The 57,671-nt window shown below is 71.6% G+C and carries 49 protein-coding genes and 1 pseudogene (2 of these 50 running past the window's edge); 38 read left to right on the forward strand and 12 right to left on the reverse strand.

What is annotated here, in order from left to right:
- The 4 genes from ACWEFB_RS15565 to ACWEFB_RS15580 all read right to left on the reverse strand — a co-directional run.
- Positions 1-457, reverse strand: the 5' portion of a protein-coding gene (locus tag ACWEFB_RS15565; RefSeq protein ID WP_452285904.1) for an ATP-binding cassette domain-containing protein. Its footprint begins 344 nt before the window's first position; the window shows 457 of its 801 coding nt (coding positions 1-457); it begins with the start codon at positions 455-457; the stop codon falls past the left edge of the window.
- Positions 454-1,356, reverse strand: a complete 903-nt coding sequence (locus ACWEFB_RS15570; protein ID WP_452285906.1) for an ABC transporter permease — start codon at positions 1,354-1,356, stop codon at positions 454-456. The genes ACWEFB_RS15565 and ACWEFB_RS15570 overlap by 4 nt, the downstream gene beginning before the upstream one ends.
- Positions 1,353-2,303, reverse strand: a complete 951-nt coding sequence (locus ACWEFB_RS15575; RefSeq protein ID WP_452286054.1) for an ABC transporter permease — start codon at positions 2,301-2,303, stop codon at positions 1,353-1,355. The genes ACWEFB_RS15570 and ACWEFB_RS15575 overlap by 4 nt, the downstream gene beginning before the upstream one ends.
- A 120-nt stretch (positions 2,304-2,423) precedes the next feature.
- The gene (locus ACWEFB_RS15580; protein ID WP_452285908.1) at positions 2,424-3,986 is read right to left on the reverse strand and encodes an ABC transporter substrate-binding protein; all 1,563 of its coding nucleotides are present in this window, start codon (positions 3,984-3,986) and stop codon (positions 2,424-2,426) included.
- A gap of 413 nt (positions 3,987-4,399) precedes the next feature.
- Between ACWEFB_RS15580 and aspS the strand changes: the two genes are divergently transcribed.
- The 4 genes from aspS (at position 4,400) to ACWEFB_RS15600 (ending at position 9,194) form a co-directional block, all read left to right on the forward strand.
- On the forward strand, positions 4,400-6,226 hold the full coding sequence (aspS, locus tag ACWEFB_RS15585) for an aspartate--tRNA ligase (protein ID WP_452285910.1): 1,827 nt from the start codon (positions 4,400-4,402) through the stop codon (positions 6,224-6,226).
- Positions 6,227-6,231: 5 nt separating this feature from the next.
- The gene (locus tag ACWEFB_RS15590) at positions 6,232-7,053 is read left to right on the forward strand and encodes an SDR family oxidoreductase (RefSeq protein WP_452285912.1); all 822 of its coding nucleotides are present in this window, start codon (positions 6,232-6,234) and stop codon (positions 7,051-7,053) included.
- A 90-nt stretch (positions 7,054-7,143) separates the two neighbouring features.
- Complete coding sequence (locus ACWEFB_RS15595) at positions 7,144-7,845, forward strand: ArsR/SmtB family transcription factor (RefSeq protein WP_452285914.1); 702 nt, start codon at positions 7,144-7,146, stop codon at positions 7,843-7,845.
- Positions 7,842-9,194: an MFS transporter gene (locus tag ACWEFB_RS15600; protein WP_452285916.1), complete on the forward strand. Its 1,353-nt coding sequence runs from the start codon at positions 7,842-7,844 to the stop codon at positions 9,192-9,194. The genes ACWEFB_RS15595 and ACWEFB_RS15600 overlap by 4 nt, the downstream gene beginning before the upstream one ends.
- Here ACWEFB_RS15600 and ACWEFB_RS15605 read toward each other — a convergent pair.
- Positions 9,119-9,874, reverse strand: a complete 756-nt coding sequence (locus ACWEFB_RS15605; protein WP_452285918.1) for a GNAT family N-acetyltransferase — start codon at positions 9,872-9,874, stop codon at positions 9,119-9,121. The two genes, ACWEFB_RS15600 and ACWEFB_RS15605, sit on opposite strands and share 76 nt — an antisense overlap.
- A 107-nt stretch (positions 9,875-9,981) precedes the next feature.
- On the opposite strand from ACWEFB_RS15605, the gene ACWEFB_RS15610 reads away from it, so the two are divergent.
- The 11 genes from ACWEFB_RS15610 (at position 9,982) to ACWEFB_RS15660 (ending at position 22,872) form a co-directional block, all read left to right on the forward strand.
- Complete coding sequence (locus tag ACWEFB_RS15610) at positions 9,982-10,188, forward strand: hypothetical protein (RefSeq protein ID WP_452285920.1); 207 nt, start codon at positions 9,982-9,984, stop codon at positions 10,186-10,188.
- A gap of 74 nt (positions 10,189-10,262) precedes the next feature.
- Positions 10,263-11,732 (forward strand): replication-associated recombination protein A, encoded by a 1,470-nt coding sequence (locus tag ACWEFB_RS15615; RefSeq protein WP_442792034.1) that lies wholly within the window; start codon positions 10,263-10,265, stop codon positions 11,730-11,732.
- A 2,084-nt stretch (positions 11,733-13,816) separates the two neighbouring features.
- Positions 13,817-14,683, forward strand: coding sequence for a hypothetical protein (locus ACWEFB_RS15620; protein WP_452286056.1), 867 nt, complete (start codon positions 13,817-13,819; stop codon positions 14,681-14,683).
- Positions 14,684-14,828: 145 nt separating this feature from the next.
- Positions 14,829-15,293 (forward strand): DUF948 domain-containing protein, encoded by a 465-nt coding sequence (locus ACWEFB_RS15625; RefSeq protein ID WP_452285922.1) that lies wholly within the window; start codon positions 14,829-14,831, stop codon positions 15,291-15,293.
- A gap of 42 nt (positions 15,294-15,335) precedes the next feature.
- Positions 15,336-15,641, forward strand: coding sequence for a hypothetical protein (locus ACWEFB_RS15630; RefSeq protein ID WP_452285924.1), 306 nt, complete (start codon positions 15,336-15,338; stop codon positions 15,639-15,641).
- Entirely contained in the window at positions 15,638-18,322 is a 2,685-nt protein-coding gene (gene alaS, locus ACWEFB_RS15635) for an alanine--tRNA ligase (protein WP_452285926.1), read from the forward strand. Before ACWEFB_RS15630 ends, alaS begins: the two co-directional genes overlap by 4 nt.
- Before the next feature lie 86 nt (positions 18,323-18,408).
- On the forward strand, positions 18,409-18,870 hold the full coding sequence (gene ruvX, locus ACWEFB_RS15640; protein WP_326562957.1) for a Holliday junction resolvase RuvX: 462 nt from the start codon (positions 18,409-18,411) through the stop codon (positions 18,868-18,870).
- Positions 18,867-20,069: an endolytic transglycosylase MltG gene (mltG, locus tag ACWEFB_RS15645; RefSeq protein WP_452285928.1), complete on the forward strand. Its 1,203-nt coding sequence runs from the start codon at positions 18,867-18,869 to the stop codon at positions 20,067-20,069. The genes ruvX and mltG overlap by 4 nt, the downstream gene beginning before the upstream one ends.
- Positions 20,070-20,897 (forward strand): shikimate dehydrogenase, encoded by an 828-nt coding sequence (locus ACWEFB_RS15650; protein WP_452285930.1) that lies wholly within the window; start codon positions 20,070-20,072, stop codon positions 20,895-20,897.
- Between the two features lie 293 nt (positions 20,898-21,190).
- Positions 21,191-22,369 (forward strand): chorismate synthase, encoded by a 1,179-nt coding sequence (gene aroC / locus ACWEFB_RS15655; RefSeq protein WP_452285932.1) that lies wholly within the window; start codon positions 21,191-21,193, stop codon positions 22,367-22,369.
- Entirely contained in the window at positions 22,369-22,872 is a 504-nt protein-coding gene (locus ACWEFB_RS15660) for a shikimate kinase (protein WP_452285934.1), read from the forward strand. Before aroC ends, ACWEFB_RS15660 begins: the two co-directional genes overlap by 1 nt.
- Before the next feature lie 4 nt (positions 22,873-22,876).
- Here the strand turns inward: ACWEFB_RS15660 and ACWEFB_RS15665 are convergent, their stop codons facing one another.
- Positions 22,877-23,602: an alpha/beta fold hydrolase gene (locus tag ACWEFB_RS15665; protein WP_452285936.1), complete on the reverse strand. Its 726-nt coding sequence runs from the start codon at positions 23,600-23,602 to the stop codon at positions 22,877-22,879.
- A gap of 123 nt (positions 23,603-23,725) precedes the next feature.
- Between ACWEFB_RS15665 and ACWEFB_RS15670 the strand changes: the two genes are divergently transcribed.
- The 3 genes from ACWEFB_RS15670 (at position 23,726) to aroQ (ending at position 26,326) form a co-directional block, all read left to right on the forward strand.
- The gene (locus ACWEFB_RS15670) at positions 23,726-24,718 is read left to right on the forward strand and encodes a helix-turn-helix transcriptional regulator (RefSeq protein WP_452285938.1); all 993 of its coding nucleotides are present in this window, start codon (positions 23,726-23,728) and stop codon (positions 24,716-24,718) included.
- Positions 24,719-24,794: 76 nt separating this feature from the next.
- The gene (gene aroB, locus ACWEFB_RS15675; protein WP_452285940.1) at positions 24,795-25,874 is read left to right on the forward strand and encodes a 3-dehydroquinate synthase; all 1,080 of its coding nucleotides are present in this window, start codon (positions 24,795-24,797) and stop codon (positions 25,872-25,874) included.
- Positions 25,871-26,326, forward strand: coding sequence for a type II 3-dehydroquinate dehydratase (aroQ, locus tag ACWEFB_RS15680; RefSeq protein ID WP_326559455.1), 456 nt, complete (start codon positions 25,871-25,873; stop codon positions 26,324-26,326). Before aroB ends, aroQ begins: the two co-directional genes overlap by 4 nt.
- A gap of 282 nt (positions 26,327-26,608) precedes the next feature.
- Here the strand turns inward: aroQ and ACWEFB_RS15685 are convergent.
- Together ACWEFB_RS15685 and mptB are read right to left on the reverse strand one after the other, a co-directional pair.
- Positions 26,609-27,457: pseudogene (locus ACWEFB_RS15685) on the reverse strand (glycosyltransferase family 87 protein); the annotation flags it as partial.
- Positions 27,454-29,013 carry a polyprenol phosphomannose-dependent alpha 1,6 mannosyltransferase MptB gene (mptB, locus tag ACWEFB_RS15690; RefSeq protein ID WP_452285942.1) on the reverse strand — a complete coding sequence of 520 codons (1,560 nt, stop codon included), beginning with the start codon at positions 29,011-29,013 and terminating at the stop codon, positions 27,454-27,456. The gene mptB and the pseudogene ACWEFB_RS15685, both read right to left, overlap by 4 nt.
- A 168-nt stretch (positions 29,014-29,181) precedes the next feature.
- On the opposite strand from mptB, the gene efp reads away from it, so the two are divergent.
- Positions 29,182-29,739: an elongation factor P gene (gene efp, locus ACWEFB_RS15695; RefSeq protein ID WP_326559453.1), complete on the forward strand. Its 558-nt coding sequence runs from the start codon at positions 29,182-29,184 to the stop codon at positions 29,737-29,739.
- A 23-nt stretch (positions 29,740-29,762) separates the two neighbouring features.
- Positions 29,763-30,173, forward strand: a complete 411-nt coding sequence (nusB, locus tag ACWEFB_RS15700; protein WP_326559452.1) for a transcription antitermination factor NusB — start codon at positions 29,763-29,765, stop codon at positions 30,171-30,173.
- Positions 30,174-30,317: 144 nt separating this feature from the next.
- Here nusB and bldD read toward each other — a convergent pair whose 3' ends face one another.
- Complete coding sequence (bldD, locus tag ACWEFB_RS15705; protein WP_121159805.1) at positions 30,318-30,806, reverse strand: transcriptional regulator BldD; 489 nt, start codon at positions 30,804-30,806, stop codon at positions 30,318-30,320.
- 285 nt (positions 30,807-31,091) lie between these two features.
- Between bldD and pyrR the strand changes: the two genes are divergently transcribed.
- The 18 genes from pyrR to ACWEFB_RS15795 all read left to right on the forward strand — a co-directional run bounded on the left by pyrR (position 31,092) and on the right by ACWEFB_RS15795 (position 52,387).
- A complete protein-coding gene (gene pyrR / locus ACWEFB_RS15710) occupies positions 31,092-31,676 on the forward strand; it encodes a bifunctional pyr operon transcriptional regulator/uracil phosphoribosyltransferase PyrR (RefSeq protein ID WP_452285945.1) in 585 nt (194 codons plus the stop codon).
- Positions 31,673-32,599 (forward strand): aspartate carbamoyltransferase catalytic subunit, encoded by a 927-nt coding sequence (locus ACWEFB_RS15715; RefSeq protein WP_452285947.1) that lies wholly within the window; start codon positions 31,673-31,675, stop codon positions 32,597-32,599. The genes pyrR and ACWEFB_RS15715 overlap by 4 nt, the downstream gene beginning before the upstream one ends.
- 28 nt (positions 32,600-32,627) lie before the next feature.
- Positions 32,628-33,905 (forward strand): dihydroorotase, encoded by a 1,278-nt coding sequence (locus ACWEFB_RS15720; protein WP_452285949.1) that lies wholly within the window; start codon positions 32,628-32,630, stop codon positions 33,903-33,905.
- Between the two features lie 55 nt (positions 33,906-33,960).
- The gene (carA, locus tag ACWEFB_RS15725) at positions 33,961-35,148 is read left to right on the forward strand and encodes a glutamine-hydrolyzing carbamoyl-phosphate synthase small subunit (RefSeq protein WP_452286058.1); all 1,188 of its coding nucleotides are present in this window, start codon (positions 33,961-33,963) and stop codon (positions 35,146-35,148) included.
- Positions 35,141-38,515, forward strand: coding sequence for a carbamoyl-phosphate synthase large subunit (carB, locus tag ACWEFB_RS15730; protein ID WP_452285951.1), 3,375 nt, complete (start codon positions 35,141-35,143; stop codon positions 38,513-38,515). Before carA ends, carB begins: the two co-directional genes overlap by 8 nt.
- The gene (locus ACWEFB_RS15735) at positions 38,512-39,522 is read left to right on the forward strand and encodes a quinone-dependent dihydroorotate dehydrogenase (protein WP_326559446.1); all 1,011 of its coding nucleotides are present in this window, start codon (positions 38,512-38,514) and stop codon (positions 39,520-39,522) included. Before carB ends, ACWEFB_RS15735 begins: the two co-directional genes overlap by 4 nt.
- Positions 39,519-40,793, forward strand: coding sequence for an adenosylmethionine--8-amino-7-oxononanoate transaminase (locus ACWEFB_RS15740; protein WP_452285953.1), 1,275 nt, complete (start codon positions 39,519-39,521; stop codon positions 40,791-40,793). Before ACWEFB_RS15735 ends, ACWEFB_RS15740 begins: the two co-directional genes overlap by 4 nt.
- 176 nt (positions 40,794-40,969) lie before the next feature.
- Positions 40,970-41,812, forward strand: a complete 843-nt coding sequence (pyrF, locus tag ACWEFB_RS15745; protein ID WP_452285955.1) for an orotidine-5'-phosphate decarboxylase — start codon at positions 40,970-40,972, stop codon at positions 41,810-41,812.
- Positions 41,813-41,983: 171 nt separating this feature from the next.
- Positions 41,984-42,301, forward strand: a complete 318-nt coding sequence (gene mihF / locus ACWEFB_RS15750; protein WP_326559443.1) for an integration host factor, actinobacterial type — start codon at positions 41,984-41,986, stop codon at positions 42,299-42,301.
- Between the two features lie 104 nt (positions 42,302-42,405).
- Positions 42,406-42,867, forward strand: coding sequence for a guanylate kinase (locus ACWEFB_RS15755; RefSeq protein WP_452286059.1), 462 nt, complete (start codon positions 42,406-42,408; stop codon positions 42,865-42,867).
- A gap of 20 nt (positions 42,868-42,887) precedes the next feature.
- Positions 42,888-43,151: a DNA-directed RNA polymerase subunit omega gene (gene rpoZ / locus ACWEFB_RS15760; protein WP_007075826.1), complete on the forward strand. Its 264-nt coding sequence runs from the start codon at positions 42,888-42,890 to the stop codon at positions 43,149-43,151.
- A 19-nt stretch (positions 43,152-43,170) separates the two neighbouring features.
- Positions 43,171-44,379: a bifunctional phosphopantothenoylcysteine decarboxylase/phosphopantothenate--cysteine ligase CoaBC gene (coaBC, locus tag ACWEFB_RS15765; protein WP_452285958.1), complete on the forward strand. Its 1,209-nt coding sequence runs from the start codon at positions 43,171-43,173 to the stop codon at positions 44,377-44,379.
- Between the two features lie 87 nt (positions 44,380-44,466).
- A complete protein-coding gene (metK, locus tag ACWEFB_RS15770) occupies positions 44,467-45,660 on the forward strand; it encodes a methionine adenosyltransferase (protein ID WP_326559440.1) in 1,194 nt (397 codons plus the stop codon).
- 59 nt (positions 45,661-45,719) lie between these two features.
- Positions 45,720-47,717: a primosomal protein N' gene (locus ACWEFB_RS15775; RefSeq protein WP_452286061.1), complete on the forward strand. Its 1,998-nt coding sequence runs from the start codon at positions 45,720-45,722 to the stop codon at positions 47,715-47,717.
- A 144-nt stretch (positions 47,718-47,861) separates the two neighbouring features.
- Positions 47,862-48,860 carry an AAA family ATPase gene (locus ACWEFB_RS15780; protein ID WP_326559439.1) on the forward strand — a complete coding sequence of 333 codons (999 nt, stop codon included), beginning with the start codon at positions 47,862-47,864 and terminating at the stop codon, positions 48,858-48,860.
- A gap of 442 nt (positions 48,861-49,302) precedes the next feature.
- The gene (def, locus tag ACWEFB_RS15785) at positions 49,303-49,863 is read left to right on the forward strand and encodes a peptide deformylase (protein WP_452285960.1); all 561 of its coding nucleotides are present in this window, start codon (positions 49,303-49,305) and stop codon (positions 49,861-49,863) included.
- A 5-nt stretch (positions 49,864-49,868) separates the two neighbouring features.
- Positions 49,869-50,813: a methionyl-tRNA formyltransferase gene (gene fmt / locus ACWEFB_RS15790; RefSeq protein WP_452285962.1), complete on the forward strand. Its 945-nt coding sequence runs from the start codon at positions 49,869-49,871 to the stop codon at positions 50,811-50,813.
- Positions 50,813-52,387, forward strand: a complete 1,575-nt coding sequence (locus ACWEFB_RS15795; RefSeq protein ID WP_452286063.1) for an RsmB/NOP family class I SAM-dependent RNA methyltransferase — start codon at positions 50,813-50,815, stop codon at positions 52,385-52,387. Before fmt ends, ACWEFB_RS15795 begins: the two co-directional genes overlap by 1 nt.
- 84 nt (positions 52,388-52,471) lie before the next feature.
- Here the strand turns inward: ACWEFB_RS15795 and ACWEFB_RS15800 are convergent, their stop codons facing one another.
- From ACWEFB_RS15800 to ACWEFB_RS15810, 3 genes are all read right to left on the reverse strand, one after another.
- A complete protein-coding gene (locus ACWEFB_RS15800) occupies positions 52,472-53,362 on the reverse strand; it encodes a septum formation family protein (RefSeq protein WP_452285964.1) in 891 nt (296 codons plus the stop codon).
- A 151-nt stretch (positions 53,363-53,513) separates the two neighbouring features.
- On the reverse strand, positions 53,514-55,208 hold the full coding sequence (locus tag ACWEFB_RS15805) for a glycosyltransferase family 39 protein (protein ID WP_452285966.1): 1,695 nt from the start codon (positions 55,206-55,208) through the stop codon (positions 53,514-53,516).
- Positions 55,209-55,271: 63 nt separating this feature from the next.
- A protein-coding gene (locus ACWEFB_RS15810) for an FG-GAP-like repeat-containing protein (RefSeq protein WP_452285968.1) crosses the window boundary here: on the reverse strand, positions 55,272-57,671 show its 3' portion. Its footprint extends 1,080 nt past the window's final position; the window shows 2,400 of its 3,480 coding nt (coding positions 1,081-3,480); the start codon falls outside the window, past its right edge — the gene reads right to left on this strand; its stop codon occupies positions 55,272-55,274.

Genomic DNA, 57,671 nt, shown 5'->3' on the forward strand with positions numbered 1-57,671 from the left:
CGCCGGAGATCTCGTGCGGCAGGGCCCGTACCAGGCGTTCCGGGTCGGGTAGTCCCACCCTTTCGCACCAGTGGACGGCCTGCGCCTGTGCGTCGGTCCGGTTCAGGCCCCGGTGCAGGCGCAGCGGGCCGGCGATCTGTCGGCCGATCGGCATCAGCGGGTCGAGTGCGGTCAGTGGTTCCTGGAAGACCATGCTGACGGTGTTTCCGCGTACGCGTCGCCAGTCGCGGTCCGGTGCGGCGATCAGGTCGCGGCCGTCGACGGTGATTGTGCCGCTGACCCGCATGCCTTCCGGCAGCAGACCGAGCAGGGCGAGTGCGGTCAGCGACTTGCCCGACCCTGACTCGCCGATCAGGCCGACCCGGTCGCGGGCGGCGAGTTCGACGTTCAGGTCCCTGACCAGGGTGCGGTCGTCGAGGGTGACGGTGAGGTGTTCGGCGGCGAGGATCGTGGTCATCGTTTCACCGCCCGTCGGTTGCGGCGCAGTTGCGGGTCGAGGGTTTCGCGCAGGCCATCGCCGAGCAGGTTCACGCCGATCACCGCGATGGCGACGGCGATGCCGGGCAGCAGCACGTTCCAGGGGGCGACGCTCACCGTCGGCTGGGCCTCCTGGAGCATCCGACCCCATGACGGTGCCGGCGGCGGGGTGCCGAGACCGAGGTACGACAGGGACGCCTCGGCGATCACCGCGATGCCGAACGCCAGGGTGGCCTGGACCAGCAGGGTGTGCCAGATGTTCGGCAGGACGTGCCGGACCAGGATCATGATCGGCCCGGTGCCGGAGGTCCTGGCGGCGAGCACGTAGTCCTGGGTGAAGATCCGGCTGGCCGAGATCCGGGTCAGCCGGGCCACCTCGGCGCAGACTCCCACCCCGATCGCGGTGATCGCCACCAGGGTCGACGCCCCGTAGACGGTGACCAGCAGCATCGCGAGCAGCAGGGTGGGGAACGCGATCAGGATGTCGACCACGCCGATCACCGCGTCGTCGGCGATCCGGCCACCGGCAGCGGCGAGCAGACCGAGCGGCAGGCCGAGTGCGAACGCCACCGCGACTGCGGCCGTACCGACCCAGACGGCGGTCCGGGCGCCGAGCATGAGTTGGGTGAACTGGTCCCGGCCGAGCCGGTCGGTGCCGGCCCAGTGGTCCGCCGACGGGCCGGCGAGCCGGCCGCCGGGGGTGGCCTGGTCCAGCGCGTACGGCGTCCAGAAGAGGCTGACCAGGGCCAGCGCCAGGATCAGGCCCAGCAGCACCGCCCCGGCGACCAGGGACGGTGACCAGCCCCGGCGCGCGCGACGGCCGGCCACCACCGGGGCTTCCGGTGGCGCGATGGTCGGGTCCAACAACGGTACGGTCACGCCTGACCTCGCAGTCGGGGGTCGATGAGCCGCTGGATCAGGTCCACGGCGAGACCGAGCAGCAGGACGGTGGCGGTCATCAGGAAGACCGCGCCCTGCACCACCGGCAGGTCCCGGGACTTCACACTGATCAGCAGGAGGCTGCCGAGGCCGGGCAGGGCGAAGACGCTCTCGATCACCACCGTGCCGAGCAGCGAACCGGCGAGCAGCACCCCGAGCACGTTCACCACCGGGGCGGCGCCGTTGCGCAACCCGTGCCGCCACAGCGCCCTCGGCAGGCTGTAACCGAGCGAACGGGCGGTCCGGATGTACTCCTGGTTGAGCACGTCGAGGGTGGCCGACCGGACGTACCGGACCAGCAGGGACGCCTGGGCGATGGTCAGCGTGACCACCGGCAGGACCAGCGACTGCACGGCGGCGCCGGGGTCCTGCCAGCCGTCGCGGGGGAAACCGCCCGGCGGCAGCCAGCGCCACTGCACGGCGACCAGCCAGACGACCACGATGCCGACCCAGAAGATCGGCAACGCGATCCCGAGCTGGGCCAGGCCGGAGACCGCGACCCCGGCGGCGTTGCGGCGACGCAACGCCGCGAACACCCCCACCGGTACGGCGACCAGGATCGAGGCCACGAAGGCGCTCAGCGCCAGCGGCAGGGTCACCGGCAACCGGTCGACGATCTGTTCCAGCACCGGCGTACGGGTGAACAGGCTGTCGCCGAGGTTGCCGGTGAACAGCCCGCCGAACCAGTCGCCGTACTGGGTGAGCAGGGGGCGGTCGGTGCCGAGCTGGTGGCGGATCGCCTCGATCTGCTCCGGTGGCGAGCCGACCGCGAGCAGGGTCACGGCCGGGTCGCCGGGCAGCACCCGGAGCAGGAAGAAGACCGCCGAGCCGGCCAGGAACAGCGAGCCGACCAGCCAGCCGAGCCGGCGCAGCAGGTATCCGAGCATCGTCACCGCCGTCCCTGCGAACGCTTCAGCCGAAGCCGAAGCCGAAGCCGAAGCGGCCGAGGGCCGGCCGGTGACCCGGGGGAGCGGGTACCGGCCGGCCAGGGCGCGCTGACGGGGGAATCAGCGCTGCTTGCTGATCGGGGCGACATAGAAGCTGTCCGTGGTGAGGTTCTTCTGGTAGCCGCTGACCGCGCTGGACGCGATCTTGATTGCCGGGTCGAGGTAGAGCCAGTCGCTCGCCGCGTCCTCGGAGATCTGCCGGGCGACCTTCTTCAACAGTTCGGTCTGCTCGGCCTCGGTGGCGGCCGTCTCCGACTGCTTCACCCACTCCTGGACCTGCGGGTTCTTGTACTGCCAGTAGAAGTCCGGGTTGCCGTACCAGACCAGGTCACGCTGGTTGACGTGGGTCATGATCGTGGCCTGGAAGTTGTGGTTCTTGTAGACCTTGTCGGTCCAGGTGGCGTCGTCGATCGGGTTCAGCGTGATGTTGATGCCGGCCTGGGCGAGCTGGCTCTTCAGCCCCTGCGCCACGATGTTGATCGAGTCGGACGGCACGTAGTCCACGGTGAACGACAGCCCACCGGCGAAGCCGGCCTTGGCCAGCAGCGCCTTGGCGCCCTCGACGTTGTGGTCGTCGATGCTGGTCAGGTCCTCGTACCAGGGGTCGGTCGGCGGGACCATCGAGCCGAGGATCTGGCCGCGCTCGGCCCAGACGGCGGTCAGCAGCGCCTTGCGGTCGGTCGCCTGGCGGATCGCCTTGCGTACGTCAACGTTGTTGAACGGGGCCACCGAGTCGTTGAAGTTGAACAGTTCCTTGGTGGTCGAGGTGCCCTCGACGATGGTGAACTCGGGCCGGTTCTCGAACTGGGCGAGCACGTCCGGGCTGGTCACCTGGGTCACCAGGTCGAGCTGGCCGGCGAGCAGGGCGTTGTTCTCGGCGGTGGTGTCCTTGAAGAAGCGGTACACCACCTCCTTGTTCTTCGCCTTGTCACCCCAGTACTTGTCGTTGCGGACCAGGTTGATCGAGTCGCCCTGCTTCCAGGTGCCGACCGTGTACGGCCCGGTACCCACCACGGTCGTCTCCGGGTTGCCGGCGCCGGGCTTGGTCACCGCGGCCCCGGTCGAGGCCAGGTAGAACAGGAACGACTGCGACCGCTGGCTGAGCGCGATCTGCACCGTGTTGTCGTCCGGCGCCTCGATCGTCTTCATGATCGAGAGGTCCTTCTTCCGGGCGCTGGTCGACTCGTCCGAGGTCACCCGCTTGAGCGTGGTCACCACGTCGGCCGCCTTCAGCGGGGTGCCGTCGGAGAAGGTCACCCCGGACTGGAGGTGGAACGTGTACGTGGTCCCGTCCGTCGACACGTCCCACGACTTCGCCAGCAGCGGCTCGACCTTGCCGTCGTCGGTCAGCACGGTCAGACCCTCGACCACGTTGCGCAGCAGCACCTGGGCGTGACCGGTGTTGCCGCCCTTGACGGTGTTCAGCGTGGTCGGCTCGTTCAGCGAACCGATCGTGATCGTCGCGTCCGGGTCGGCGCCACCGGCGCTGCCGGACGGGCCGTCGGCCGAGTTCGAGCAGGCGCTGAGCAGCAGGGCGCCGATCGCGGCACCGGCCGTGACCAGGCCGAGCCGGCGACGGAAGTGACGTACGGGGGAGCGTCCCCCGGATGGGCTGGACGACATGTGCTGGCTCCAGGTGTGGCGGGCCACGATGACGACGGATCGGCACCGTTTGCGAGGGTTATCGGAGGGGGCCGTACGCGCCGGCCGGTGCGCGGCACTGGGCAGCCGGCCGCCGGGGAAAGTCTGTGTGCTGACGACGAGACGGTCAGCGACAACAACAGCCGCGTACCGGCGCGACGCCGGCCATGCGCCCAGCACACTGGGACGGATACGCGACGCTCATGTCAGGGACCATACCCGCGATCTTGTATTCCCTACCAATCCGATCGGAGTAATCTTGGCCACGTTTTGCCAGGGTGGCACGGGTGGTCGGGGGAGCGGGCCGGGGCTGTCCGGGGGAGGGCACCGGGCCCGCCGAGCCGCCCTGACAGAATGCAGGAGCCACATCCTGGACCCATGAGGAGAGCCCTGCCGTGATCCGTACCCATGACGCCGGCAGCCTGCGCGCGACGCACGCCGGCAGCACGGTGAAGCTCGCCGGCTGGGTGGCCCGCCGGCGCGACCACGGCGGCGTGATCTTCGTCGACCTGCGCGACTCCTCCGGCGTGGTGCAGGTCGTCTTCCGCGAGGGCATGGAATCCGCCCACGCGCTGCGCAACGAGTTCTGCGTCCTGGTCACCGGCGAGGTCACCCGCCGCCCCGAGGGCAACGACAACTCCGAGCTGCCCACCGGCGAGATCGAGGTCACCGCCAGCGAACTGGTCGTCCTCTCCGAGGCCGCCCCGCTGCCGCTCCCGGTCGACGACCAGGTGGCGGCCGGAGACGACATCCGGCTGCGCTACCGCTACCTCGACCTGCGCCGCAGCGGCCCGGCCAACGCGCTCAAGCTCCGCTCGAAGGCCAGCCACCTCGCCCGGGGCGTGCTGCACGACCGCGACTTCCTGGAGATCGAGACGCCGACCCTGACCCGGTCGACGCCCGAGGGTGCCCGCGACTTCCTGGTGCCGGTTCGGCTCCAGCCCGGCTCCTGGTACGCCCTCCCGCAGTCCCCGCAGCTGTTCAAGCAGCTCCTGATGGTCGGCGGGATGGAGCGGTACTACCAGATCGCCCGCTGCTACCGGGACGAGGACTTCCGCGCCGACCGGCAGCCTGAGTTCACCCAGCTCGACATCGAGATGTCCTTCGTCACCGAGGACGACGTGATCGACCTCGGCGAGGCGATCGTCACCACCCTCTGGCGTGAACTGGCCGGGCACCAGATCAGCTCCCCGATCCCGCGCATCACCTGGCACGACGCCATGAGCCGGTACGGGTCCGACAAGCCCGACCTGCGCTACGGGGTCGAGCTGACCGAGCTGACCGACTACCTGCGCGGCACCGAGTTCCGGGTCTTCGCCGGGGCGATCGACGCCGGAGGCTACGTCGGCGCGGTGGTCATGCCCGGCGGTGCCGGCCAGACCCGCAAGGAACTGGACGGCTGGCAGGACTGGGCCAAGTCGCGCGGGGCGCGTGGCCTGGCGTACGTGGTGCTCGACGCGGAGACCGGCGAGGCTCGGGGACCGGTGGCGAAGAACCTCTCCGAGGCGCACCTCGGCGGGCTCGCCGACGCCGTCGGTGCCAAGCCCGGCGACGCGGTCTTCTTCGCCGCCTCCGCCAACCAGCGCGAGGCGCAGGAACTGCTCGGTGCGGCACGGGTCGAGATCGCCAAGCGGTCGAACCTGATCGACGAGTCGGCGTGGGCGTTCTGCTGGGTGGTCGACGCGCCGATGTTCGAGCGGACCTCCGACCAGGAGAACGGCGGGGCGGGTGGCTGGACCGCCGTGCACCACCCGTTCACCTCGCCGAACGCGGACTGGGAGGGGCGCTTCGAGGAGGCACCCGACCGGGCCCTGGCGTACGCGTACGACATCGTCTGCAACGGCAACGAGATCGGTGGCGGCTCGGTCCGTATCCACCGGGGCGACGTACAGAGCCGGGTCTTCGACCTGCTCGGCATCACGCCCGAGGAGGCGACGGACAAGTTCGGCTTCCTGCTCGAGGCGTTCAAGTACGGCCCCCCGCCGCACGCCGGTATCGCGTTCGGGTGGGACCGGGTCTGCATGCTGCTCGCCGGGGCGGAGTCGATCCGCGAGGTGATCGCCTTCCCGAAGACCCGTGGTGGGTACGACCCGCTGACCGGGGCACCGACGCCGATCACCGGCCAGCAGCGGACCGAGGCCGGCATCGACGCCAAGCCGAAGCCGCCGACCCCGGCACACGCCGGCACCGCCGGGGTGGCCGCACCGGTCGAGCCGGTCTGAACCCGTTGACCCTGCTGATCGTCGGGGCCAGCGGTTACCTCGGCGGCGAACTGTGCCGCCGCGCGGTGACCGCTGGCCTCCGGGTCGTCGGGACGTACCACCGGGCGCCGGGTGTCATCAACGGTGTCGACTGGCAACGGCTGGACATCAACGACCGGGCCGCCGTGCGTGCGCTGGTCACCCGGGTACGCCCGGCCGCCGTGATCGGTACCGCCGCCGTCTACGGGCAGTGGGCGGTCTGTGCCGACGGGGCCGGCCATGTCGCGGTCGCCGCCGCCGAGGTGGGCGCCCGGCTGGTGCACCTGTCCAGTGACGCGCTGCACGGCGGGCGCCCGGAGCCGTACGCCGACGACGAGCCGCCCACCCCGGTCTACCCGTACGGGGCGGCGAAGGCGGCCGGCGAAACCGCCGTACGGCTGGCCGCCCCGGAAGCGGCGCTGGTGCGTACGTCGCTGATCGTCGGCGACGAGCGGAGCAAGCAGATCCGGCTCTGCCTGGACGCCCTCACCGGTGCACCGGGAGTGCGCCTGTTCACCGACGAGTTCCGCTGCCCGGTGGACGTGGGCGACCTGGCCTCGGCGGTGCTGGAACTGGTCGACTCGGACTACGCCGGGGTGCTGAACGTGGCCGGCGCGGACCCGGTGAGCCGGGCCGAACTGGGTCGGCTGGTGGCCCTGCGCTACGGCCTGGACCCGGCAAAGCTCGCGGTCACCACGATCGCCACCGCGGGTCAGCCCCGCCCCGCCGACGTACGCCTGGACAGCTCCCGCGCGGCGGCCCTGCTGAAGACCCGGCTGCGCGGCGTACGCGAACTCCTCGCTTCCTGAAAGACCTCCGTAGCTCCCCGAACGATCGCTTGCAGAAAACTTCTGCATAGGAGTTGTGCATAGATTCTGTGCAGAAGTATTCTGCAAAACATGTCTGCATCCGAGGAAGCCGACGGGACGGTCGAACCGGGCGGGACCGTCGAACCGGAGTCGAGTGTCCGGCTCGACGGTCGTCAGATCCGGGCACTGGCCCACCCGGTGCGTTCGCGCCTGCTCGCCGCGCTGCGGTCGGACGGCCCGGCCACCGCGACCGGGCTGGCCAACGCGCTCGGCACCAACACCGGCAACACCAGCTACCACCTGCGCCAACTCGCCGAGGTGGGACTCGTCGCCGAGGACACGGGGCGCGGCACCGGCCGGGAGCGGTGGTGGCGGTCCGTACACCGCAGCACCATCTGGTTCAGCAGCGACTTCGACGACGACCCCGACGCCCGCGCGGCCTCCGACTGGTTCGACGACCACCTGCTGCACAGCTACGTCGAGCAGGCCCGCAACTGGAACGCGGCCAAGCGCGGCTATCCCGCCGAGTGGCGGGCCGTCGGTGGCTACCACGACTCGCTGCTCAGCCTCACGCCGGAACGGCTGGGCGAGCTCACCGAGGAACTGGGCGCGGTGATCAGGCGCTACATGGCCGACCCGTCACCAGTCGGGGACCAGACCGAACAGGTCCTGCTCTACCTAAACATGTTCCCGCGGGTCGACACCCCGCCCGGCGCACCGTCCGACAGCCCGACAGCCATCCCGCCCGGCGGCCTGCCGATCGCCGGACACGACGACGAGGAGAGGCCATGACAGCGCTGACCATGCGGCAGGCCCGTGGCCGCTACCTGGTCCTGCTCGGGCTGCGCTGGTTCCCGGTCGGCCTGCTGATCCCGATCGGCACCCTGCTCATGCTGGAACGGGGGCTCACCCTGCCGCAGGTCGGCCTGGTGACGGCGGCGCAGGGGCTGGTCGTACTGGCGCTGGAACTGCCGACCGGCGGGCTCGCCGACGCGATCGGCCGCAAGCCGGTGCTGGTCCTGGCCAGCCTGCTCAGCCTCGCCTCACTGACCCTGCTGACCTTCGCCGACTCGGTCGGACTGTTCCTGCTCGTCTTCGTGATCCAGGGCATCTTCCGGGCGCTGGACAGCGGCCCGCTCGACTCCTGGTACGTCGACGCGGTCCTCGCCGTCGACCCCGACGCCGACCTCGAACGCGGGCTCGGCGGCGGCGGAGCGGTGCTCGGTGTGACGGTCGGAGCCGGAGCGCTGCTCAGTGGCGGCCTGGTCGCGCTCGGACCGGTCGGCGGGTTCAGCGCGCTGACCGTACCGGTGGTGGTCGCGTTCGTGTTCCAGGTGATCGCGCTGGTCGCCTTGGTCGTGCTCCTGCCGGAGGTACGCCAGGCGCGGGGCGTGGCCGCCCTGCGGGACTCGCTGCGCGGGGTGCCGACCGCCATCGGGGGCGCGTTCGGCCTGCTGCGCCGGTCCCGGATCCTGCTCGCCCTGGTCGCGGTCGAACTCTTCTGGGGCTTCGGCATGGTCACCTTCGAGACCCTGCTGCCCGTACGCCTCTCCGAGGTGATCGGCAACCCGGACGATGCGGCGGCGCTGCTCGGCCCCGCCGGCTCGGTGGCCTGGCTGGCCTCGGCCGCCGGTGCGGGTCTCGCCCCGGTGGTCGCCCGCCGGATCGGGGTCGCCCCCACCGCCGCCCTGCTGCGGATCGTGCAGGGCGCGACCGTGGTCGGGATGGGGCTGCTGGCCGGGCCGGTCGGTGTGATCGCCGCGTACCTCGCCTGTTACCTGGTGCACGGCGCGTCGAACCCACTGCACCTGGGGCTGCTGCACCGCCAGGTCGACGGCCCGTACCGGACCAGCGTGATCTCGCTCAACTCGATGGTCTCGCAGCCGGCCGGGGCGCTCGGCGGGGTGGTTCTGACCGCCGTGGCCGGGGCCACCTCGGTCACCATGGCCATGCTGGTCGGCGCGGTGGTCCTGGCCGTCGCCGCACCGCTCTACCTACCGGCCTGGCGGGCCACCCGCAACGCACCCGCCGTCGTCCCGGAAGAGCCGGTGCCGGCGACCGTTCCTCAGGCCAGGACGGGGACCGGGGCCAACCCCACCGACGTACGCGGAATCGAGCCGGCGAACCCGAGCCGGTCGTAGAGCCGGATCGCGGGGAGGTTGTCCGTCAGTACGCCGAGGGTCACCTCCTCGGTCTCGTCCAGCAGGGTACGGGTCATCGCGGCGGTGAGCGCGGCACCGAACCCCCGACCACGGGAGTCGGTCGCGACCGCGATCCCGGCGAGGAAGCCGGTGCCGCCCCGACTCCGGTCGGCACCGGCGGCCACCAGGCGACTGCCGTCGCGGATGCCGTACCAGTGGCGTACCCGAGGGTCGCCGGGGCGGGTGGTGCTGGTCGGGAAGGCGGCGTCGACCAGGGCGGTGATCGCGTCGTGGTCGGCCCCGGTGAGGCGTACCACCCGGTCCTCCTCCGGTTGGACCGGTGGCGGGGTCACCGCCCAGCGGAAGTCCCACTCGTCGCGCTGGGTCACGGGCAGGTGTTCGGCCGGGATGTCGCCGTCCAGCCGGGGCAGGTGAAGCCAGCGCAGGTCGAGCGTGCCGGTGGCGCGGAGTTCACCGGCCAGTTCGGCCGCCTGTGCGGCGTCGCCGGTCGCCCAGCCGGTCGCCCCGTGCGGGCCGGTCCCGGTCCAGAAGGTCGCGTTGTCGAGCAGGTAGCCGGTCGGCTCGCCGCCGCCGTGGGTGTTGAGCCGGACGTACGGGTGGTCGCCGGCCGCGGCCAGGACGGCCGCACGCCCCCTGACCAGGGTCGCTCTGCTGATCATGGGGGAAACAATAGCGCCGACCGGGCTGGTTCCACGGTGGAGATTGACGGGAGCCGTGGCGGGGTACATCAGGGTCGACCTACCCCACCCCCACGGAGGACACAAAGATGCTCGCCTACGTCGCCGCCGGCGTTTTCGGCTTTGCGCTCCTGCTCGACCTGTTCGACTCCGATCTCGGTGCGCCGGACCTGTTCAACTGGAACACCCTGATCCTTATCGGTCTGCTCTGCCTCGCGCTCTACCTGGCCGGCGTCGGTCGCGCGCCCGGCGGTGGCGGCGGACGCTGGCGCGGACGGCGGCCCGGTCGGGGCTGACCGTCGACCGACGCGAACCGGCCCGGGATCGGCGCATTTCAAGCGTCCGGCACCGGGCCGGTAATGTCTTCGTGATGGAGCCCGACGGTCTGTTCTCCCTCACCGGTGCCGGTGGGGCGCGCTCCGCACCCCCGACATCGGGGGACGCCGATGGCTTCACCACACCCGGAGCGGACGCGCCGCTGCCGGTCAGGATGCGTCCGGCGAGCCTGGACGAACTGATCGGTCAGGACCACCTGCTGGCACCGGGCGCACCGCTGCGCCAACTGGTGACCGGTACGACGCCGATGTCGGTGATCCTCTGGGGGCCGCCGGGCAGCGGCAAGACCACCATCGCCCACCTGGTCGCCGGGGCGACCGACCGGCGGTTCGTTGCCATGTCGGCGCTCTCCGCCGGGGTGAAGGACGTCCGGGCGGTGATCGAAACCGCCCGCCGGGAACGCCGGGCGGGCGGCCGACCGACCGTGCTCTTCATCGACGAGGTGCACCGGTTCAGCAAGACCCAGCAGGATTCACTGCTCGCCGCGGTCGAGGACCGTACGGTCACACTGCTGGCGGCGACGACGGAGAACCCGTACTTCTCGGTCATCTCGCCGTTGCTCTCGCGGTGCGTACTGCTCACCCTGCAACCGCTCGACGAGCAGGCGGTGCGCGGGTTGCTGCGCCGCGCGATGACCGACGAGCGCGGGCTGGGCGGTGCGCTCACCCTCGCCCCCGACGCCGAGGACCATCTCGTACGCCTCGCCGGCGGCGACGTACGCAAGGCACTGACCGCGCTCGAAGCAGCCGCCGGCTCGGCCGCGGCCCTGGGTGGCACGGAGATCGATCTGGCCACCGCCGAGCAGGCGGTGGACGTGGCGGCGGTCCGCTACGACCGCGACGGCGACGCCCACTACGACGTCGTCAGCGCGTTCATCAAGAGCATGCGCGGCTCGGACGTCGACGCGGCCCTGCACTGGCTGGCCCGGATGCTGGTGGCCGGTGAGGACGCCCGGTTCATCGCCCGGCGGATCGTCATCTTCGCCAGCGAGGACATCGGCATGGCCGACCCGACCGCGCTGAGCGTCGCCACCGCCGCCGCCCACGCCGTCGAGTACGTCGGCCTGCCCGAGGTCCAGCTCAACCTGGCCCAAGCGGTGATCCACATGGCGACCGCGCCGAAGTCGAACGCGGTCACCACCGCGATCGGTGCCGCCACCGGTGACGTCCGGGCCGGACGCGGCGGTTCGGTGCCCCGGGCCCTGCGCGACGCCCACTACTCCGGTTCGCGGGGACTCGGACACGGCACCGGCTACCGGTACCCGCACGACGACCAGCGGGGTGTGGTCACCCAGCAGTACGTACCCGACGACCTCGTCGGCACCGACTACTACCGGCCCACGGGACACGGTGGGGAGCGGGCGGTCGCCGCCCGGCTTCCCCTGTTGCGTGGCATCGTCCGGGGCACGCCCGCCCCGACACCGGCGTCGACCAGCACCGGCACCAGGCCGGATCGGGCGGCGGACGAAGACGGCAGCGCGCCTGCCGGGGAGGATCACCAGTGAAATCGCGCGGTTCCGACCTGCCCGAAGACGGCACCGAGGAGCAACGGGAACCTCGATCCCTGCGACGCCGCTGGGGACGGGGCAAGTCCGACACCCCCGCCGAGGAGCCGGAGGTCAGCGGAGAGGAACTCGGCTGGATCGCCGACCTCCGTACGGCCAAGCAGCAGCAGACCGAACTCGGCCCCGGAGGCGCCGAACCCGGACCGGGACGTGCTGCCCCGCCCGGTCGGGGACCGGCACCGGCCGACTTCGGTCCCGTCGGGCCGGGTCCCGGCGACCCGGAACCGGGCGGCCCCCCGGCCCCGGTACGCCGCGCCGCGGTTGTGCCACCGGTCGGTCAACCGAGGCCAGCGCCCGAACCACCCCGGGGCGAACCGTCCCGTCCGGAGCCGCCGCGAGCCGAACACACGCTGACCGGCCCACCCGCCTCGGCCGAGCCCTGGCGTACGCAGGAGCAGGCCGACCCGGCCGGCCCGTCCCGGCACTCCCGGGCATTCGAACCCGACGGCCCCCAGGGTGCGGAGCGGCCGGGCCGCCGGGCGGCGTCCCCGGTCGAGCCCGACGGCTCCCGTGCCCCGGTGGATCGACCGGGGCGGCACGCCGGGGCAGCGGTGCCGGATCAGCGTGAGCCGCAGGCCAGGCACGGTGCGCCCGGGGTCGACCCGACGCGGCGCCCGCCCGAGCCGAGGACCGACGAGATGCCTCCGGGACGGCGGCACGAGGACACCCCGCCCGGCCGGCGCAGCGCCGTCGCCACCCCGCCGGTGCCGGGCGGACCCGCCACGGCCCGGCCCGGATTCCCGTCCGGTGACCCCACCGGCCGACCCGACCTGGCACCGCCGGACGGCAGGTACGGCCACCCCCGCGACGCCGACGACCCCCGCGCGCCGAGGGTTGGCGACCCGACCGATCCGCGCGGGGCCAGGCTTCCCGACCCGACCGATCCACGCGGGGCGAGACTTCCCGAGCAGCCCGAGCCGCGGGCCCGGCGGCACGCCGATCCCACGGATCCGCGCGGTGCCCGGCTGGCCGATCCCACCGACCCGCGCGGGGCGAGGGCGGCCGATCCGGCTGACCCGCAGGTGCCCAGGACGGGTAACGCGCCCGCGCTGCCCCAACCGGGTGGACCGGAGGAGACGACCGGTAGCCAGCGGGCGTCCCGTCCCTCGGACTGGGTCCGGCGGGCCACCCGTGGGGGCCGGTCCGCGGGCGCCGCGCCCGTTCCGGATGGCCCGGCCGGTGGTCCGGTCGCCCCGGACGGATTCGGTGCACCACCCGCCCCGTCACCGGGTCAGGGCCCCGGCCAACCGCCACCGCGCGGGCGGGGGCACGACGCCTGGGCTCCCGGTGCACGCCCGCCGGCCGAATCCGTACCGCCCGGCCGCGACGGCACGCGCGGCCCCGAACTTCGTCCCCGCCGGTCCGCCCCGGTCGACGGCCCGGCCAACCCCGACCGGGCGCAGCCCGGCCCCGGTTACCCGCCGGGCCGACCGCCGTCGGGCGCTCCGTCCGGTCAGGACCGGGCCCGGACCGACGGCACCGGCGAGAACCGTGGCGTCGGCCGTGCCATGCCCCCGGGACCGCCCGTCGGCCCCGGACCGCAGGGCGCGGTTCCGCCGTCGGGTAACCCCGGTGGTCCACGCGGCGCGGCCACGGTTCCGCCGTCCACCGAGCCGATGGACCGGCCCGGTGGACGGGCCGCCGGCCCCCGGCAGGCACCTCCGGCCTTCCCACCGGCGACCGGCCCCGGCATGCCGCCACGGCCGTCCGGTCCCGGCCCGATGGCCCCCGGTGCCCCGATGGCTCCGGGCGGCCCCGTGCCGCCCTCGGGCCAGCCGGAGCGCGACGCCGGTGCCCCCGGAGTCGGGCGCGGGGCGGCGTCCGTACCGGTCGCCGGATCGGCGTCGGTGGCCGTCCCCGGCACCGCACCCCGACCTGGCGGACCCAACCCGATGGGCGGGCCGCACCAGGGCGGACCCAACCCGATGGGCGGGCCGCACCAGGGCGGACCGAACCCGATGGGCGGGCCGCACCAGGGCGGACCGAACCCGATGGGCGGGCCGCACCAGGGCGGACCGAACCCGATGGGTGGGCCGCATCAGGGCGGACCGAATCCCCTGGGTGGGCCCGGCCCGGTCGGTGCGGCCAAGCCGGTGGCCGTGGCCAAGGTGGCGGTTGCACCGGTCGGTGCGGCGAGTGTCCGGCCGGCGGCCTTACCCGGATCGGATCCGGTCGGTGGCGACCGCCCGTTCGACGATCCCACCGGGACCGGGGAGATCCGCGAACCCCGGTCCGAGATCCGCCGGCAGGCGCGGGAGAAGCGCCGGCTCAAGGTGGCCGCGCTGATCCTGGCCACGTTGCTGGTGCTCGGCGCGCTGCCGCTCTTCTTCGGCATCCGGGCCGCGACACGCGATCCGGTCTTCAGCGCCCTGGACGAGCTGTCCGTACCGCAGTGGGCGGCCACCCAGGTCGAGGACGATGTCTACGGCAGCCGGTGGTGCCTGATCGAGTGCCGGTTCCGGGAGCGCACGGTGGAGTCCGCGCAGGGGGCGGAACCGACCGCGCAGGCGTACCAGCAGGCGTTGACCGAGGACGGCTGGAAGACGTGGCAGATCAAGCCCTGCCCGGAGCAGCCGGTCGAGGGGCACTACACCTGCTGGCGGCGCGACGAGTTGACCCTCGACCTGTGGGTTCGCCCACCGACCTGCGCCACCGAGCCGCTGGACGCGCGACCGACGGTCGAGCCGACCGAGCCGGAGGGGGCACCGGCGTCACCCGGCGTCGAACCGCCGCCGTGCGACGGAGCGGTGGTGTCGATCAAGGTACGCAACGCGATCGACGACGACCGGATCAAGCCGCAGCCGAGTACGGACCCGTCGCTCACCGGCGTGGATCCGGAACCGCTGTTCACCGACGATCCGCTCAGTGAACTGACCGCCCCACCGTCGTGAGCCGACTTTCGTCACGGACGGTAGGGTCTGTCTGTTGGTACGGAGTGCGGTGTTACGTGTCCGGTGCCGCTTTGCCCGCTTGTGGAGCGGTGCGCCCGGATGGCGTAGCCGCGCTTTCGAGACGGTTCGGTAGAGGAGAACACGGGTGAACCCTGGACAGATCGCCGCGCTCGTCGCGGCGGGGGCGTTCCTGATGCTGGTGCTCGTACTGGCCGTGCCCATCCTGCGGCTGCGGCACACGGTCGACGCCGCTACCCGGGCGATCAACGACCTGAACGACCGGACGGCGCCGCTGCTGGGTAACGCGAACGCCACCATCGAGAACGTGAACGTCGCGCTCACGCAGGTGCACACCTCGCTGGACGGGGTGAACATCCAGCTCGCCAAGATCGACACGATGACCGGTCACGCGCAGAACGTCACCGCGAACGTCGCCAACCTCGCCACCGTGGTCTCCGCCGCGGCGGCGAACCCCCTGGTGAAGGTGGCCGCCTTCGGCTACGGCGTACGCAAGGCGGCAGCCGCCCGCCGGCACGCCGACACCGAGCGCGAGGTACGGGCGACGATCAAGCAGCAGCGCCGGGCGGCCAAGCGCGGCGACAACCGCTGACCTGGTGCCGGTGTCACCGGAGCGGGGAGAGAGGATAAGGCCATGAGGCGTTTGCTCTGGCTGGGCATCGGGCTCGCCGTCGGGGCGCTGGTCGTCCGCAAGGTGACCCGGACCGCCCAGTCGTACACACCGGGCGGCATCGCCACGTCGCTGTCGGCGTCCGCCGGTGGGGCGGTCGAGTCGCTGCGTGGCTTCATCGACGACGTTCGGGCCGGCATGGCCGAGCGTGAACAGGAGATCCACAACGCCTTCGCCGAGGGCGTGGCGTATGACGACCAATTCGCCGACCTGCGCGGGGACCCGCGGATCGGCGACCACGAGATTTTCCCGGAGGAAAGCTCCCGATGAAAACGGCGGAGATCAAGCGGCGGTACCTGGCGCATTTCGAGGCGAATGGCCATGCCGTGGTGCCGTCCGCTCCGCTGCCCGCCATCAACGATCCGAACCTGTTGTTCGTGAACGCGGGCATGGTGCAGTTCGTGCCGTACTTCCTGGGGCAGCAGGCGGCGCCGTACCAGCGGGCGGTGTCGGTGCAGAAGTGCATCCGTACGCCGGACATCGACGAGGTCGGTAAGACCAGTCGGCACGGGACGTTCTTCCAGATGAACGGGAACTTCTCGTTCGGGGACTACTTCAAGTCGGGTGCGATCAGCCTGGCCTGGGACCTGATCACGAAGTCGCAGGCCGATGGCGGGTTCGGGCTGGATCCGGAGCGGATCTGGCCGACGGTCTACCTCGACGACGACGAGGCTTTCGAGCTGTGGCACAAGCAGGTCGGGGTGCCGGCGGAGCGGATCGTCCGGCGGGGCAAGAAGGACAACTTCTGGTCCATGGGCATCCCCGGCCCGTGCGGGCCGTGCTCGGAGATCTTCTACGACCGGGGGCCGGAATTCGGCGCCGAGGGCGGTCCGGAGGTCGACGAGGACCGGTACATGGAGTTCTGGAACCTCGTTTTCATGCAGTTCGAGCGGGGTCCGGGCGCGGGCAAGGAGGACTTCCCGATCCTGGGTGACCTGCCGGCGAAGAACATCGACACCGGCATGGGCCTGGAGCGGATGGCCTCGATCCTGCAGGGCGTGGACAACCTGTACGAGATCGACGAGGTGCGGCCGATCCTGGACAAGGCGGCGGAGCTGACCGGGAAGCGGTACGGCGCCCACTCGGGTCACGCGGCCAACCAGTCGCACCCGGACGACGTACGGCTGCGGGTGATCGCCGACCACGTGCGGACCGCGTTGATGCTGATCGGTGACGGGGTGACCCCGTCGAACGAGGGTCGCGGTTACGTGCTGCGCCGGATCATGCGCCGGGCGATCCGTTCGGTGCGGCTGCTCGGCTGGCAGGAGCGGGCCCTGCCCGAGCTGCTGCCGGTGGCCCGGGACTGCATGTCGCCGTCGTACCCGGAGCTGGCCAGTGACTTCGACCGGATCTCCCAGTACGCGTACGCGGAGGAGGACGCGTTCCTGTCCACCCTCCGGGCGGGGACCACGATCCTGGACACCGCGATCGCGGAGTCGAAGTCGGCGGGCCAGCCGGCGTTGACCGGTGAGCGGGCGTTCCAGCTCCACGACACGTACGGCTTCCCGATCGACCTGACCCTGGAGATCGCCGCCGAGCAGGGCCTGACGGTCGACGAGGACGGCTTCCGGCGGCTGATGGCCGACCAGCGCTCCCGGGCCAAGGCCGACGCACAGGCGCGCAAGACCGGACACGTCGACCTGTCCGCGTACCGTGGCGTGCTGGACAACGGCGGACCGGTCACCTTCACCGGCTACAGCGAGGTCAGCCGTGAGTCCAAGGTCCGCGCCCTGCTCGCCGGGGCCGGCGTGCCGGTCGAGGTGGCGGGGGAGGGTGAGACGGTCGAGCTGGTGCTCGACACCACCCCGTTCTACGCCGAGGGCGGTGGCCAGCAGCCCGACCTGGGGTTGATCACGGTCGGCGGCGGCCAGGTCGAGGTCCTCGACGTGCAGCAGCCGGTTCCCGGCCTGATCGTGCACCGGGCCCGGGTGGTCCGGGGCGAGGTCCGTACGGGTGAGGCCGGTCTCGCCGAGATCGACGTGACCCGGCGCCGGGCGATCTCCCGGTCGCACACGGCGACCCACCTGGTGCACCAGACCATGCGGAACTTCCTCGGTGAGTCGGCGACCCAGGCGGGTTCGCTGAACGCCCCCGGCCGGCTCCGGTTCGACTTCAACACCCCGACGGGCGTCTCCCCGAGCGTGCTCGCCGACGTCGAGCAGCAGGTCAACGAGGTGCTCCTGTCCGACCTGGAGGTGCACGCCTTCATCACCTCGCAGGCCGAGGCCCGCCGGCTCGGGGCGATGGCCCTGTTCGGCGAGAAGTACGGCGAAGAGGTGCGGGTGGTCGAGGTCGGTGACTACGCCCGTGAACTCTGCGGTGGTACGCACGTGGCCCGTTCCGGTCAGCTCGGCCTGGTGAAGATCCTCTCCGAGTCGTCCATCGGCTCGGGGGTACGCCGGGTCGAGGCGCTGGTCGGCATCGACGCGTTCCGGTTCCTGGCCAAGGAGCACCTGCTGGTGTCCCGGCTGGCCGACCTCTACCGGGTGCCGAACGAGCAGGTGGCCGACCGGGTGGAGCAGACCGTGTCCCAGCTTCGGGACGCGGAGAAGGAGCTGGAGAAGCTCCGGGCGCAGATGGTGCTGGGCGGGGCGGCGGCGTTCGCGGCCGGTGCCCGCGACGTGCGCGGGGTCGCGTACGTCGGGGTCGAGGCGCCGGAGGGCGCGGCCGGCAACGACGTACGGACGCTGGCGCAGGAGATCCGGGGCAAGATCGACGCGGCTCGTCCCGCGGTGGTCGCGGTGGCGGCCCGTTCCGGTGGCAAGGCGTCGCTGGTGGTGGCGCTGAACGCGGCGGCGAAGGGACGCGGCCTGTCCGCGGGTGACCTGGTCAAGGCGGCGCTGTCCGGTCGGGGCGGCGGTAACGCCGACCTGGCCCAGGGCGGCGGCGTGCCGGCGGACCAGGCGCCGACGCTGCTCGGGACCGTGGAAAAGGCAATCGCCGAGGCGTGATGGATTGCTCGGAGGCAGATCGTCGTGGTCAGATCGTGAACCACGGCGGTCTGCTTTCCGTATGCAGCGAGGGGAGGGCAATCGGTATGGGGCATTTCTCGCCCGGTGTACGGCTCGGCGTCGACGTCGGAAAGGTACGGGTGGGCGTGGCGATCTGCGACCCGGACGCCATTCTGGCCACCCCGCTGGTCACCCTGGCCCGTGACCTCGCCACGGACGAGAAGGCGATTCCGACGGACATCTCGGAATTGGCGCACCTCGTCGAAGAGCATCGAACTGTCGAGGTGGTCGTCGGGCTGCCGGTGAATCTCGCCGGAGTGCACGGCCCGGCGGCGATCCACACGAAGGCGTACGCCACCCGACTGGCTGAGGCGATTGCCCCCGTTCCGGTGACTCTCACGGACGAGAGGATGTCGACGGTCGTGGCTACCCGTAGGCTGTCCGAGCGAGGCGTTCGGGGAAAGCGTCAACGCGCTGTGGTCGATCAGGCGGCCGCAGTCGAGATCCTGCAGAGCTGGCTAGACGGGCAGCGGAGGCGGACCAGATGATCGACGACTTGGAGCTCGCGTTCGACGAGCGAACCGAGAAGGGACAACACCGGCGCGGTGGCGTACGCGACCGGAAGCGCAAGGGTCGTGGTGGCCGGGGCAAGACCGTGCTCGCCCTGGTGCTGCCCCTTGTCCTGCTCGCCGTACTCGGCGGTGGTGTCTGGTACGCCGGCGACCGGATCCAGGGACTGTTCGGCGCGCCCGACTACGAGGGCGCCGGCACCGGACAGGTCGTGATCGAGATCAAGGACGGCGATTTCCTCGCCGACATCGGCAACACCCTGGTCACCCAGGGCGTGGTCAAGAGCCCCAAGGCGTTTGTCGAGGCCGCGGAGAAGAACTCGGCTGCCACCGGCATCCAGCCGGGTTTCTACCAGGTGCGCAAGCAGATGTCGGGTGAGTCCGCGCTGACCCTGCTGCTGGACCCGAAGACCAGGGTGACCAACAAGATCACCATTCGCGAGGGTCTGACCGCCAAGCAGGTCTACAAGCAGCTCGAGGAGACCACCAAGATCCCGGTGGCGGAGTTCGAGGCGGCGGCGAAGGACCCGCTCGCGCTCGGTGTGCCGGATTACTGGTTCACCCGCAGCGACGGCAAGAAGGTCACCCCGTCGATCGAGGGTTTCCTCTTCCCGGACACGTACGATCTGCCGCCGAACGCCACCGCCGAGGGCATTCTCAAGGAGATGGTGCAGGGATTCCTCACCGTCGTCGGGCAGATCAAGTTCACCGACGTGGTGCAGGAGAACCTCGGCGGGGTCACCCCGTACGAGGCGCTGATCGTGGCCTCGCTGGCGCAGGTCGAGGCGGGCAATCCCGACGACCTCGGCAAGGTCGCCCGGGTCGCGTACAACCGGCTGTTCAAGCCGAACTCCGAGGTGCCGTGCGAGTGCTTCGAGATGGACGTGACGGTCAACTACTGGTTCGACGTCCGGGGCCTGCCGACCAAGGCGTCGAAGGACATGACGGCGAAAGACCTGGACGACCCGAAGAACCCGTACAACCGCAAGCTGAAGGGGTTCATCCCGACCCCGATCGACAACCCCGGCAAGCTGGCGTTGCAGGGAGCGATGGATCCGCCGAAGGGCGACTGGTACTTCTTCGTGGCGGTCGACAAGCAGGGGCACTCGGAGTTCGCCGAGACCAACGCCCAGCATCTGCGCAACCAGCAGAAAGCCCGAGAGAACGGCGTCCTCTGAGTGGTCGTGGCCCGACGCGCGGCGGTGCTGGGTAAGCCGATCTCGCATTCCCTCTCGCCCGTGATCCACAACGCGGGTTACCACGCGGCCGGCCTGACCGGTTGGTCGTACAGCGCGATCGAGTGCGCCGAGGCCGAGCTGCCGGATCTGGTGGCCGGCCTCGGCGCCGAGTGGGCCGGGCTGTCACTGACCATGCCGCTGAAAGAGGTCGGGCTCGCGGTGGCCGGCGAGGTCTCGCCGGTCGCCGCCGCCGTCGGTGCCGCCAACACCCTGGTACGTCGACCCGACAACTCCTGGTACGCCGACAACACCGACGTCCCCGGCATGGTGGAGGTGCTTCGGGCGGCCGGGGTGCCGGCCGACGCCACGGTGACCGTCCTCGGCGCGGGTGGCACCGCTCGGGCGGCGCTGGCGGCGGCCGTCCAACTCCAGGCGGAGCGGGTGACCGTGGTGGCCCGGCGATCGACGGCGATCGACGAACTGCGGCCGGTGGCGCGCAAGCTCGGGATCTCGTTGGTGCCGGCCGACTGGACGGACGCACCCAAGCAGGCCATCGCGGACGTGGTGATCTCGACCGTGCCGAAGGGTGTCGCAGATCCACTCGCCGGACAGATCTCCTGGCTGCCGTCGACGGTGCTCTTCGACGCGCTCTACGACCCCTGGCCGACGCCGCTGGCCGCCGACGCCCGCGACGCGGGGTGCAGGATCGTCTCCGGACTCGACCTGCTGCTGGCCCAGGCGGTCGGCCAGTTCGAGCACTTCACCGGTGTGGAAGCGCCGGTCGCGGCGATGCGTACGGCCCTGTTCTCGGCTCGGGCCTCGGCTTGACGCTCCGGCTGGTGGCCCGACGCTCCGGTTGCTGGTGACCCCTGACGTTCAGCAGACGTCAAGGTTTCTGACCGTGAAAAGATCTTGACTCGCTGTATGTGTGTAGGAGGTCGATGCGTTATCCGGCCCGAGACGGCGGACACGTAGCGGTTATCCGTCCGTACGCCGGGACAGGGGGTGGGGTTCAGCCGGAGCGGGTCCGGCGCGTGCCAGACTGGGCAACTGGCATCCGCAAGCTGGTTGCGGAACGCCAGGACCGTCCGGCACGGATGAAAAAGGAAAGGTTCGCTGCCTTGTTGCGCTGGTTGACCGCGGGTGAGTCGCACGGCCCCGCCCTCGTCGCGCTCCTCGAAGGGGTGCCCGCCGGGATCGAGGTGACCAGCGAGGAGATCGTCCGGGAGCTGGCCCGTCGCCGGCTCGGCTACGGCCGGGGCGCGCGGATGGCGTTCGAGCGGGACGAGATCGAGATCATCGGTGGGGTACGGCACGGGGTCACCCTGGGCAGCCCGGTTGCCGTACGGATCGGGAACTCCGAGTGGCCCAAGTGGCAGACCGTGATGTCCGCCGACCCGGTCGACCCGGACGAGCTGGCCAGCCAGGCACGGAACGCCCCACTGACCCGCCCCCGCCCCGGCCACGCCGATCTTGCCGGCATGCAGAAGTACGGTCACACCGACGCCCGTCCGATCCTGGAGCGGGCCAGCGCGCGGGAGACCGCCGCCCGGGTCGCCGTCGGCACCGTCGCGAAGGCGCTGGTCCGGCAGGGGCTCGGCATCGAGATCGTCTCGCACGTGGTCGAGCTGGGCTCGGTCGCGGCCAAGCCCGGTCTCCAGCCCCGTCCCGAGGACGCCGAGCGGATCGACGCCGACCCGCTGCGCTGCCTGGACCCGGAGGCGAGCGCCCGGATGGTGGCCGAGGTCGACGCCGCCAAGAAGGACGCGGACACGCTCGGCGGCATCGTGGAGGTCCTCGCCTACAACGTGCCGCCGGGGCTGGGTAGTCACGTGCAGTGGGACCGCAAGCTCGACGCCCGCCTCGCGACCGCGCTGATGTCGATCCAGGCGATCAAGGGCGTGGAGATCGGCGACGCCTGGCTCCAGGCCCGCTCGCGCGGGTCCGTCGCGCACGACGAGATCGTGCCGACGGCGACCGGGGTGCGCCGGGTCACCGACCGGGCCGGCGGCCTGGAGGGCGGCATGACCACCGGCGAACCCCTTCGGGTACGCGCCGCGATGAAGCCGATCTCGTCGCTGAACCGGGCCCTGGCCACGGTCGACGTCCTCACCGGTGAACCGGCGACCGCGATCAACCAGCGTTCGGACGTGTGTGCGGTCCCCGCCGCCGCCGTGGTCGCCGAGGCGATGGTGGCGTTGGTGCTGGCCGAGGCGGCGACGGAGAAGTTCGGCGGCGACTCGATCGCCGAGATCCGACGGAACCTCGGCGGCTACCTGGACCACCTGGTGATCCGCTGATGGCCCCGATCTGCGTCCTGGTCGGCGCCCCCGGATCCGGCAAGTCCAGCACCGGCCAGATCCTCGCCACCGCACTCGGCGTCGGCTTCCGGGACACCGACGTCGACATCGAGGCGGCTGCCGGCAAGCCGATCCCGGAGATCTTCGTCGACGAGGGCGAGGACCATTTCCGTACGCTCGAACGAAACGCCGTCATGGCCGCGCTGGGTGAGTTCGACGGAGTGCTCGCCCTCGGCGGCGGCGCGATCCTGGCCGAGTCGACCCGCGCGGCGCTGGCCGGGCACACCGTGGTCTACCTGTCGGTGGAGCTGACCGACGCGATCCGGCGGGTCGGGCTCGGCGCGGGTCGACCGCTGCTCGCGATCAACCCGCGCGCCACCCTCAAGTACCTGCTCGACCAGCGTCGACCGCTCTACCAGGAGGTCGCCGCGCACACCGTCATCACCGACGGTCGTACGCCGGAGCAGGTGGCCGACGAGATCCTGCACCTGCTCAAGTCGTAACCGCTTACGCGGAGGCGATCGAGTCGAGCAGGTCGGCCAGGCGTTTCGGCTCGCTGAGCATCGGCCAGTGGCCGGTCGGCAGGCCGTGGATGTCCGCCCCGGCCAGCTCGGCGAACATCGGCACCCCCTGGTCGATCATCGAGCGGACCACGTCCACGGGGAAGGTGCAGGCCACCAGCGTGGTCGGCACCGCCCGACCTCCCGTACGCCGGACCGGGTCGGTGGCGGTCCGCAGCGGTTGTGGGGTGGCCCGCTCCCGCAGCAGCGCCAACGCCGCATCGTCCAGCCCGGCCAGGTTCTCCGGGTCGGCGGTCGGGTCCCAGGCCGGCGGCGGTAGCTGACCGTCCCGGACCAGGCTGCGGGTGCGGTCCTGTTCCTCCGGCGGATTGGTGTCGAACTGGGAGACGCCGTCGGGCAGCGGGGCGCTGTCGACGTAGACCACCCGGGCGATCCGGTCCGGGATCCGGTCGGCGGCCTGGGTGACCGGCAGGCCGCCGCCGGAGTGTCCGACCAGCACCACGTCCCGCAGGTCCGCCGCCTCGATCAGCCCGACGATGTCGGCGGTGTGGGTCTCCAGGTCCACCTCGGGACCGATCAGGTGGGCGCGGTCCGCGAGCCCGGTCAGGGTCACCGGGTGGACCTCGTGCCCGTCCGCCCGCAGCGCGGCGGTCACGTCCTGCCACGCCCACGCGCCCAACCAGAATCCCGGAACCAGTACGAACGTGCTCATCCCCGTGTCTCCCATCGCTCGATGTCGTCCGCGTTGCTCGATGTCGTCCGCGTTGCTTGATGGCGTCCGGTAGACCGTACGATCGAATCCGGGCAGGATCGGTCCGGTATTGGAGAGTGGTTTGTGTCACATCCCGCCGCTCGGGTGTTGGGCCTGCTCGAACTGCTCCAGAGCCAGCACCGGCTCACCGGGGCGGAACTCAGCGCCCGGCTCGGAGTCGACGAGCGAACCGTGCGCCGGTACGCCCGTACCCTGGAGGAACTCGGCATCCCGGTGACCGCGCAACGGGGGCGGTACGGCGGTTACCGGCTCCTGCCCGGTTACAAGCTGCCGCCGCTGATGCTCACCGACGACGAGGCCGTGGCGGTGGTGCTCGGGCTGGTCGCGGCGGAACAGCTCGGCCTCGGCACCGAGGCACCGGCGACCGCCGTCGCGCTGGGCAAGATCAGTCGGGTGCTGCCGGAGGCGCTGGCCGACCGGCTCACCGCCGTACGGCAGACGCTCGGCTTCACCGCCCGGCGGCGTACGGAGACGGCCGGTCCGGCGGCGACCGTGCTGCTCACCCTCGGGGCGGCGACCCGGTCCCGCCGCCGGGTCAGCCTGACCTACCGCTCGTGGCGGGGCGAGGACTCCTGCCGCGACCTGGACCCGTACGGACTGGTCTTCCACGCTGGCCGCTGGTACGTCACCGGCCACGACCACCGGCGTGGTGAGATCCGCACCTTCCGCCTCGACCGGATCGCCGCCGTCGAACCGTCAGCGCCGGACCCGGCCGACGGGGGAGCGGGGCAGTTCACCGTGCCGGACGGGTTCGATCCCGCCGGACACGTGGCCCGGTCGCTGGCCGGGGTGCCGTACGCCTGGTCGGTCGAGGTGCTGCTGGAAACCGACCTGACCGAGGCCCGCCGCCGGATCCCGCCCAGCGTGGCGGAACTGACCGAGGCGCCGGGCGGGGTCCTGGTACGCGCCCGAGCGGAGAACCTGGACGGGATGGCCCAACTGCTCGCCGGGCTCGGCTGGCCGTTCACCATCCTGTGCCCGGACGAGCTGCGTACCGCGCTGGCCGAACACGCCACCCGCCTCGCCGCCCTCGCCGCCCGCCATCCGGACAACTGAGCAGACGCCCGCCATCCGGACACCTGGGCGACCGGTTGCGCGGCCCCCCGACGGGGGCGCACTAGGCTCGGTCCCGATGGACGAGTTGACGAAGATCTCGATCGGCGGCGAGCAGACGTATGACGTCCTCGTCGGCCGGGACCTGCTCGACAGCCTGCCGGCGCTGCTGCCCGGCGCGGACCGGGTCGCCGTGCTCTACGCACCACCGCTCAAGGCGTTGGCCGACGCGCTCGCCGAACAGGTGCGCGCCGACGGGCGTACGCCGCTGCTGGTCGAGGTGCCGGACGCGGAGGCGGGCAAGAACATCGACATCGCCGCCCGGTGCTGGGACCGGCTCGGGGCGGCGGGCTTCACCCGTACCGATGCGGTTGTCGGGGTCGGCGGTGGCGCGGTCACCGACCTGGCCGGCTTCGTGGCCGCCTGCTGGCTGCGCGGGGTCCGCTGGGTGGCGGTGCCGACCTCGCTGCTCGGCATGGTCGACGCGGCCGTCGGCGGCAAGACCGGGATCAACACCGGGGCGGGCAAGAACCTCGTCGGTGCCTTCCACCCGCCGGCCGGGGTGCTCTGCGACCTGGCGACCCTGGACACCCTGCCCCCGGTCGACCTGGTCGCCGGGCTGGCCGAGGTGGTCAAGTGCGGTTTCATCGCCGACCCGGTCATCCTCGACCTGGTCGAGGCCGACCCGGTCGCCGCCACCCGGGCCGGGGCGCCGGTGGTACGGGAGCTGATCGAGCGGGCCATCCAGGTCAAGGCCGACGTCGTCTCCGGCGACCTGCGCGAGTCCGGGGTACGCGAGGTCCTCAACTACGGGCACACCCTCGCGCACGCGATCGAGAAGGCCGAGGGGTACCGCTGGCGGCACGGGCACGCCGTGTCGGTCGGCCTGGTCTACGCCGCCAACCTGGCCCGGCTCGCCGGCCGACTCGACCCGGTCACCGCCGACCGGCACCGCAGCGTGCTCGAACTGCTCGACCTGCCCACCGGTTACCGGGCGGACGCCTGGCCGGACCTGCTGGCCACGATGCGGGTGGACAAGAAGGCGCGCGGCGCCCGGCTGCGTTTTGTCGTACTCGACGGGCTGGCCCGGCCGGCGATCCTCGAGGGGCCGGACGAGGAACTCCTGCGCGCCGCGTACGACGAGGCGGTGGCCCGGTGACGAAGGTGTACGTCCTCAACGGACCCAACCTCGGCCGGCTCGGCACCCGCCAGGTCGACGTGTACGGGCTGACCAGCTACGCCGGGCTGGTCGACCTCTGCGAGCGCACCGGTCGGGAACTCGGCCTCGACGTCGAGGTACGGCAGACCGACGCCGAACACGAACTGCTCGGGTGGCTGCACGCCGCCGCCGACGAGCAGGCCGCTGTGGTGCTCAACCCGGCCGCCTGGTCACATTATTCGTACGCGGTCCGGGACGCCTGCGCCATGCTCCGCGGGCCGCTGGTCGAGGTGCACATCTCCAACATCCACACGCGGGAGGAGTTCCGGCACCACTCGGTCGTCTCCGCCGTCGCCACCGGTGTGATCGCCGGACTCGGCGTGGACGGCTACCGGCTGGCGCTGATCCACCTCGCCGACCGGCTGGCCGCCGATCGGCAGGCACAGCAGTAGGGCCAGGCTGATCCAGACGTAGGCGTTGGCGCCGACCAGCCCGTCCGGCCCGCTGGCGTCGTCCCACCAGAGCCAGACCACGCTGCTGCACAGCAGGACGTACGCCACGGCGGTGGCGGTGCCGAGCCGTCGCCTGCGCCCGCCGGGTCCGGCGCGTAGTGCCGCGTTGCCGAGGACGGCGAGCGCGGGCAGCAGCCAGACCAGGTGGTGGACCCAGGTGATCGGGCTGACCAGGCAGCCGACGATCCCGGTGAGGGCGAAGCCGGCGAGCTGGTCGTCGGCGCGGGCGGCCCGGCGTACCCGGACCGCCCAGACCACGAGGACGGCCAGCACCACGGCCAGCCAGACGCCCTTGCCCAGGTGCGGGTCGAGCCGGGTCAGCAGTCCCCGCAGCGACTGGTTCGACACGTAACCCAGGTCGCCCACCCGGTCGGTGTCCCACAGCGCGTGGGTCCAGAACACGTACGACGGGTGCGGGGCGAGTACGGCGGCGAGGACGGTCGCACTCGTCGCGGTACCGGCGGCGACGGCGGCGGCCCGCCAACGTCCCACCAGCACCAGGTAGACGATGAACACCGCCGGGGTCAGTTTGATCGCCGAGGCGAGACCGATGCCGATCCCGGCGAACCGGTGCCGACCGGCCCGGATCAGCATCAGGTCGGTCAGCACCAGCACCAGCAGCAGCAGGTTGACCTGTCCGAAACTGACCGTGTCCCGGACCGGTTCGTAGACCGCCACCGCACACCCGGTCAGCGCGTACGCGTACCAGCGGGGCCAGTCGTGCCGCCGGCCGACCGGGTCGAGCAGCCAGTGGATCACCAGTCCGGCGGCGGCCACGTTGACCACGATGCTGGTGACGATCGCCGCCGGCCAGCCGACCAGGGCCAGCGGGCTCATCACCAGGGCGGCGAACGGCGGGTAGGTGAAGCCGTACCGGGTGCCGGGGCGCAGGTAGTCGTAGAGCTGACCGCCGTCGCGCAGCCAGTGGGTGACCGCGCCCTGGTAGACCCCGACGTCGAAGAAGCCCCGGTGGACCGGGACGGTGGCCAGGAACACCGCGCAGGCCGCCACCAGCGTGCCGGTCAGCAGGATCCGGTCGCGGGTACGGCGGGGGGCCCGAAGTCGGCTCATCGTGCTCCTCCGGAGGGGGACGGATCCGGTGCGGCCATCCGCTGCGCGGGTACGCGCGCGGGCAGGTGCGGGTGCGGCTCGGGCAGGCGGTCCGCGTCGCCTCGACGGGGAGTCGGCAGCCGAACCATCCGCACGCCGGCCGCGACGAGCCGGAGCCGGGTCCGGTGGTGCAGCGCGAGCAGCAGCAGTACGGCCAGCCCGCCGCCGAGGGCCACCTGGGCCAGCTCGGCCAGCCCCGGCGCGTACCCGTCCGGCAGGATGACCAGAGCCAGTACGGCACAGACGAGCGCGGCCCACCGGCGCAGTCGCCGGTCGGCCGTGGCGGCGGCGATCGGCACCAGCCCCCAGAGCAGGTACCAGGGCCGGATGGCGGGGCCGAAGAGGACCAGCGCGCCGAGGGCGAGGCCGAGGGCGTACACCGGGCCGAGTTCGTCGCGGCGCAGCCAGAGCAGCAGCCCGGCGCCGAGTGCCACGGCCAGTCCGGCCCACCGCCAGAACGAGACCGCGTGCGGGGCCACGTCCGCGCCGATCAGCTCCAGCAGGGCGCGGGTGGCCCGGCCCAGGGCACTGCTCACCGACCAGTTGGCGGCCGAGACCGGGGTGTCCAGGGCGGTGATCCAGCCGTACCCGGTGCCGGCCACGGCGGTGACCGCCACCGTGGTCCCGACCGCCACCACGGCGGTGCCGAGCAGTGCCCGGACGGTCCGCCACCGCCCGGCGAGCTGCCCGGCCCAGAGCGGTGCGACGAACACCAGCGCGACCAGGGCGGGCGCCTTCACCAGGGCCGCCAGGGTCAGCAGCGCGGTGCCGAGCGCCGGCCGGTGGGCCACCGCCGAGGCCAGCCCGGCGCAGAGCAGCCCCACCATCAGAGCGTCGTTGTGCGCACCGCCGACCAGGTGGATGAGGACCAGCGGGTTGAGCACGCCGAGCCAGAGCGCCGCCGCCGGGTCGACCCCGCAGCGTCGGGCCAGGCCGGGCAGGACCGTCGCGAGCAGGACCACCCCGAGCACGGCGATCATCCGCAGGCCGAGGACGCCGAGGGCCACCTGGGTGCCGGTCACCGCGGCCACCGCCGTGGCCAGGACCAGGAAAACCGGGCCGTACGGGGTGGTGGTGTGCTGCCAGATCGCCGGCACCTCGGCGGCGAGGGGGCCACCGAGGGTGGCCGGACCGTGCCGGTAGACGTCGAGGTCGGCGCCGACCATCGCCCCCTGGGCCAGGTAGCTGTAGACGTCGCGGCTGAAGATCGGTGGCGCGATCACCAGTGGCGCCGCCCACAACGCCAGGGTGACGATCAGGGCCGCTGGGCGGGGTGGGCGCTCGCCGTGGACGAGGCGTCCCAGCCACCACCAGGCGGCGACGAGCAGGCCCAGCCCGAACGTGGCGCAGACCAGGCCGAGGCCCGGATGCCGGCGCAGTTCGTCCGGGACGGGGAAGGGGTCGCGGATCGGCAGCGCACCGGCTCCGACGGCGCCGAGGGCCAGCAGGACCACCCCGGCCACTCCCAGGGCGCGGCAGCGGGCGAGCACGGAGAGTCGGGTGACCGGGTTCGGCACCCGTGCACGCTGTCAGCGACGGATGTCCCGGACCCGACCGCGAGTTGTCCGGTGTGTGACCGACACGCGTCCGGTCTCGATCAACCGCTCGTACCCGTGCCAGCGCGGAGGGCGTCCCGGCAAGTAGACTCGTTAGGTCTGTCCGCCAATTGAAGATCAAGGCAGGAAATGGCCACCACCAACGACCTCAAAAACGGTCTGGTCCTCAACCTCGACGACCAACTCTGGGCTGTCGTGGAGTTCCAGCACGTCAAACCCGGCAAGGGTGGTGCGTTCGTGCGCACCACATTGAAGAACGTGCTGTCCGGCAAGGTCGTCGACAAGACGTTCAACGCGGGCACCAAGGTCGAAACGGCCACCGTCGACAAGCGGACCATGCAGTACCTCTACGCCGACGGCGAAGACTTCGTGTTCATGGACCTGGAGACCTACGACCAGATCCAGGTGCCCGGCGCCACCGTCGGCGAGGCGGCGAACTACCTGCTGCCCGAGGCCGAGGCGATCGTCGCCACCCACGAGGCGGTCCCGCTCTACATCGAGCTGCCGACCAGCGTGATCCTCGAGGTCACGTACACCGAGCCGGGTCTGCAGGGTGACCGTTCGACCGGTGGCAACAAGCCGGCGACCGTGGAGACCGGTGCGACCGTACAGGTGCCGCTGTTCATCACCACCGGTGAGAAGATCAAGGTCGACACCCGCGACGGCCGTTACCTCGGCCGCGGCTGATGGCCGAGGGCCCCAAGCAACAAATGCCCGCGCGTCGCAAGGCGCGCAAGCGGGCGCTGGATGTCCTCTACGAGGCCGACCAACGGGATCTGCCCCCGGTCGAGGTACTGGCCGGTTACCTCCGGCGGCTGACCCCGCCGCCGCCGGAGCACATGGAGTACGCGATCGGCCTGGTCGAGGGTGTGGCCGGGCAACTGGACCGGATCGACGAGCTGATCGCGAGCTACGCCGAGGGCTGGACGCTGGACCGGATGCCGGTCGTGGACCGCAACCTGGCCCGGATCGCGGTCTACGAGCTGCTCTACGTTGACGAGATCGACGACGCGGTGGCGATCAGCGAGGCGGTCGAGCTGGCCAAGCAGATGTCGACCGACGACTCGCCGCGCTTCCTGAACGGGATCCTCGGCCGGATCGCCGAGTACGCCACCCGCTGACCGGGCCCCCGGCCCGGCCCGTGCACGCCGCAGGGCACCGGGTGCGGTGGGACACGGGACGCGACATGGCACGTGGACGTGAAAAGGGGGCGCCCGGCAGGGCGCCCCCTTTCATACTGCCTTCGTGCTGTCCTGCGGTGGTACTCAGGAGGCGAAGAGCGCCCGCGGGTCGGCGACGAGTACGCCGTGCTCGGTCAGGCGCTCGATCAGCCCGGAGGGCGACGAGTCGTACACGATGGCGAGCGCGCGCAGGTCGTCCGCGCGGATCGACAACACCCGGCCGTTGTAGTCGCCCCGCTGCTGCTGGATGGCGCGGGCATAACGGGCGACGTACGCGAGCTCCTCGGAGGCCTCGTCGTAGAGGCGCTCCAGGTCCAGGACGATCTTGTTCGTGGGCTCGTGCCGGACCCCGCTGCCGTCCGGCAGCAGTTCCGCGACGGGCACCCGGTAGAAGTCCGCCAGCTCGGCGAGGCGCGAGACGGTGACCGCACGGTCACCACGCTCGTACGACCCGACGACGACGGCCTTCCAACGCCCGTTCGACTTCTCCTCCACCCCCTGCAGGGACAGCCCCTGCTGCTGACGGATAGAGCGCAGGCGGGCGCCCAACGACTTGGCGTATTCAGAGGGCATTCGGACACTCCCAGTGCTGGCTCGGGGATCTCCCCAGCGGTCGCTACGGAGCGTGACGGTACGGGGATTGCGACACGTGGTCAAGTGGTCGTTACCTTCCCGTTGGCAAGATCGTGGTCACGAACCTGAAATCTGTTCGTTGACCGGACGGTCAGCGCCCCGCCCGGACCCGGCGACCGGTCGCTGGTAACGTGGTGATCAGCCCCCGGCCTGACCGCGTGCGGTCCGGGCCGGATCCGACATCCTTTAACGACCCGTCCAGTGAGGCGGGGAAGGAGGTCCGCCGTGGCCTTCCCGCAGGCCGCCCAACCCCCGGTGGCATCGCCACCGTCCGTGAAGGTCATCCTGACCAGCGCCGATCTGCAACGCGTGGTCGACCGGATCGCACACCAGATTCTCGAAAAAACCCAGGGTGCCGCCGATACCGTGCTGCTCGGGATTCCCACCCGGGGTGTGCCGCTGGCCCGCCGGCTGGCCGCCCGGATCAGCACCTTCGAGGACATTCAGGTGCCCGTCGGTGTGCTCGATATCACCCTTTACCGCGACGATCTACGCCGGCACGCGACCCGGGCCATCGGGCCGACCGAGGTGCCGCCCGGCGGGGTCGACGGCAAGCGGGTGATCCTGGTCGACGACGTCCTCTTCTCCGGGCGCTCGGTCCGGGCCGCGCTGGACGCGCTGAGCGACCTTGGCCGCCCCAGTTCGGTGCAGTTGGCCGTGTTGGTCGACCGGGGCCACCGGGAACTGCCCATCCGGGCCGACTACGTCGGCAAGAACATCCCCACCGCGCTGGCCGAGAGCGTCAAGGTCACGCTCGCCGAGGTCGACGGTGCGGACGAGGTCAAACTGTTCGGGAGGCCCGCGCTGTGATCAGGCACCTGCTCTCCGGGGCCGACCTGGACGCGTCCACGGCCACCCTGATCCTGGACACCGCCGCCGAGATGGCGACCGTGGCCGGGCGCGAGGTGAAGAAGCTCCCCGCGCTGCGCGGCCGGACCGTGGTCAACCTCTTCTACGAGGACTCCACCCGGACCCGGATCTCGTTCGAGGCGGCGGCGAAGCGACTCTCCGCCGACGTGATCAACTTCTCGGCCAAGGGGTCGAGCGTCTCCAAGGGCGAGAGCCTGAAGGACACCGCGCTGACGTTGCAGGCGATGGGCGCCGACGCGGTGGTCATCCGCCACCCCGCCTCGGGCGCCCCGCACCGGCTCGCCAACTGGGTGGACGGGGTCGTGGTCAACGCCGGTGACGGCACCCACGAGCACCCCACCCAGGCGCTGCTGGACGCGTACACGATGCGGTCGCGGCTGGGCCGGCTCGCCGGACTGCAGGTGGCCGTGGTCGGCGACGTACTGCACAGCCGGGTGGCCCGCTCCAACGTGCTGCTGCTGTCCACCCTCGGGGCGAAGGTGACCCTGGTCGGGCCGCCGACCCTGATCCCGGTGGACATCGCCGCCGCGCTCGCCCCCGGCACCGACGTCTCGTACGACCTGGACTCGGTGCTGCCCAGCGCGGACGTGGTGATGATGCTGCGGGTGCAGCGCGAACGGATGGCCGACTCCTACTTCCCCTCCGCCCGCGAGTACGCCCGCCGCTACGGCCTGGACGGGCCCCGGTTCCGCCGGCTGCCGGACCACGCGATCGTCATGCATCCCGGCCCGATGAACCGGGGCATGGAGATCGCCCCGGAGGTGGCCGACTCACCCCGCTCCACCATCGTCGAACAGGTCACCAACGGAGTCTCCGTACGGATGGCCGTCCTGTATCTGCTCCTGGGGGGAAAGAACCAGTGAACCGTCCGCTCCTGGGGGGAAAAACGTCATGAGTGCGTACCTGATCAAGGGCGCCCGGGTGGTCGGCGCCGAGCCGACCGACCTGCTGCTCCGCGACGGCCTGGTGGTCTCCGCCGGCCGCAACCTCGACGCCCGCGACGCCACGGTGGTCGACGCGGACGGCCTGGTGGCCCTGCCCGGCCTGGTCGACCTGCACACCCACCTGCGCGAACCGGGACGGGAGGACGCCGAGACGGTCGAGTCCGGCTCCCGTGCCGCCGCGCTCGGCGGTTACACCGCGGTCTGCGCGATGGCGAACACCTCGCCGGTCGCGGACACCGCCGGGGTGGTGGAACAGGTCTGGCGGCTCGGCCGGGAGGCCGGGCTGGTCGACGTGCAGCCGATCGGGGCCGTCACCGTAGGCCTGGGCGGGGAGCGGCTGGCCGAACTCGGCGCGATGGCCGACTCGGCCGCCCGGGTACGGATCTTCTCCGACGACGGGCACTGCGTGGCCGACCCGAGGCTGATGCGCCGGGCCCTGGAATACGTCAAGGCGTTCGACGGGGTGATCGCGCAGCACGCCGAGGAGCCCCGGCTGACCGAGGGCGCCCAGTTGCACGAGGGCGAGGTCTCCACCCGGCTCGGACTCACCGGCTGGCCGGCCGTCGCCGAGGAGGCGATCATCGCCCGCGACGTCCTGCTCGCCGAGCACGTCGGCAGCCGGCTGCACGTCTGCCACGTCTCCACCGCCGGCAGCGTCGAGGTGCTGCGCCAGGCCAAGGCGCGCGGGGTCCGGGTGACCGCCGAGGTCACCCCGCACCACCTGCTGCTCACCGACGAGCTGGCGGCCAGCTACGACCCGGTCTTCAAGGTCAACCCACCGCTGCGTACGGCCACCGACGTGGCCGCCCTGCGGGCCGCCCTGGTCGAGGGGATCATCGACATCGTCGCCACCGACCACGCCCCGCACGCGCTGGAGGACAAGGAGTGCGAGTGGGCGTACGCCCGTCCGGGCATGCTCGGGCTGGAGACCGCCCTGCCGGTGCTGCTCTCGGTGCTCGGTGAGCGCTGGGACCTGATCGCCGACCGGATGTCCCGGGTTCCGGCCCGGATCGCCGGCCTGACCGAGCACGGGCACGACCCCGCACCGGGGGCGGTGGCCAACCTCACCCTGGTCGACCCGGCCGCACGCCGTACCGTCGACCCCGCTGAGCTGGCCAGCCGCAGCCGCAACACCCCGTACGCCGGCACCGTGCTGCCCGGCCGGATCGTGGCCACGTTCCTGCGCGGCGAGCCGACGGTGCTTGATGGAAAGGCAGTCAGGTGATCGGAGCGAGGAGTGAGCTTGCGAGCCCCGCAGTCCCGATCGGAGGTAAGTCATGATGCGACGCAGGCCCGCGATCCTCGTACTGGAGGATGGCCGGACGTTCCACGGTGAGGCGTACGGCAGTGTGGGGGAGACCTTCGGTGAGGCGGTCTTCAACACCGGGATGACCGGTTACCAGGAGACCCTGACCGACCCGTCCTACCACCGTCAGGTCGTGGTGCAGACCGCGCCGCACATCGGCAACACCGGGGTCAACGGCGAGGACGACGAGTCGGGCCGGATCTGGGTGGCCGGTTACGTGGTCCGCGACCCGGCCCGGATCGGCTCCAACTGGCGGGCGTCCGGCGGTCTGGAGGACCGGCTCGCCGCCGAGGGTGTGGTCGGCATCTCCGGGATCGACACCCGCGCGCTGACCCGTCATCTGCGGGACAAGGGTGCCATGCGGGTCGGCATCTCCAGCCTCGATGACGACCCGCAGGCCCTGCTGGCCCGGGTCCGGGCCACCCCGGAGATGGTCGGCGCGGACCTGTCGGCGGAGGTGACCACGCCCCGGCCGTACACGGTCGACGCGCAGGGCGCGCACCGGTTCACGGTCGCCGCGCTGGACCTGGGGATCAAGCGCAACGTCCCGCGCCGGCTCGCCGCCCGTGGGGTGACCACCCACGTCCTGCCGGCCTCGTCGAGCATCGAGGACCTGCTCGCCACCGGTGCGGACGCGGTCTTCTTCTCGCCCGGTCCGGGCGACCCGGCGACCGCCGACCACCCGGTCGGGCTGGCCCGTGAGGTGCTCAGCCGGCGGATCCCGCTGTTCGGCATCTGCTTCGGCAGCCAGATCCTCGGCCGGGCGCTCGGCTTCGGCACCTACAAGCTGGGCTACGGCCACCGGGGCATCAACCAGCCGGTCCTGGACCGGGTCACCGGGCGGGTCGAGGTGACCTCGCACAACCACGGCTTCGCGGTCGACTGGCCGGGGCGTGAGCCCGGCGGGGATGTGCCGGCGGGCCAGTTCATCGAGACCGACTTCGGCGCGGTCGAGGTCAGTCACGTCTGCCTCAACGACAATGTGGTCGAGGGCCTGCGGGCGAAGGACGTACCCGCTTTCACCGTGCAGTACCACCCCGAGGCAGCCGCCGGCCCGCACGACGCGGACTACCTCTTCGATCGCTTCGCGGAGCTGATCGAGGGCGAGCGGCAGCCGGGGCGTGGCCAGGGCAACAAGAACGAGGGCGGGAACCATGCCTAAGCGGACCGATTTGCGCCACGTACTCGTGATCGGTTCCGGTCCGATCGTGATCGGACAGGCCTGCGAGTTCGACTACTCCGGCACCCAGGCCTGCCGGGTGCTGCGCAGCGAAGGCCTGCGGGTCAGCCTGGTCAACTCGAACCCGGCGACGATCATGACCGACCCCGAGTACGCCGACGCCACCTACGTCGAGCCGATCACCCCGGACTTCGTCGAGCTGGTCATCGCCAGGGAGCGGCCGGACGCGCTGCTTGCCACCCTGGGCGGCCAGACCGCGCTGAACACGGCGGTGGCGCTGCACGAGTCGGGTGTGCTGGAGAAATACGGCGTGGAGCTGATCGGCGCCGACATCGACGCGATCCGCCGGGGCGAGGACCGGCAGCTCTTCAAGGAGGTCGTCGCCAAGGCGGGGGCCCGGATCGGCATCGCCGACCCGACCTCGCTGGTGCCCCGCTCGCGGGTCTGCCACTCGATGGACGAGGTTCGCCAGACCGTCGGCGAGCTGGGGCTCCCGGTGGTGATCCGGCCGTCGTTCACCATGGGCGGGCTCGGTTCCGGCATGGCGCACACCGACGAGGACCTGGCCCGGATCGCCGGGGCGGGGCTGACCGCAAGCCCCGTGCACGAGGTCCTGATCGAGGAGAGCGTGCTCGGCTGGAAGGAGTACGAGCTCGAGCTGATGCGCGACCGCCATGACAACGTGGTGGTGGTCTGCTCGATCGAGAACATCGACCCGATGGGTGTGCACACCGGCGACAGCGTCACCGTCGCACCGGCCATGACGCTCACCGACCGGGAGTACCAACACCTGCGTGACCTCGGCATCGCGGTCCTGCGCGAGGTCGGGGTGGACACCGGCGGGTGCAACATCCAGTTCGCGGTCAACCCGACCGACGGCCGGATCGTCGTGATCGAGATGAACCCCCGGGTCTCCCGCTCGTCCGCGTTGGCCTCGAAGGCGACCGGCTTCCCGATCGCCAAGATCGCGGCGAAGCTCGCCATCGGCTACACCCTGGACGAGATCCCGAACGACATCACCCTCCAGACCCCGGCCGCGTTCGAGCCGACGCTGGACTACGTGGTGGTCAAGATTCCTCGGTTCGCGTTCGAGAAGTTCCCCGGCGCCGACCCGGAGCTGACCACCACGATGAAGTCGGTGGGCGAGGCGATGAGCCTGGGCCGCAACTTCACCGAGGCGCTGAACAAGGCGATGCGCTCGATGGAGACGAAGGCGGCCGGATTCTGGACCGTACCGGACCCGGCCGGGTCGACGGTCGAGTCCACCCTCACCGCCCTGGCTACCCCACACGACGGCCGACTGTACACAGTGGAGCGAGCGCTCCGGTTGGGTGCCTCGGTCGCCGAGGTCTCCGCCGCCTCCGGCGGCATCGACCCCTGGTTCCTGGACCAGATCGCCTCCCTGGTCGACCTGCGGGAGGAGATCGTCGCCGCGCCCGTACTCGACGCGGCGATGCTGCGTCGGGCCAAGCGGGCAGGGTTGTCCGACCGGCAGATCGCCGCGCTGCGCCCGGAACTCGCGGCCGAGGACGGGGTACGCGTCCTGCGGCACCGGCTCGGGCTGCGCCCGGTCTACAAGACCGTGGACACCTGCGCGGCCGAGTTCGCTGCCACCACCCCGTACCACTACTCGTCCTACGACGAGGAGACCGAGGTCGCCGGCTCGGACCGGCCCAAGGTGCTGATCCTGGGCTCGGGGCCGAACCGGATCGGGCAGGGGATCGAGTTCGACTACTCGTGCGTGCACGCCGTACTGGCGTTGCAGGGCGCGCCGCTGCCGGGCGCGGTCGGCACCGGGTACGAGACCGTGATGGTCAACTGCAACCCGGAGACCGTCTCCACCGACTACGACACCGCCGACCGGCTCTACTTCGAACCGCTCACCTTCGAGGACGTGCTCGAGGTCTGGCACGCCGAGGACAGTTCCGGCAAGGCGGCCGGGGGTCCCGGTGTGGTCGGGGTGATCGTCCAGCTCGGTGGGCAGACCCCGCTCGGCCTGGCCCAGCGGCTCAAGGACGCCGGGGTGCCGATCGTCGGCACCTCCCCGGAGTCGATCAACCTGGCCGAGGACCGGGGCGCGTTCGGCGCGGTGCTCGCCCGAGCCGGCCTGCGGGCCCCCGAGCACGGCACCGCCACCTCGTACGACGAGGCCAAGGCGATCGCCGACGAGATCGGGTACCCGGTGCTGGTCCGGCCGTCGTACGTGCTCGGCGGTCGGGGCATGGAGATCGTCTACGACGACCCGACCCTGCGCGACTACATCGGCCGGGCGACCGACATCTCGCCGGACCACCCGGTGCTGGTCGACCGGTTCCTCGACGACGCGATCGAGATCGACGTGGACGCGCTCTGCGACGCCGACGGCGAGGTCTACATCGGTGGCGTGATGGAGCACATCGAGGAGGCCGGCATCCACTCCGGCGACTCGTCCTGCGCCCTGCCGCCGATCACCCTCGCGAGTTCGCACCTGGCGGCCGTACGCCGCTACACCGAGGCGATCGCCCGTGGTGTCGGCGTACGCGGCCTGCTCAACGTGCAGTACGCGCTCAAGGACGACGCCCTGTACGTGCTGGAGGCCAACCCGCGCGCCTCGCGTACGGTCCCGTTCGTCTCCAAGGCGACCGCGGTGCCGCTGGCCAAGGCGGCGGCCCGGATCATGCTCGGCGCCCGGATCGCCGACCTGCGCGCGGAGCGGCTGCTCCCGCCGACCGGGGACGGCGGCACGATGCCGGTCGACGCCCCGATCGCGGTCAAGGAGGCGGTGCTCCCGTTCAAGCGGTTCCGTACCCGCGCCGGGCAGGGGGTCGACTCGCTGCTCGGTCCGGAGATGAAGTCCACCGGTGAGGTGATGGGCATCGACGTGGCGTTCGGGCACGCGTTCGCCAAGTCCCAGGCGGCCGCGTACGGCTCGCTGCCGACCGCCGGCAAGGTCTTCGTCTCGGTGGCCAACCGGGACAAGCGCGCCATGATCTTCCCGGTGAAGCGGCTGGCCGACCTCGGGTTCGAGATCGTCGCCACCGTCGGCACCGGCGAGGTCCTGCGCCGGCACGGCATCTCCTGCGAGCTGATCCGCAAGCACTACGAGGAGGCCGGTGCCGGTCCGGACGCGGTCTCGTTGATCGCGGCCGGTGAGGTGGCCCTGGTCATCAACACCCCGCAGGGCTCCGGTGCCAGCGCCCGGTCCGACGGCTACGAGATCCGCAGCGCGGCGGTGAACGCGGACATCCCGTGCATCACCACCGTGCCGGGTGCGGCGGCGGCGGTGATGGGCATCGAGGCGCTGATCCGCGGCGACATGGCCGTACGCCCGTTGCAGGAGCTGCACGCCGCCCTGCGGGCCGGCGAGTGATCTTCGAGCGGGTGGTCCGCCCCGCGCTGTTCCGGCTCGGTGGCGGTGACGCCGAGACGGCACACGAGTGGACCCTGCACCGGCTGGCCGCCCTCTCCGGGCGGCCGGCCGCGCTGGCCGCGCTCCGGTCCGCGTACGCGGTGGCGGCGCCGCGCCGGGTCTTCGGGTTGGACTTCCCCAACCCGGTCGGGCTGGCCGCCGGGATGGACAAGAACGGGGTGGCACTGCCGGCCTGGCCGGCGCTGGGCTTCGGTTTCGTCGAGGTCGGCACGGTCACCGCACACGCCCAGCCGGGCAATCCCCGGCCCCGGCTGTTCCGGCTGCCGGAGAGCACCGCGGTGATCAACCGGATGGGGTTCAACAACGAGGGGGCGCAGGCGTTGGCCCGGCGGCTGGCGGCCGGGCCGGGGCTGCGCGTACCGCTGGGCATCTCGCTGGGCAAGTCGAAGGTGACCCCGCTGGACGACGCGGTGGGCGACTACGTCGCCTCCTACCGGGCGCTGCGGGAGCACGGCGACTACTTCGCGGTCAACGTCTCGTCGCCGAACACCCCGGGCCTGCGCGCGTTGCAGGACCGGGAGCACCTCGACGCGCTGCTCGACGCACTGGTGGGGGAGAAGCCGGTGCTGGTGAAGATCGCCCCGGACCTCACCGAGCCGGCCATCGCCGAACTGCTGCGGGTCTGTCTCGACCGGGGCGCGGCGGGTGTCATCGCCACCAACACCACGCTCGGCCGCGGCGGCCTCGCCGCCGCCGACGAACCCCGGGGTACGGAGACCGGTGGCCTGTCCGGTCGGCCGCTGACCGCACGGGCCCGGGAGGTGGTCTCCTTCGTCCACCGGGAGACCGGCGGGGCGCTGCCGGTGATCGGGGTCGGCGGGATCATGGATCCGGACGACGCGAACCGCCTCTTCGACGCCGGGGCGAGCCTGGTGCAGCTCTACACCGGCTTCATCTATCGCGGGCCGGGTCTGGCCCGCGCGATCGCGCGGTCGGCCCGGCCGTGACCCCCGCCGAGTTGCTCGCCGCCGACGCCGCGCACGTCTGGCACCCGTACGCGCCGATGCCCGCGACCACGCAGCCCTACCTCGTCACCGAGGCCGAGGGCGTACGCCTGCGGCTGGCCGACGGGCGTGAGCTGGTCGACGGGATGTCGTCGTGGTGGGCCGCGATCCACGGTTACCGGCATCCGGTCCTGGACGCCGCCGTCACCGGGCAACTCGGCCGGATGAGCCACGTGATGTTCGGTGGGCTGACCCACGGGCCGGCGATCGAGCTGGCCCGCAACCTGGTCGACCTCACCCCGCCCGGACTGGAGCACGTGTTCCTCTGCGACTCCGGCTCGGTCAGTGTCGAGGTGGCGGTCAAGATGGCCCTGCAGTACCAGCTCGGCCGGGGTCGCCCGGAGCGGCACCGGTTGGCCACCTGGCGCGGTGGTTACCACGGGGACACGTTCCAGCCGATGAGCGTCTGCGATCCCGAGGGCGGGATGCACCACCTCTGGCGGGACGTGTTGCCCCGGCAGGTGTTCGCGCCCGTACCGCCGGCCGGCTTCGACGCACCGGTGGACGAGGACTACGCGGCGGTGCTGGCCGACCAGGTCGCCCGGTACGCGCACGAGCTGGCGGCGGTCATCGTCGAGCCGGTGGTGCAGGGCGCCGGGGGCATGCGGTTCCACAATCCGCACTACCTACGGGTGCTGCGCGAGGTCACCGCCGCGCATGGGGTGTTACTCATTTTCGACGAGATCGCTACGGGTTTCGGTCGCACCGGTACGTTCTTCGCCGCCGAGCACGCGGGGGTCACCCCGGACGTGATCTGCGTCGGGAAGGCGCTCACCGGTGGCTACCTGAGCCTCGCGGCGGCGCTCTGCACACCGGAGGTGGCCCGGGGAATCGGGGCCGGTGGTGTGTTGGCGCACGGGCCGACGTTCATGGGGAACCCGCTCGCGTGTGCCGTCGCGAACGCCTCCATCGGGCTGCTGCGGGCCGGAAACTGGCCGGCGGAGGTGGCGAGGGTGCAGGCGGGTCTCCGGACGGGTCTGGAGCCGTTGCGTGGCACGCCGGGCGTGGCCGACGTACGGGTGCTCGGCGCGATCGGTGTGGTGCAGCTCGACCACGAGGTCGACCTGCCGGCCGCGACCGCCGCAGCGGTGGACCGGGGGGTGTGGCTGCGCCCGTTCCGCGACCTGGTCTACACCATGCCGCCGTATGTGACCGACGACGAGGACCTGGCCCGGATCGGCGCGGGGGTGGCCGCCGCCGTCGCCGCGGGCTGATCCGCCGTCACCCCGCCGGCCACCACCACCGGTGGCCGCCGACATCCGGTCCCCGTACCGGGAGGGCCGGCTGCCGGACCGCGGAAGGCTGCGTGCCGCACCCGCGACGCCGGGTGCGTACCGGGAGGGCTGGAGCCGTGGCGCGCCCCGCGTCGTGGCGAGGAGAGGAGAGCGCGATGGAGAGCTTCGGGACGCGGCTGCACCGGGCGATGGCGGAGCGGGGGCCGCTCTGTGTGGGTATCGACCCGCACGGCGCGCTGCTGGACCGCTGGGGACTGCCCGACGACGTGACCGGGTTGGCGCGGTTCAGCGAGACGGTGGCCGAGGCACTGGGCGACCGGGTCGCGGTGGTGAAGCCGCAGTCGGCGTTCTACGAGCGCTTCGGGTCCCGAGGACTCGAGGTACTTGAGTCAACTATCCGACAGTTGAGAGATGCCGGAGCTCTTGTGCTTCTGGATGTCAAGCGTGGTGACATCGGCTCCACGGTGAGCGCGTACGCCGCCGCGTATCTCGATCCATCCAGTCCGCTGTATGTCGATGCGATCACCGCGAGTCCGTATCTGGGCGTCGGCTCGCTCGCGCCGATGTTCGACACGGCGGCGGCGCACGGCGGCGGCGTCTTCGTGCTCGCGCTCACCTCCAATCCGGAGGGTCCGGCCGTTCAACACGCCCGCGGCGCCGACGGCCGGACCGTCGCGCAAACCGTGATCGACGAGATTTCCCAGCTCAACGCGGGTGCCGAGCCGCTCGGAAGTTTCGGGCTGGTGGTCGGCGCGACGATCGGCGAGACCGGTCACGACCTGTCCCGCGTGCACGGCCCGATGCTCGCGCCCGGTCTCGGCGCCCAGGGCGGGAGCGCTGCCGACCTGCGTACGGTCTTCGGTCGGGACCTGACCGCGGTGCTGCCGTCGTACTCCCGCGAGGTGCTCGGGCACGGCCCGGACCGGTCCGCGCTGCGCGCCGCCGCGGACCGCGCGCTGGCCGATTGTCGGGCCGTACTCGACCGCGCCGGTGAGTGATAGCTCGGTCACGGTCGCATGATCATGGCGCGTCCACGTTGCCGAAAACTCTGCTGACCGCTAGTTTTCCCGGCGCTGGGAACCACATACCCCTTTGGTTTCCAGCCACCCCACGTTTCACAGATGCGGCGGTGCGTTCCGCCCGTCGCGATAGGGACCTGAGGAGAACTGGTGCCGCTCCCCCAACTGAGCCCCGAACAGCGTGCAGCCGCGCTGGAGAAGGCTGCGGAGATCCGCAAAGCCCGTGCTGAGCTGAAGGAGCAGCTCAAGCAGGGCAAGACCACCCTCGCCGCCGTCCTCGACCGGGCGGAGGGCGACGACGTCGTCGGCAAGCTGAAGGTTTCGGCCGTCCTCCAGGCGATGCCGGGGATCGGCAAGATCCGGGCGACCCAGATCATGGAGAAGCTCAAGATCGCCGACAGCCGGCGTCTGCGCGGCCTGGGTGACCAGCAGCGCAAGGCACTGCTTGGTGAGTTCGCCGCCAACTAGTTAGTGGCAGCGTGTAGAAACAAGCAGTGAGTACGGTGGACGACGCGCGCCCGGCGGCTCGTCTCACGCTCCTTGCCGGTCCTGCCGGGGCCGGCAAGGAGAGCGTGATCGAGCTGATCCGGGCGCGTTCGCCCGTGTTGTGGGTATCGGTCCCGATGACCACCAGATCCCGTTGCCCGTACGAGGCCGACGGGACGCGTCTGTTCGTGGACCGCGACGAGTTCGAGGCGCTGATCGCCGCCGACGAACTGATCGAGTGGGACCGCTACGCCGGCCACCTGCACGGCACGCCGCGCCAGCCGGTCCAGACCCGGTTGCGGGCCGCCCAGCCGGTGCTGCTCAGTCTCGACCTGCCCGGCGCCCGGCGCGTACGGGCCGCGATGCCCGGGTCCCGTCTGGTGTACCTCGTCCCGCCGGGAGTGGTTCCGCCGGCCGCCCAACCGCACGACGGGGCGGAAATCGACCGGGTGGTGGTCAACGACTTCGTCGAGCGGGCAGCGGAGGAACTGGTAGGCTTGCTCGGTTCATCCTTTCTGACTCCGGCTCAGCCGCGTACCAGCGGTTGAGAGACACAGAGGTTTATCTCGTGGGTTCCATCGCCAATCCCGAAGGCATCACCAACCCTCCGATCGACGAGCTGCTGGAAAAGACCACCTCCAAGTACGCGCTGGTGATCTTCGCGGCCAAGCGGGCCCGCCAGGTCAACGCCTACTACAGCCAGCTCGGTGAGGGTCTGCTGGAGTACGTCGGACCCCTGGTCGAGACCACCCCGCAGGAGAAGCCGCTGTCGATCGCGATGCGCGAGATCAACGCGGGCCTGCTCACCGCCGAGCCGACCGACCAGCCGTAGCAGGACCGAAAGATCGCTCATGCCCGCTCAGGTCGTTCTTGGCGTAGGCGGGGGCATCGCCGCGTACAAGGCCTGTGAACTGCTCCGGCTCTTCACCGAGTCGGGGCATGACGTCCGGGTCGTACCGACGGCCTCGGCCCTGCGTTTTGTCGGCGCCCCGACCTGGGCGGCGCTCTCCGGCAAGCCGGTCGCGGACGATGTCTGGGCCGAGGTGCACGAGGTCCCGCACGTCCGCATCGGTAAGCAGGCGGATCTCGTCGTGGTCGCACCGACCACCGCCGACCTGCTGGCCAAGGTCGCGCACGGGCTGGCCGACGACCTGCTCACCAACACGCTGCTGACCGCCCGTTGCCCGGTGGTCCTGGCGCCGGCGATGCACACCGAGATGTGGGAGCACCCGGCGACGGTGGCCAACGTGGCGACGCTGCGCGCTCGCGGCGTACTTGTCATCGAGCCCGCCAGCGGACGGCTGACCGGCGCGGACACCGGCAAGGGTCGACTGCCCGACCCGGCGGAGATCTTCGCGATCGCCCGGCGGACGCTGACCCGGGGGACGGTGGCGCCGCGTGACCTGACCGGGCGTCGGGTGGTGGTCACCGCCGGTGGCACCAGGGAGCCGCTCGACCCGGTGCGGTTCCTGGGTAACCGATCCTCCGGTAAACAGGGTTACGCCTTTGCCCGCACTGCTACTGTGCGTGGCGCTATGGTTACAGTGATTGCCGCCAACGTCTCGCTTCCCGACCCGGCCGGGGTGGAGGTGGTTCGCGTGTCCACCACGGAGGAACTGCGCAAGGCCACCCTCTCGGCGGCGGCGGACGCGGACGTGGTGGTGATGGCGGCGGCACCGGCGGACTTCCGCCCGGCGACGTACGCCGACCAGAAGATCAAAAAAACGGATGACGGTACGGCGCCCACCATCGAACTGGTCACCAACCCCGACATCGCCGCCGAACTCGGCGAACGGCGCCACACTCACCAGGTACTGGTCGCCTTCGCCGCCGAGACCCGTGAGGCCGAGCCCAACGCACGGGCGAAGCTGGCGCGGAAGAAGGCGGATCTGATCGTGGTCAACGAGGTGGGGCGGGACAAGGTGTTCGGCGCCGACTTCAATACTGCGGTCGTGCTGGGCGCGGATGGATCCAGGACGGTTTTCCCGGAACAATCCAAGGAAGACCTCGCCGACGGCGTCTGGGACCTGGTAACAACGCGCTTAACCGTTTCGTCTTAACCACTGAGCACACTGTCACCGAGGAAATGACCCATGTCCGCGGCGCTAGACTGCCGCCGACACTCTTCGAGATCCTTTAGGAGCACCGTGGCACGCCGCCTGTTCACTTCCGAGTCGGTCACGGAAGGCCACCCGGACAAGATCGCTGACCAGATCAGCGACGGCATCCTTGACGCGCTGCTGACCCAGGACCCGCGCAGCCGGGTGGCGGTCGAGACCCTCATCACCACCGGACAGGTGCACGTGGCGGGTGAGGTGACCACCAAGGCGTACGCCGACATCCCGACGATCGTCCGGGAGACGATTCTCGGGATCGGGTACGACTCGTCGAAGAAGGGTTTCGACGGGGCCTCGTGTGGTGTGAGCGTCTCCATCGGTTCCCAGTCGCCCGACATCGCGCAGGGCGTGGACAGCGCCCTCGAGCTGCGGTCGGGTTCCTCGGAGAGCGCGCTGGACGCGCAGGGTGCCGGTGACCAGGGCATGATGTTCGGCTTCGCCTGCTCCGAGACGCCCGAGCTGATGCCGCTGCCGATCGCGTTGGCGCACCGGCTGGCCCGCCGGCTCGCCTCGGCCCGCAAGGACGGCACGATCCCGTACCTGCGCCCGGACGGCAAGACCCAGGTCACCATCGAGTACGACGGGCTGCGCCCGGTCCGGCTGAACACGGTGGTCGTCTCCAGCCAGCACGCCGCGGACATCTCGCTGGAGTCGCTGCTGACCCCGGACGTACGCGAGCACGTCATCGCCCCGGAGCTCGAGGAACTGGGCCTGGAGACCGAGGGTTACCGGCTGCTGGTGAACCCGACCGGGCGGTTCGAGATCGGCGGCCCGATGGGCGACGCGGGTCTGACCGGCCGGAAGATCATTGTGGACACCTACGGTGGCTACGCCCGGCACGGCGGCGGCGCGTTCTCCGGCAAGGACCCGTCGAAGGTCGACCGGTCGGCGGCGTACGCGACCCGGTGGGTGGCGAAGAACGTGGTGGCCGCCGGGCTGGCCGAGCGGTGCGAGGTGCAGGTCGCGTACGCGATCGGCAAGGCGCACCCGGTGAGCCTGTTCGTGGAGACCTTCGGCACGGAGAACGTCCCGGTGGAGCGGATCGAGAAGGCGATCGGTGAGGTCTTCGACCTGCGCCCGGCCGCGATCATCCGTGACCTCGACCTGCTCCGTCCGATCTACCAGAAGACCGCCGCGTACGGCCACTTCGGTCGTGAGCTGCCGGATCTGACCTGGGAGGGCACCGACCGTGCCGCCGACCTCAAGTCGGCCGCAGGAGCCTGACCACCGCTAGGCGTACCGACCGGCAGTCCGCGAGCGGGCTGCCGGTCGCTCGCGTAGTGGTGGACGTGCCGCTGGCCCACCTGGACCGCCCGTTCGACTACCTGGTGCCCAGCGAACTCGCCGAGACGGCCCTGCCCGGCACGCGGGTCCGGGTCCGGTTCGCCGGCCAACTGGTCGACGGCTGGTTGCTGGAGCGGGTCGAGTCCTCAACCCACGACGGCCGGCTGACCTACCTGGAACGCCTCGTCTCGGCGGAACGGGTGCTCTCCCCGGAGATCGCCCGGCTGGCCCGCGCGGTCGCGGACCGGTACGCCGGTGGTCTGGTCGACGTGCTCCGGCTCGCCGTGCCACCCCGCCACGCCCGGGTCGAGTCGCAGGCCGCCCCCGCCCAGGCGACACCCGACCCGCCGCCGACCGACGTCGCGGCGCTCCCCGCCCAGGCGACACCCGGCCCGCCGCCGACCGACGTCGCGGCGCCCCCCGACCTGGCGGCGGGCGACCGACCCGGGCGGGGGTGGCGGGACTATCCCGCCGGACCGGGGTTCCTGCGGGCGCTCACCGACGGGCGACGCCCGCGTGCGGTCTGGTCGGCGCTGCCCGGGGAGGAGTGGGCGGCGCGGTTCGCCGAGGCGGCCGCGGCCACCGTACGCGGTGGGCGGGGAGTGGTCGCGGTGGTCGCCGACGCCCGTGACCTCGACCGCCTCGACGCGGCGCTCACCGCCGAACTCGGCACCGGACGGCACGTCGCGCTCTCCGCGGCGCTCGGCCCGGCCAAGCGTTACCGGGCCTTCCTCGCCGCCGCGCGGGGGCAGGTGCCGGTGGTGATCGGCACCCGGGCGGCGATGTTCGCCCCGGTCGACCGGCTCGGGCTGGTGGCGATCTGGGACGACGGCGACGACCTGCACTCCGAACCGCGCGCCCCGTACCCGCATGCCCGCGAGGTGCTGCTCACCCGTGCCCAACTCGGTGACGCGGCGGTCCTGGTGGCGGGGCACGCCCGGACCGCCGAGGCGCAACTGCTGGTCGAGACCGGTTGGGCGAAGGAGATCGTGGCCGACCGGGCGACGGTGCGGGCACGTACGCCGCAGGTGACACCGACCGGTGACGACCCACAACTGGCCCGGGATCCGGGGGCGGCGACCGCGCGGCTGCCGAGCCTGGCGTGGGAGGCGGCCCGGGCGGCGCTGCGGGCGGATCTGCCGGTGCTGGTCCAGGTGCCGCGTCGGGGGTACCTGCCCTCGGTCTCCTGCGCCAACTGCCGCGCTCCGGCCCGGTGCCCGCACTGCGCGGGGCCGCTCGCGCTGCGTTCGGCGAACGCCGTACCGAGCTGCCACTGGTGTGGGCGGGTCGCGGCGGCGTACACCTGCCCCGAGTGCGGGGGGCGGCGGCTGCGCGCGGCGGTGGTCGGCGCCCGGCGTACGGCGGAGGAGCTGGGGAGGGCGTTCGCCGGCGTGCCGGTACGGACCTCGGGTCGGGAGGAGGTGCTCGGTGAGGTGCCGGCGGAGGCCGGGCTGGTGGTGGCGACGCCCGGCGCGGAGCCGCTCGCGGCCGGCGGTGGGTACGGTGCGGTGCTGTTGCTGGACTCCTGGGCGCTGCTGACCCGGGCCGACCTGCGGGCCGCCGAGGAGGCGCTGCGGCGCTGGCTGACCGCTGCGGCGCTGGCCCGACCGGCGGCGGCCGGTGGCCGGGTGGTGCTGGTGGCCGACGGCGCGCTGGCGCCGGTGCAGGCGCTGCTGCGCTGGGATCCGGCCTGGTTCGCCGCCCGTGAGCTGGCCGAGCGCAGGGAGCTGGGCTTCCCGCCGGCGGCCCGGATGGCGAGCCTGACCGGGGCGCCCGACGCGGTCGCCGACCTGCTCGCGGTCACCCGGTTGCCGGCCGGGGCGGAGGTCCTCGGTCCGGTGCCGGCGGGGGAGGGGCAGGAGCGGATGCTGGTCCGGGTGCCCCGTGGCCGGGCCGGTGCGTTGGCGGTCGCGCTGCACGAGGCGGCCGGGGTACGCACCGCCCGCAAGGCCGGTCAGGCGGTACGGATCCAGGTCGATCCGCTGGATCTGTTCTGACCTGTGGTCCGCCGGGAGCCTGGTGTACGCGTGGTAACATCGCCCCTCATGTCGCCGCCCATTGGTGTGACGATGCCGTGATCACACCGGTTCGGTGTGTAATCGAGTGATCCTAATCAGTCTGCGATCAGGGGTGTGTGCGTCGTGACCGATCGTCAATCGATCGTTCTCAATGGAGATCTCGGCAGCGGTAAGAGCACCGTGTCGATCGAACTCGCCAAGCGACTCGGCCTGCGCCGAATCAGCGTCGGTGACCTGTACCGCGAGATGGCGCAGCGGCGTCAGATGACCACCCTGCAGCTCAACCTGCACGCCGAGCTCGACCAGGCGGTCGACGGGTACGTCGACCAGCTCCAGCAGGACATCGCCGACTCCGGCGAGCAGTTGATCGTCGACAGCCGCCTGGCCTGGCACTTCTTCCGGGACGCGCTGAAGATCCACATGATCACCGAGTCGACCGAGGCCGCCCGCCGGGTGCTGGCCCGCCCCTCCGGCCCGGCCGAGAGCTACACCTCGATCGAGGAGGCCCGGACCAAGCTCCGGGAACGCAGCGAGAGCGAGCGCAGCCGGTTCATCCTCCGGTACGGCGTGGACAAGGCCAAACTGCGCAACTACGACCTGATCTGCGACACCACCCGAGCCTCCGCCATGGAGGTCGTCGAGCACGTCATCGCCGCCTTCGAGGGCACCCTCGGCAAGCAGGTGCTCCAGGAGGCGCCGCCGCTGCTCCTGCTCGACCCCGGCCGGATCTACCCCAGCCAGGAGATCCAGGGGCTGCGCGGACTCTGGGAGTCGGACTTCGTCAACGACGTGGCGCAGGCAGGGGAGGCGGCCCTGGAACCGCTCAGCATCGGCTACACCGGCACCGACTTCTTTGTCGTGGACGGCCACCGGCGACTCAGCGCAGCCCTGCGCAACGGGTTCAAGCTGGTCCCCGGCCGACTGGTCGCCGAGGTCGACGAGCCCGTGGTCGGCGGCCGGTCCGCGGTCGAGTTCTTCCAGGCCGAGGTCGGCCTGGGCACGATCTACGACTGGGACGCGGCGCACGGCGTACGGCTGCCGCTGCCCGAACACGTGCTCGCCCAGGCCGACACCGCCCCGGCCGACCCGATCCTCGCCAGCGAGGCCGGCATCTCCTCGTAACGGGCCACCCGGCACCGCCGGGCGGCATGACGGATCCTCGGATCCGGCTCCGGAGGTACGACGGCGCGACGGCGGCGTGGTTGATCGCCAGTCACCCGACATCGCGGCGAGCCCGGCGAACGGCGTCCCGCCACGCACCGGATCGCCCGAGATACCGCGTGACCCCGGTCGCCCGGTCCCGTCGACGCGGGGGACAGCCGGGCTCAACCGGGTCGGGATGCCGGCCCACCGGGCCTGCCCACCCCGCACGGCCACGAGCGGCTGCCGGTGTCGGTGGCCTGAAATCAGCCGGTACCGCCGCCGTAGACTGGTACGGCAGCATCCTGTCTGCCCCCGTTCCGCCGGGGGCCGGTTTCTCCCGATGGTGGTCCGCCCGAGCGGGCTTCCCGCCGGGCGACCGACCCGCCGGTAACGTCGTCCCCCAGCTAAGGAGCCGTCCCGCGTGACCGTCCAGCCCATCCGTCTGTTCGGGGATCCGGTGCTGCGCACGCCGGCCGAGCCGGTGGTCGACTTCGACGCCGAGCTGCGCAAGCTGGTCGCCGACCTCACCGACACGATGCGTGACCGCAACGGTGCCGGTCTGGCCGCCCCACAGCTCGGGGTCGGCCTGCGGGTGTTCACCTTCGACGTGGACGACGTGGTCGGTCACCTGATCAACCCGGTGCTCTCCTTCCCGGACGAGGAGGAGCAGGACGGCCCGGAGGGCTGCCTGTCCATCCCCGGGCTCTACTTCGACACCGTGCGCCGGCAGAACGTCGTGGCCAAGGGCTTCAACTCGTACGGCGACCCGCTGCAGATCGTCGGCACCGGGCTGATGGCCCGGTGCGTACAGCACGAGACCGACCACCTCGACGGGGTGCTCTTCCTCGACCGGCTCTCCGTCGAGGGGCGCAAGGAGGCGATGAAGGCGATCCGCGCGGCGGACTGGTACGACGCCGGCGCCCCGCCGGTGATCAAGACCAGCCCGCACGGCGCGGGCAGTCCGTTCGGCCTGGGGAGGTGACCCGGATGCGCCTGGTCTTCGCCGGCACACCGGCCGTCGCCCTGCCCGCCCTGGAGGCGGTCGCCGCCTCCCGCCACGAACTGCTCGCCGTGGTGACCCGCCCGGACGCCCCCGCCGGACGCGGCCGTGGCCTGGTCCGCTCCCCGGTCGGCGCCTGGGCCGACGAGCACGGCATCGAGGTGCTCACCCCGGCCCGCCCGCGTGAGCCCGAGTTCCTGGCCCGGCTGACCGAGCTGGCCCCGGACTGCGTACCGGTGGTCGCGTACGGCGCGCTGGTGCCGCCGGCGGCACTGGAGATCCCCACCCACGGCTGGGTCAACCTGCACTTCTCGCTGCTACCCGCCTGGCGCGGGGCGGCGCCCGTACAGCACGCGGTGCTGCACGGCGACGCGGTGACCGGCGCCAGCGTGTTCCAGCTCGAAGCCGGGCTGGACACCGGCCCGGTGTACGGCACCCTGACCGACGAGATCCGCCCCACCGACACCTCCGGTGACCTGCTGACCCGACTCGCCGCCTCCGGCGCCGGACTGCTCGTGGCCGTGCTCGACGCGATCGAGGCGGGCACCGCCCGCGCCGAACCGCAGCCGGTCGACGGGGTCTCCCTGGCCCCGAAACTGACCGTCGCCGACGGCCAGGTCCGGTGGACCGAACCGGGCTTCGCGGTGGACCGGCGGATCCGGGCGGCCACCCCGGCACCCGGCGCCTGGACCACCTTCCGCGGCGACCGGGTCAAGCTCGGCCCGGTCCGACCGATCGCCAATTCACCCGATCTCAAACCAGGAGAGCTGCTCATCGAACGGACCCAGGTACTCGTCGGCACCGCCACCACCGCGGTCGCCCTCGGCGAGGTACGCGCTGCGGGCAAGAAGCCGATGCCGGCCACCGACTGGGCGCGCGGCGTCCGGGTCGCCCCGGGCGAGACCTTCCAGAACGCCGAGGTGACCGAGTGATCGCCTCGTCCGACAACCGCGACCAGACCCGCTCCGAGGACCGCCCGCCGGCCCGGTCGGACGACCGCCCGGCCCTCCGCTCCGACGCCCGTGGGGGACCGCGCTCCGAGGAACGGGGACGGCCCCGCTTCGACGACCGTGGCCGCCCCCGGGACGCCCGTGGCGGGCGGGACCGGTCCACCGGTACGGGCGGACGCGGTCGACCGGGCGGCCCACCGGCCGACCTGCCGCGCCTGGCGGCGTACGAGGCCGTGGCTGCGGTGCACCGGGACGACGCGTACGCGAACCTGGTGCTGCCGGGGCTCCTGCGCGACTGGGGACTGCACGGACGTGACGCCGCCTTCGCCACCGAGCTGACCTACGGCACGCTGCGGGTACGGGGCACCCTGGACGCGATCCTGGCCGTCGCGGCGGCACGCGAGGTCGCCCGGATCGACCCGCAGCCGCGCGACGCGCTGCGCATCGGTGCGTACCAGCTCCTCTACACCCGGGTGCCGGCCCACGCCGCCGTCTCCGCGACGGTCGAACTGGTCCGCTCGGTGGCACCCGGCGCGACCGGATTCGCCAACGCGGTGATGCGCGAGGTCGCCGGCAAGGACCTCGACACCTGGGTCGCCGAGCTGGCGCCCCCGTTCGAGACCGATCCGGTCGGGCACCTCTCGCTCGTCTACAGCCACCCGCAGTGGATCATCCGATCGTTCGCCGAGGCGCTCGGCGGTGACATGTCCGAGACCACGCGACTGCTGATCGAGGACAACGAGCGCCCGCCGGTGCACCTCTGCGCCCGGCCCGGCCGGGCCGACCCGGTCGCGCTCGCCGACGAGGTACGCGGCGCGCCCGGCGCCTTCTCGCCGTACGCCGTGTACCTGTCCGGCGGGGCGCCGGGTGACCTGGCCGCGATCAACGACGGCCGGGCGCACGTGCAGGACGAGGGTTCCCAACTCGTCGCCGCCGCGGTCGCCGCCGCCCCGGTCGAGGGGGAGGACAGCCGCTGGCTCGACCTCTGCGCCGGTCCCGGCGGCAAGGCCGGTCTGCTCGGCGCGCTCGCCGCACAGCGGGGAGCCACCCTCACCGCGGTCGAGGTGGCCGAGCACCGGGCCCGGCTGGTCTCCCAGGCGGTACGCGGCCTGCCGGTCAAGGTGCTCACGATGGACGGACGGACCGTCGGCGAGGACCCCGACCTGCCCTCGGGCGGATTCGACCGGGTACTGGTCGACGCACCCTGCACCGGGCTCGGGTCGTTGCGCCGCCGCCCCGAGTCGCGTTGGCGTCGCCAACCGTCCGACCTGCCGCCGCTGACCCGACTGCAACGGGAACTGCTCACCGCCGCCCTCCGGGCGGTCCGACCCGGTGGCGTGGTCGCGTACGTGACCTGTTCGCCGCACGTGGTGGAGACCCACGTGACGGTGACCGAGGCGGCGCGGCGTTCCGGCGTACCGGTCGATTTTGTCGATGCCCGGCCGCTGCTGCCGGCCGGCATGCCCGGCCTCGGCGACGGCCCCACCGTGCAGCTCTGGCCGCAGCGGCACGGGACCGACGCGATGTTCCTGGCGGTGCTGCGCCGCGGCGAGTAGCCGCCGCTCCCGATTTCCCGTACACCGACGCCCCGGCCGGATGGCCGGGGCGTCGGTGTGGTGTCTCTCGACCGTGGTGGTGCGTCAGTTGATCGGCAGCGCGCCCGGCCCGGCACCCTTCAGGGACCGGGTCAGAGAACGACCGTCGATCCAGAGGAAGCACTGCACCCCGCGGTTGCCGGCGTCCCAGTCGGCCTCGCTGGGGTAGTAGAAGATCCAGCCCGTGCGGTACTTCAGGTCGCTGTTGTTGGGCACCTTGGTGAAGGTGGCGATGACACCCATGCACCCCTTCTCGGTGCGGGCGTCGTCCTTGCGGAACGCGTCGTACGGGACGTCCGGCGCGGTCCAGATCCCGGCGAACTCGCTGTTGTGCTTAGCCGTGCAGGCGACCGGCTGCATCTGGTCGATGTCGTCCTTCACCAGCTTCGGCGTGAAGCAGCCGTACGCCAGACCGTGCTGGGTGGTCAGGGCGCCCTTGAGGCTGAGGTAACGGCTCACCACGTCGGGGTTGTCCAGACCCCCGGTCTCCACCAGATCGCACCGGAACCAGCGGGCGCCGCCTTCCCACGCGTAGCTCGACGGTGGCACCACGCTCACCGAGAGCCGGCCGCCACGCCAGTCTCCCCCGACGAACTCGTTGACCTTGCCGTCGCACTCGCCCCGAGCCGCCCGCATGCTGGGTGACCCCTCCGCCGGGGGACTGGTCCGATCAGCGTCGGCCCCGCCGAAGGTGCCCACGTGCACCGTCTCGGCGTCGTGCAACTGTCCACAGTCGACCGGCTGGTAGGAACTCAGGTAACCGACGTCCACCGGCCGTGGGTGGCAGGTGCCGGCCGGTGGGGTGAAACTGACCGGAGCCCCGATCGTGGCCCAGTCGTCGGTCAGGTCGCCGTCGACACCTTCGGGCAGGGCACAACCGCTCAGTACGAGGGCCGCCATGCCACCGAGAGCCACCGCGGTCAACCAACGTCGCATCTGTTTTGTCCTCCCCGGGGACCCGACGGCCGGCTACCGCGCCCCTGCCGGGCGCCGAAGGCCATCGGCCGAGCAGCATACCGGTACGCGCCCCGGTAGCGGCGGGCTGGCATCCCGGCACCGGCGGTGGTGCCGGGCGACGGCCGGTCGGCTACAGGATGCAGATGTCGGTGCCGGCGGTGCTCCCGGTCGGTAGCTCGATGAGCAGTACCCGGGCACCGCGGAAAAGGTGTTCGGACAAGGTGGCGCCCCTACCCAGGCGCTCGTTGAGGACCTTGTTCTCCGCGTCGGTGTAGTCGGTGGTCTCGAAGAGCCACAGCCGCGTACGTCCGGCCAACTGCGTTGCCGCGCTCACCCCCGGGCAGGCACCCGCCTCGGCCGGGTAGATGATGCCGTCGTCGGTCGGGCCGTAGTAGGACTGCGCGGTCCACGACTCCCGGCTGACAAAAAAGGCGTCGCCGGGCTGTTTGTGGTCCGCCACGTACCGGAGGGCTTCCCGGTACTCGGACAGGTTCCCACCGGAGCCGATCATGTAGGCGCTCGCCGGGTCTCGCAGACCATCGACGTCGGTACGCAGTTGCGGTCCCATGAGCGCGACGATGCCGACCAACGCCACCGCGCACCGCACCCAGCCGAGCACGGACCTCGTGGCCAACGGCGGCGACGCGGCCGAGGACGGCGATGCGGCTGACGGTGGCGATGCGGCTGACGGTGACGAGGCGGCGAAGCCCACCAGGATGATGAGCGTGGGCACGGCGTACACGGCGAGGCGGCCGGTCAGCGGGTAGGCGGAAACGGCACCACCGCCCAGACCGACGGCGATGGGGAGCAACAGCATCGCCACACTCAGGCCACCGATGCGCCGCCAGCACAACACCGCGCCGAGGAGCAGGATCAGGAGGAACAGGGTCAGCGACCACATTTCCAACGGATCCGTACCAAGGCCCGTGACCTTGTCGGAGAACCACGCCCAGGTCGCCGGAAGGTCCGTGAGCGGACGCTCCGGGTAGACGTGCGCCCGCTCCCAGAACGCGCGGAGCAGAGGGTCGGCCTGGCTGGCGCGGTACATGGGCAGTCCCATGGTCACCAGCAGAACCAGCCAGACCGGAATGGCGGCCATGAACCGACCGACGTTGCGCAGGCGCTCCTGCCGGGTCCGCCCCCGCTCGGCCAGCCGTTGCAGCACCAGCAACACGGCGAGCGCGCCCGCAACCGGAATCGCCAGCGCGCTCATCGTGACCCCGACCGCGGCGGCCACCCAGAAGACGATGCCCGCGCGCCAGGACAGCCGGTCGTGCTGCGCCAGCAGTACGGCGATGCAGACGATCAACGTCACCCAGAAGGCCTCGCTGCTGTACTGCTTGACCTGGTTCGAGTAGGCGATCAGTTGGGGTGCGACCGCGACCAGGGTGATCGTCGCCCAGGCCGCGGGCTTCGACATCAGGCGCCAACCGAAGTACGCGACGAGCGGCAGCAACGCCAGTCCGTAGAGCAGCGGCACCAGTCGCAGTGCCTGTTCGCCGGCACCGAAGGCGAGCAGCGCGATGCGCTCGAGCCACAGCCAGCCGATCGGCGCCGACTGCGAGTAGGTCAGCGGACGGAGCAGGAGTTCGAAGTTCCGGTCGTGGATGTTGTGCGCGATGAACAGTTCGTCGCCCCACATGCCCCGACCGAACATCCACTGCCGCACCCGGAGCGCCGCGCCGAGGAGAATCACCAGTCCGGCGACGGACCAGTAGAGCCGGATGTCGGCCCGGCGGGCAGCGGTCGGCTCCGCAGAAGCCTCCGGGCGGGCCGGAGCAGACTCCTCCGCGGACGCGGCGGAAACAGTGGGGGTGTCAAGCACGTCGCATGCTAGCACCGGGGAGTGCGGCGCCGGCCCCGTCGGACCGGCGCCCCACCCCGAGGGTCAGAGGACCTTGTTGAAGCCGTTCCAGCCGGTGCCGATGAGGGTTCCGCCGCTGGGGTTGGAGAACTGGCCGGCGGTGTTGGTGCCGTAGTAGGCCTGGAGATCGCCGTTGGCCTTCACCCCGAGCAGGTCGTTCTTGTTGTCGTTGTTGATGTCGCCGGGAGCGACCAGACCGACGGTGAAGATGTTCCAGCCGGTGCCCGCCAGCGCGGCGCCGTAGTCGCCGCAGAGCGCGAGGTAGGGCAGCCGGTTGTCGGGATAGTCCATCCACCAGTTCGCGATCCAGCCGGTGGAGCCGTGTGACGTCACGCCGTAGACCCAGTACGGGTTGCCGCTGACGGTCTGCCCGAGGCGCTGGCAGACCGGGGTGAACATGTCACCGTTGTTCAGCACGTCGATCGGGGTGGCGCAGGTGGTGGTGCTCGGGGAAGCCTCGCAGGCCGCGTTGGTGGTGCCGACGTTCACCCCGTCGACCCAGACGGTGTAGGTGGTGGCCGCCGGCCGGGCGCAGTTCGGCACGTCCGCGAGCTGGTTCTCGGCGTAGTCGACCAGGTACGCCGAGATCCACCCGGTCTTGTTGCGCGGTGTCACGACGGACACCCAGTACGGGTTCGCGCCCTGGTACTCGCCCTTGCGCTGGCAGATCGGCCGGAACCGTTCGGTCGGGTTGAGGGTGTCGATGACCGTCGGGCAGTTCGCGACACCCGGTGAGGCGTCGCAGGTGGCGTTCGGCTGGCGTACGTTCACCCCGGTCTGCCAGGTCGTGTACGTGATCCCGGTCGGCGTACGGAAGCCGCCCTTGCCGTTGCCCCGGATCAGGAACAGTTCGCCGTTCGACTTGCGTGCGTACAGGTCGACGGCTCCGTCACCGTCCACGTCGCCCGGTCCGACGATGCTGTCGTACGCCTGCCAGATCCCCCAGCCGAGGCGTACGGCGGCGGACTCGTCGGCCCAGCCGCCGAACCCGTTGCCCCGGTGCAGCACGACCTCACCGGTGCTCTTGCGGGCGATCAGGTCGGGGGCGCCGTCACCGTCCCAGTCGCCGGGCGCGACAACCAGGTTGTACTGGTTCCACCCGCTGGTCTTGACCGGATTGCCGTCGGCGTCCCAGTCCGTGATGATCTCGACCGCCTCGCGGCTGAAGCTGCCGGCGCCGGCACCGTAGTGGTAGACGAGGTCGCCGTCGGCCTCGACGACCAGCAGGTCGCTCCAGCCGTCACCGTCCCAGTCACCCGGGCGCAGGATGTGCAGCCAGCCCTGGCGGTTGCTGTCGATCTTCGTGCAGGTTCCGGTGCGGAAGTCCCCGGCGGTGTTGCCGATGTAGAAGCAGAGGTCGCCGGAGGGAGTCCGGCCGAGCAGGTCGACCTTGCCGTCGGTGTTCAGGTCGCCGCGCTTGGACTGCGGCCCGATCGGTGGGGTGGCGAAGAAGGTGTGGTCGGTGTCGGTGGTGACCGACGGGTTCACCCCGTCGAAGGTGCGTACATAGAGCGTTCCCGGGCCGGTCTGGGTGGGGATCAGCGTGACGGTCGCCGTACCGCCGGGGACGTTGGCGGCGACGTACTGGCTCGGTGCGTCGTTGTCGATCGCGACGTAGAAGCCGACGATGTCGGTGTTGCCCTTGGCGCTGATGGTGAACTGGCCGGGGATGCCGGCGGGCACGGTGCTGGACAGGCCGCTCGGGTCGTAGTCCGGGTACTGGGCGGAGGTGACGTCGACGTCCGCGCTCGGCATCGTCCGGTCAACCGTGAAGGCGCAGGTGCCGGACCAGCCCGAGTTGGCCCCGTCGGCGTCGCGGGTACGGACCCGCCAGTTGTAGGTGGTGCCGTCTACCAGGCCGGTCTTGAGCAGGATGGTGCTGGCCTGGAGGCCGTTGGAGACGGTCACGTTGCGCACCACGGTGGCGCCGCCGACCGGCCAGTAGTTGAACTCCGCGGTGACGTTGCCGCCGTCGGCGTCACTGGGTACCGCGCGCAGCGTGAGGTCGGTGTTGCCGATCTTGCCTCCGGCGCAGGCCACCCCGGGGGTGGTCACCAGGCCGGTGGGAACCGACGGGTTCGAGTTGTACTCGATCGCCAGGGTCGGGTTGTTCTGGAACTTCTTCCAGCCCAGGGTGTCGGTCTCGCTGCTGGCCCGCAGACCCAGGGTGACCTCCCCGGCGTTGGCGGCGGCCGAGACCCGTACGCCACCGGTGGCGTCGAAGTCGACCCCGCCACCCGGACACGAGGAGTTGTACCCCTTGGCCACGTTCACCGTGGCGAGCTTGGTCATCCAGGAGGGCTGGCTGTTCCAGGTCGTCGACGAGCTGATCCCGCCGGTGTGCCACAGCTCGACCGGTCGGGCGTTGCAGGACCAGGAGTGCGTCTCGTACGCCTGGAAGGTCGCCCGGATGATGTTCTTGCC

The sequence above is a fragment of the Micromonospora sp. NPDC004704 genome (genome assembly GCF_053601675.1).

Bases quoted from the DNA above. Each gene is read 5' to 3' on its own strand.
- ACWEFB_RS15575 (WP_452286054.1), bottom strand. From the start codon at position 2,303: ATGCTCGGATACCTGCTGCGCCGGCTCGGCTGGCTGGTCGGCTCGCTG.
- ACWEFB_RS15580 (WP_452285908.1), bottom strand. From the start codon at position 3,986: ATGTCGTCCAGCCCATCCGGGGGACGCTCCCCCGTACGTCACTTCCGT.
- ACWEFB_RS15595 (WP_452285914.1), top strand. From the start codon at position 7,144: ATGTCTGCATCCGAGGAAGCCGACGGGACGGTCGAACCGGGCGGGACC.
- ACWEFB_RS15600 (WP_452285916.1), top strand. From the start codon at position 7,842: ATGACAGCGCTGACCATGCGGCAGGCCCGTGGCCGCTACCTGGTCCTG.
- ACWEFB_RS15605 (WP_452285918.1), bottom strand. From the start codon at position 9,874: ATGATCAGCAGAGCGACCCTGGTCAGGGGGCGTGCGGCCGTCCTGGCC.
- ACWEFB_RS15610 (WP_452285920.1), top strand. From the start codon at position 9,982: ATGCTCGCCTACGTCGCCGCCGGCGTTTTCGGCTTTGCGCTCCTGCTC.
- ACWEFB_RS15615 (WP_442792034.1), top strand. From the start codon at position 10,263: ATGGAGCCCGACGGTCTGTTCTCCCTCACCGGTGCCGGTGGGGCGCGC.
- ACWEFB_RS15620 (WP_452286056.1), top strand. From the start codon at position 13,817: ATGGGTGGGCCGCATCAGGGCGGACCGAATCCCCTGGGTGGGCCCGGC.
- ACWEFB_RS15630 (WP_452285924.1), top strand. From the start codon at position 15,336: ATGAGGCGTTTGCTCTGGCTGGGCATCGGGCTCGCCGTCGGGGCGCTG.
- alaS (WP_452285926.1), top strand. From the start codon at position 15,638: ATGAAAACGGCGGAGATCAAGCGGCGGTACCTGGCGCATTTCGAGGCG.
- ruvX (WP_326562957.1), top strand. From the start codon at position 18,409: ATGGGGCATTTCTCGCCCGGTGTACGGCTCGGCGTCGACGTCGGAAAG.
- mltG (WP_452285928.1), top strand. From the start codon at position 18,867: ATGATCGACGACTTGGAGCTCGCGTTCGACGAGCGAACCGAGAAGGGA.
- ACWEFB_RS15660 (WP_452285934.1), top strand. From the start codon at position 22,369: ATGGCCCCGATCTGCGTCCTGGTCGGCGCCCCCGGATCCGGCAAGTCC.
- ACWEFB_RS15665 (WP_452285936.1), bottom strand. From the start codon at position 23,602: ATGAGCACGTTCGTACTGGTTCCGGGATTCTGGTTGGGCGCGTGGGCG.
- aroB (WP_452285940.1), top strand. From the start codon at position 24,795: ATGGACGAGTTGACGAAGATCTCGATCGGCGGCGAGCAGACGTATGAC.
- efp (WP_326559453.1), top strand. From the start codon at position 29,182: ATGGCCACCACCAACGACCTCAAAAACGGTCTGGTCCTCAACCTCGAC.
- nusB (WP_326559452.1), top strand. From the start codon at position 29,763: ATGCCCGCGCGTCGCAAGGCGCGCAAGCGGGCGCTGGATGTCCTCTAC.
- bldD (WP_121159805.1), bottom strand. From the start codon at position 30,806: ATGCCCTCTGAATACGCCAAGTCGTTGGGCGCCCGCCTGCGCTCTATC.
- ACWEFB_RS15720 (WP_452285949.1), top strand. From the start codon at position 32,628: ATGAGTGCGTACCTGATCAAGGGCGCCCGGGTGGTCGGCGCCGAGCCG.
- carA (WP_452286058.1), top strand. From the start codon at position 33,961: ATGCGACGCAGGCCCGCGATCCTCGTACTGGAGGATGGCCGGACGTTC.
- carB (WP_452285951.1), top strand. From the start codon at position 35,141: ATGCCTAAGCGGACCGATTTGCGCCACGTACTCGTGATCGGTTCCGGT.
- pyrF (WP_452285955.1), top strand. From the start codon at position 40,970: ATGGAGAGCTTCGGGACGCGGCTGCACCGGGCGATGGCGGAGCGGGGG.
- coaBC (WP_452285958.1), top strand. From the start codon at position 43,171: ATGCCCGCTCAGGTCGTTCTTGGCGTAGGCGGGGGCATCGCCGCGTAC.
- fmt (WP_452285962.1), top strand. From the start codon at position 49,869: ATGCGCCTGGTCTTCGCCGGCACACCGGCCGTCGCCCTGCCCGCCCTG.
- ACWEFB_RS15800 (WP_452285964.1), bottom strand. From the start codon at position 53,362: ATGCGACGTTGGTTGACCGCGGTGGCTCTCGGTGGCATGGCGGCCCTC.